The following is a 57,671-nucleotide window of genomic DNA, read 5'->3' as shown; positions in this document are numbered from 1 at the left end:
ACCAGAGTTAATTGAAAGAGCAAATCAGTTGAGCGATGCCTCCGGCGGGCTACGCCAACGCCAAATTTACCGTTTAATTGAATTACTCGATCCAGAAGTTACCCATTACGAATTTTTTCTTGGGCGTCCCCCAATTACCAAAGCCGATTGGTCAGATGATAACACCCTATTACAAGCGATTCCCGAATTGAATCCTTGTATAGAGGGTTTTCCCAGTCAATGTATTTTTAACTACGATTACCAAATAGTTAATCTATCGTTAGCAGAATTGGAATTCCTACAACGCTGTAATGGTAATTATACAGTGGCAGCAATATTAGCTGATGTGCAGATAAATTTGGATGATGTCAGAAAATTGGTGAAACAGCAGTTGATTTTGTTAACACCAGCTTGATTTCGCTGCTAAAAATACTGTATTTTTCTTACGCTCCGGTCGTTTGCAACGTTCCGGATTTTTTTTGCTCACAAAATATATATTGATGCAAACTTTAATAAAAATTACTTTCATATAAAGATTTCCTAAAAGCTACTCTTTTTGCATCAGTACCCAAAATTCATAAGATACATTAGTTACAACCTCGCATCAGAGGTTGTACTTAAATAATCGTACTGTAGTCATTCAGAGAATTTGCGGATGAAATTAACTAAACATGTGAGTGTTGCTGCTGCAAGCCTAGCCTTAACTGTTGCGGCTGTGAATGCTAAACCTGCTGAAGCAGCGAGCATCAAGTTCCTGGGACAGGAAGCGGGTAACCTTAATAAATACAATTACGGTGTATTTGCTGACTCACCTAATGAAAAGCTGGGAGGCTTGAGTAGTCTGACATTGTCTCAATTATCCGGTGTAACTGAAGTAAATGCACCACCAGCCTTTGCTGTCGTACAAAATACAATAGATACGGTCTTTTTGTTAATTGGTAGTTCCCAGACTGCATCAGCAAATAAGGAATTTACAAACTTGAGATTTTCTGTACTCAGTTCATTTACCAAACCTGGGCCAGTACGTTTCGCAGTCGTTAACAGCATTAATGCGAGTGGGATAGTCAATGGCGATACCACTGGGCCTGTAAACGTTCCCGAACCCATGACAGTTGGCGGCTCCTTGCTAGCTGTAGGCTTTGCTGCATGGATGAAGCGGAAAAAAGCAGAATTAGCAGCCAAAGCCTAATTCATCAACCATAACCACTGTTAACTAGTTAGTTAAACGGGGTGCAAAAACCATTGTGACTATAAACAAAAACCTTATGCCCCAGAGATTGCCTGTGCTTCTCTTGGGGCATTCATATTGTTTTGTTTTGAATCTGGTAGTATAGCTGTATCGCCTACCTCTGAATTAACAACCTCAAAACTTAGATTTCTCTTGCTAGTTAGCCCCTCATGGGAAAAACCCACAACCACAACATGAAAATCGCTCTTCCCTAGTCCCTAGCCCCTAGCCTCTAACCCCTAATTTCAAGACAGGCGATCGCTCACAAAATTTCTGGGAACTCTGAAGTTAGAGTCGCTAAAAATCCCCATCAACTTAACTAGCCTCTACTCACTACACCCACTACAATTGGGAGTTTTACGTATTCACACTGATGACATTACCGAATAGTAACTTAGCCCAGTATTGGGGAAACTCTCAATAGACTCTAACCTTGCATTTAGAGCTTTCTCAATCTCTTCACCTCACTAACTTGGGGAGTTGCTGTTTGCTGAAAAGAAGTTAATTGTTTTTTTCTAAAGTATTGTTACCAGATCGTGATATGATTCAGCTGACTGGATGTGCAGTCATCATCCTTAGCTGTACTGGTTTCGAGTCTCGTGAGCTTGTCAGACGAATCAACTGCATCGACTCCAACAACAACACAAAATGCTCAATCTGGTTCCGAGGACGAAGAACGAGTAAACTCTATGGAGGAGTTCTATCAACTCTACCAGAAGTTGTTGGTAATCACACTTGTCATAACAGGGATTGTATTTATCTCTGTGTGGATTTTTTATTCACTGAACATTGCTCTGAATTATTTGATTGGGGCGTGTACAGGTGTGGTTTACTTAAAAATGCTGGCCAAAGACGTTGAGCGACTCGGTGGTGAGAAAAAGCGTCTGAGTAAAAGTCGTTTTGCTCTATTTATTGGGTTGATTGTATTAGCAACTCAATGGCATGAGCTAAAGATATTGCCCATATTCTTGGGATTTCTAACTTACAAAGCCACGCTCCTCGTCTACACCGTGCAAACTGCGTTTCTTCCTGATTCTTAACAAGTCAGGCTCACAAAGAAAATACTCCCATCCTCGCTCGTTGGGGAAAATGCTTGAAGAATGCAAATGCTTAGTGTCTTAAACGCCTTTAATACATTTCCCCTCGCCTCGTTAGAAGTAGGTCATCATTTCTACTGGCAGCTGGGAAATCTGAAAATTCATGGGCAAGTTTTTCTCACCTCATGGTTTGTGATTGGCCTGCTAGTAATAGCTTCACTAGCTGCTACTCGCAATGCCCAAAGAATTCCTCGTGGCATCCAAAACTTAATGGAATATGCCCTAGAATTTATTCGGGATCTAGCAAAAAACCAACTTGGTGAGAAAGAGTACCGCCCTTGGGTGCCATTCCTGGGTACCTTGTTCTTGTTTATCTTCGTATCGAACTGGTCAGGCGCTCTTATCCCTTGGAAACTAATTAAGTTACCATCTGGTGAATTAGCAGCTCCCACCAATGACATCAATACGACCGTAGCATTGGCATTGCTGACTTCTTTGGCGTATTTTTACGCGGGTTTTAGCAAGCGGGGTTTGGGCTACTTTAAAAAGTATATTGAGCCAACGCCTGTCCTGTTGCCGATCGCGATCCTAGAAGATTTCACCAAGCCCCTCTCCCTAAGCTTCCGTCTATTCGGGAATATATTGGCGGATGAATTGGTTGTAGCGGTGCTGGTTCTGCTTGTTCCTCTATTTATACCTCTGCCTGTAATGGCTTTGGGCTTATTTACCAGTGCCATTCAAGCCCTGGTATTTGCTACCCTAGCTGGGGCATATATTCACGAGGCCTTAGAGGGACATGGTGGAGATGAGCATGAGGAGCATCACTAAAGCTTCTCAGTAGATAAGCACAGTTCCGACGAGCCTAGATGCTCAAAACATCGCCCAGCGCGATTTGTGAGAACTTGGTGCAGCGTGGAAACCACGTCTTTACTAGTTAACCTACTTTTGTTAGTTCTGTACTTCAAGCAAGGAAAATCATCATGGATCCATTAGTTTCTGCTGCTTCAGTTCTGGCTGCTGCTCTCGCAATTGGTTTAGCTGCAATTGGCCCTGGTATCGGTCAAGGTAATGCTGCAGGTCAAGCAGTAGAAGGTATCGCCCGTCAACCCGAAGCAGAAGGCAAAATTCGGGGTACTCTACTGTTAACCTTGGCGTTCATGGAATCCCTAACCATCTACGGTCTGGTAATCGCGCTAGTATTGCTGTTTGCTAACCCATTTTCCTAATCCCTAAAAGTTTTATGATTGTAGAGCCGTGAATCTTCACGACTCTACAATTCAAAGCTTTTGGGTATTGAATCGTTCTGATGTAAGTTACCCTTGTTGGCTAAGGGTTCCTAAAATATAAACGGTTGGATGTTATTGCTAGCCATGAAAACTGCTACTCCAGCCAAAGAGGAGAGAAATGTTTGATTTCGATGCTACTTTGCCATTAATGGCATTGCAGTTCCTGTTGTTAGCAGCTTTGTTGAATGTAATTTTCTATAAGCCACTGACCAAGGTGCTGGACGATCGCGATAATTACATCCGAACGAATACCCTTGAAGCTAAAGAACGCTTGGCTAAAGCCGAACGCTTAACCCAGGAATACGAGCAGCAGCTAGCAGACGCTCGCAGGCAGTCGCAAGCTAGTATAGAATCTGCTCAGTTGGAAGCTAAGAAAATTACTGCCCAAAAAATCGCTGAGGCGCAACAGGAAGCTCAACAAGAAAGAGAACGCGCTGCTATTGAAATAGAGCAACAAAAACAACGAGCTTTTAGCGAGTTAGAACAACAAGTTGATGCTCTAAGCAGACAAATTCTAGAAAAACTATTAGGGCCGACTCTCGCTAGATAAGCGACAGTATAGGTTCTGTGAAAGCATACGCGCAAATGGGCACTTCACCCACAGCGCTTAATTAAGTGTCAGCAAAAGGCACTTTTTTCCTTCGGGAAGTTAAGCCACTTAATTTGCCTTCGGGGTTAAGTAACTTTATTTCCCTGCGGCATTAAGTAACTTTATTTCCCTGCGGGAAAATACAACGTATTAGCAAGCAGCGCACTTGTAGATGGGTAACATGGGCACATTCTTATTACTTGCCACAGAACACTCTGAATTAGCAGAAGGCGCAGCAGAAGGTGGTTTCGGTCTAAACCTAGACATACTAGAAACCAATCTCATTAACCTAGCGATTCTGATTGGCATATTATTCTACTTCGGACGTAAAGTTTTAAGCAATATCCTGAACGAGCGACGGTCAAAAATTGAAACCGCAGTTCGGGAAGCAGAAAAACGCCAAAAAGAGGCGCAAACAGCTTTATCTCAGGCGCAAGAGCAGTTAACTCAAGCTCAGGCAGAAGCACAACGCATCCGCCAAGCTGCCGAAGAAAGCGCTCAAGCTGCGAAAGACGCTGTATTGGCAAAAGCAGCACAAGATGTGGAACGCTTAAAACAAACAGCAGCAGCAGATTTGAATACAGAAAGAGAGCGAGCGCTAGCCGAATTACGGCAGCGTGTAGCTGCATTGGCATTGCAAAAAGTCGAGTCAGAACTGCGGGCTGGTATTGCTGACGATGTTCAACAAACAATAATTGACCGCAGTATCGCGCAGGTGGGAGGACGCTGATGAAAAGTAATGTAGAAACAGCCGAAGTCGCCCAACCTTACGCTCAGGCTTTGATGTCAATTGCTAAATCCCAGAATCTGACAGAAGAATTTGGTGAAGATGCGCGGGCTTTGTTGAATTTGTTGAAAAATTCAGCACCACTGCAAAACTTAATTGACAACCCGTTTATTAAGCCGGATCAGAAAAAAGCAGTCATTACTCAAATCTTGGGTGATGGCGCAAATCCCTACTTACGCAAATTTTTGCAGCTGCTAGTAGATAAGCGGCGGATTTTCTTCTTAGAGCAGATTTTACAGCAGTATTTAACGTTGTTGCGCGAGCTGAATCAAACCGTATTAGCGGAAGTAACTTCAGCCGTTCCCCTCACAGAAGCTCAACAACAAGCTGTAAAAGAAAAGGTTCTTTCCATCACTAATGCTCGCCAAGTAGAACTGGAAATCAACACCGACCGCGACTTAATTGGTGGTTTGATCATTAAAGTCGGCTCGCAGGTAATTGACGCTAGTTTACGAGGTCAGTTGCGCCGCCTTTCTTTGCGCTTAAGCAGTTCATAGAAATTCAGTAGTTTCGGTGAACCGATTACTCTGTTCCGTCTCCCAAAAAAAAAGTTAGACACATGAGCATTTCAATCAGACCTGACGAAATTAGTAGCATTATTCAACAGCAAATCGAGCAATACGACCAAGATGTCAAAGTTGCTAACGTCGGTACCGTGCTGCAAGTCGGTGACGGTATTGCCCGGATCTATGGTCTGGAAAAGGCTATGGCTGGGGAGCTATTAGAATTTGAAGACGGTACAGTTGGCATCGCCCAAAACTTAGAAGAAGACAACGTGGGTGCGGTGTTAATGGGTGAAGGTCGGGAAATTCAAGAAGGTAGCTCTGTAACTGCTACCGGCAGAATTGCCCAAGTACCCGTAGGGGAAGCATTGATTGGACGAGTGGTTGACGCCTTAGGTCGTCCTATCGATGGTAAGGGAGATATCAAGACCACAGAAAGCCGTTTGATTGAATCTCCAGCACCTGGTATTATTGCTCGTCGTTCTGTACACGAACCGATGCAAACCGGGATTACAGCTATCGACTCCATGATTCCCATCGGTCGCGGTCAGCGCGAGTTAATCATTGGTGACCGTCAAACTGGTAAAACAGCGATCGCAATTGACACAATCATCAACCAAAAAGGTGAAGATGTAGTTTGTGTATACGTTGCTGTCGGCCAAAAAGCTTCCACCGTTGCTAACGTTGTTCAAACACTGCAAGACAAAGGCGCAATGGACTACACCGTAGTCGTCGCCGCTAACGCCAGTGACCCTGCAACCCTACAATTCCTCGCTCCCTACACCGGAGCCACCATTGCTGAGTACTTCATGTACAAAGGCAAAGCTACTCTCGTAATTTACGACGACCTTTCCAAGCAAGCCCAAGCTTATCGCCAAATGTCCTTGCTGTTGCGTCGTCCACCCGGACGGGAAGCTTACCCCGGAGACGTATTCTACATTCACTCTCGCTTGTTAGAAAGAGCAGCGAAACTGAGTGATGAATTGGGTAAAGGTAGCATGACCGCTCTACCCATCATCGAAACCCAAGCAGGTGACGTATCCGCATACATCCCCACCAACGTAATTTCGATTACCGACGGTCAGATCTTCTTGTCTTCTGACTTGTTCAACGCTGGTATCCGTCCCGCTGTAAACCCCGGTATCTCTGTATCCCGTGTAGGTTCTGCGGCACAAACCAAGGCAATGAAAAAAGTTGCCGGTAAGATTAAATTGGAACTAGCACAATTTGACGACCTGCAAGCCTTCGCGCAATTTGCTTCTGACTTAGATAAAGCTACTCAAGACCAATTGGCACGCGGTCAGCGCTTACGGGAACTCCTGAAGCAGCCCCAAAATGACCCCCTGTCTGTATACGAGCAAGTAGCAGTTCTCTATGCGGGTATCAACGGTTATTTAGATGATATCCCAGTAGAAAAAGTTACCAGCTTTACCAGAGGTCTCCGCGATTACTTAAAGACAGGCAAACCTCAGTACGCTGAAGCAGTGAAATCTTCTAAAGCATTAGGTGACGCTGAAGAAGCTGCTTTGAAGGAAGCGCTAACCGAATTCAAGAAGACCTTCAAGGCGACAGTGTAATTAGTCAAGAGTCAACAGTCAAGAGTCAACAGTCAAAAAACTCTCGACTCTTGACTTTGGACTATTGACCATTGACTATTGACTCAGAACTCAAGAATATGCCTAATCTTAAAGCAATACGCGATCGCATTCAGTCGGTCAAAAACACCAAAAAAATCACAGAAGCTATGCGGCTGGTTGCTGCGGCGAGAGTACGCCGGGCGCAAGAGCAAGTATTAGCTACCCGTCCTTTTGCGGATAAACTAGCGCAAGTTTTATACGGTCTGCAAACCCGGCTGCGGTTTGAAGAAGCTAACTTACCCCTGTTGAGAAAGCGGGAAGTTAAAACAGTAGGGCTGTTAGTCATCGCAGGCGATCGCGGTTTGTGTGGCGGTTACAATAGTAACGTCATCCGTCGCGCTGAAAACCGTGTGAAGGAACTGCAAGCTGAAGGTATAGATTACAAATTTGTGTTGGTAGGTCGCAAGTCAATCCAATACTTCCAACGCCGTAACCAACCTATCGATGCTACCTACAGTGGCTTAGAACAAATTCCTACCGCAGCCGAAGCTAACAAAATCGCTGACGAGTTGTTGTCTTTGTTCTTGTCGGAAAGTGTAGACCGGATCGAATTAATTTACACCCGATTTGTCTCCTTGGTTAGTTCTCGTCCAGTTGTGCAAACCTTGCTACCTTTAGATGCTCAAGGTTTAGAAGCAGCTGATGACGAAATCTTCCGCTTGACAACCCGTGGCGGTCAATTTCAAGTAGAACGGCAAAAAGTGACTACTGAAGTTCGTCCTTTGTCTCGCGATATGATTTTTGAACAAGATCCAGTACAAATTCTGGATTCTTTGTTGCCTTTATATCTTAGCAACCAGCTATTACGGGCGTTGCAAGAATCAGCAGCTAGCGAACTAGCAGCACGGATGACAGCAATGAACAACGCCAGCGATAACGCCGGTGAATTGATCAGAACCCTATCTTTGTCTTACAACAAAGCTCGACAAGCGGCAATTACCCAAGAACTTCTAGAAGTTGTGGGTGGTGCGGAAGCGTTAACTTAGGGACTTGTCAATTGTTGATTTCTCATAAATAGCCAATTGCTAGTTATTTTAAGTTAGCAGTTGGCTATTTTGAGTTTTAGGGTAAAGCTGTATCTTGTGGATTTTGCGTGAAAGCTGTCATTCGTCATTTGTCATTGGTCATTGGTCATTTGTCATTTTTCAGCGATGCACTGAAGCTCTGCCGAAGTGTTGTCATTTGTCATTGGACTATTGACTATTGACTATTGACTATTGACTATTGACTACAGACAAATTTTTTTGTCCGCACACACAATTGAAAATCCGTGTATTATAATTGAAGTATGAAGCACATGGGTCCGTCACGGTTTCGACAGGTTGGCGAACGCTGCTCTGTGATTCAGGTCGAGAGTGAGTCTCCTCTCGCAAATCAAAGGCTCAAAACAAAAGTAAATGCGAATAACATCGTAAAATTTGCTCGTAAGGAAGCCCTAGTTGCTGCCTAATAGCCTCTTATAGGTTCGAGCGTCTTTAGTCCGACTCCGTTAAGGGCTAGAGACCAACCCCAACGGATGCTCTAGCAAGTGTTCTCTGGTTGGCTTGCTAGCTAAGACTTAATCAGAGCATCCTACGTTCGGGATAATGAACGATTCCCGCCTTGAGGGTCAGATAGGCTAAACCTGTGAATGAGCGGGGGGTTAATACCCAGGCTGGACAGCAGTTCGACTCTGCTCGGATCCACTAAAAATATTTAATAAGTCCACCTGATAATTTTGTATTCAGGTGGATTTTGTTTTTGAATATAACTGCGATTAGCCTACTGCAAAGTCAGTGTAATGACGCATCTTTGGTGGATCAAAGCCCAAAACGATGTCTTGTTTTGGTACACCGAGTTCAACTAATTGATTAGCGACACCAACCTCGGTTCCGTCCTGCTGAACCCAAATTTTGTCATTGATAATATCGAGGTGAAGGACAGTGCCATACATTCGCTTTGAACCGCGCCAACCAACATAAACTAGTTGGTAGTGGTCGCGTTCAGTATCAAAAATAGTTTGAGCTTGAATACGTTCGTCCCATACTAGTTTGGCGTGTTCGATTAGTAAGTTTTGGATATGTCTTCGGTATTCATCGATGGTAGCCATCGTTCAATTACCTCCCTATCAATATCGTAAATCAACAACAGCAGATGGTTTTGCTCAATAAGTCCCTGAATAAATGGTGTGACAAAAAAGCGATCATAAATATCGCTGGAGACTGCTAGATATAAAACTCGTTTTGGATCTTGGATATTTAAGGCTGATCTATATGCTATGAATTGTCCCAAGGCTGTGTAAAACTCTGAAATTTTTGATGGGCCTAGGAAACTTTTAATTTCTACAGCAATTTTCCATCCTTCCCTTTGGGCTGCAATCACTTTTTCTGCACCGAGGTCAATGGCAAGGTCAAATATACCAGCTTGTAGAGGGTAAGGATCGTGGGTAATCAACCAATTATCCTTCTGGAGAGCAATTTTGACAACTTCATGAAAGGCATCTCTAGCAGACACAATGTAAATTTAGGTGACTATGTGTTTACAATCTATTGATACCTGAGAAACAAGTAAAGCCACAATAATGTTGACAGGTATCTTAAGTTTCTGAAAAATGAATGCGTGTATAATCAGTATTCAAGCGGAGGAATAAAGCTTGAAACTGATATTAGTAGCGCCCGATTCATCATTAGCAGCAGCATTTCAAGAACATTTTTATTATTTGCCTAATGTTGAAATCGTTAATGACTACTTTGAGTGGTTACCGAACTATGACTGTTTAGTTAGCCCTGGTAATTCATTTGGGATGATGGATGGTGGGATAGATGCTGCCATTATCAAGTTTTTTGGTAGTGCATTGATGGAAATAGTCCAGCAACAAATACTGACAAGGTATTTAGGCGAACAGCCAGTAGGAACGTCAATGATTGTAGAAACTGGTCATCCATTACATCCATTTTTAGCGCATACGCCGACAATGCGAGTTCCTATGTCTATTATTGGCACAGATGTTCCTTATGTAGCGATGTGGGCCATGCTGTTGTCGGTGCGACAACATAACCAAAACTCACAGTATAAAATTAATAGCATTGCTTGTCCTGGTTTAGGTACGGGAATCGGCCGAGTACCATATAGTGAGGCTGCTAGACAGATGGCGTTAGCCTACGATCATTTTCTTTACCCACCGAAGCATCTTAACTGTTTTGTTGCAGCTTCTAGACAACTTTTGATTTGGGAAGGAAGTTGTTAAGCGTCACATCAATATATTTTAGAGGGCATGGCACTGCCATGCCCCTACCATCGGTCGCATTCTTTTAATTGGTATAACGATTTTGGGGATTTTGGCGTAAGTCCAGTTTTGATAGCGATCGCACTTGCTATTATCCAAATATCAGTTTTTTTCTGTTCGTATTCGCCATCAAAGCTTTTGGAGAAGACTTCTCAGGCTAAGATAGGAACAGTACTTGCCTCTTCCCATAGGATATAACTTAAGCGTTCCTCTTTTTCTACAAAATGTTCTATTCCTAAGCTGAGAAATCTATCTGGTACTCATGGCGGTTTTAATGGTGCAGAATAAATGCCCATATCCACACCAAAAAACCAGTCAGCGCGGTCATTTTATGCTAGAGCTAAAATCGCTTCTAGTAAATTAGGGATGAGGTTTTGCAGTTCGTTATCTATCGGGGTGTCATCAGAGTCGGGAAGTTCTGCTGCGGATGGCAGACAGTCAAGGGGGTTGTACTGTACCATGACAGTCTTGAGTTAGAGTAGGTGGCTATATTTTAAGGTTAAAATAATCAAGCTCCTGAGAATATGTACCTTTCAACAGTCACATTACGCCTGTCACAGATAACATTTATATATGAACGCTACACAAGAAAAACTAAAACATCAATTTGCACAGGCCTTGGTGGCTGCGTTTGGCGCTGATTATGCTGGAGTAGATCCGATTTTGGTGACTGCTAGCAATCCGAAGTTTGGAGATTATCAGGCGAATGTGGCTTTATCTTTGAGTAAAAGATTAGGAAAGCAACCAAGGCAAATTGCCACTGCGATCGCGGATAATCTAGATGTGTCAGAAATCTGCGAACCGCCAGAGATTGCTGGGCCTGGGTTTATCAATCTTAAGCTGAAACCCACATACCTGGAAGCACAAATCAACGCAATTCACGCAGATTCGCGCTTAGGTGTACCAACTGCAAAAACACCACAGCGAGAAATTGTTGATTTTTCCAGTCCGAATATTGCGAAGGAAATGCATGTTGGGCATCTACGTTCTACTATTATTGGTGATAGTATTGCCCGGATTTTAGAATTTCTCGGACATGATGTTTTGCGGTTAAATCATGTGGGTGATTGGGGTACTCAATTTGGGATGTTAATCGCCTATCTGAGGGAAGTTTACCCAGAAGCTTTAACTACTGCAAATGCTTTAGATATTGGCGATTTAGTTAGCTTTTACCGTAAAGCTAAACAACGTTTTGATGCAGATGAAGCCTTCCAAGAAACAGCGAGACAAGAAGTTGTCAAATTACAAGCTGGTGCAGAAGATACAATCCATGCTTGGAAATTGCTGTGCGAACAATCAAGACATGAATTTCAGGTAATTTACGATTTACTCGATGTTGATGTCAAAGAACGGGGCGAATCTTTTTATAATCCTTTACTACCAGGAATTGTGGAAGATTTAGAAAAATCTGGATTGCTGGTAGAAAACCAAGGTGCAAAATGTGTATTTTTGGAAGGGTTTACTAATAGAGAAGGTGAACCTTTGCCGTTGATTGTACAAAAATCTGATGGTGGTTATAACTACGCAACGACAGATTTAGCCGCTTTACGTTACCGGATTCAAAAAGATGAAGCGAAGCGGATAATTTATGTCACAGATGCTGGACAATCAAATCACTTTGCCCAATTCTTTCAAGTAGCGCGTAAAGCTGGCTGGATTCCTGATGATGTGGAATTAATTCATGTACCTTTTGGTTTGGTGCTAGGGGAAGATGGGAAGAAATTTAAAACTCGTTCTGGAGATACTGTTAGGTTACGGGATTTGTTAGATGAAGCAATTTCTCGGACTCGGACAGATTTAGAAGCGAGATTGAAAGAAGAACAACGGGAAGAAACTGAAGAGTTTATTAATAATGTTGCTGAGGTAATTGGTATTAGTGCAGTTAAATATGCTGACTTAAGCCAAAACCGCACCAGTAACTACATTTTTAGTTACGATAAAATGCTGGATCTCAAAGGTAATACGGCTCCTTATATGCTGTATGCTTACGCCAGGGTTCAGGGAATTAGTCGTAAGGGTGAGATTAACTTTGAAGAGTTGGGAAATAATGCCAAGGTTATTTTAGAACATGAAACAGAGTTAGCATTGGCAAAATATTTATTGCAACTCGATGAAGTTATTAATACTGTAGAACAAGATTTAATGCCGAATCGGTTGTGTGAATATTTGTATGAACTGAGTAAGAAGTTTAATCAGTTTTACGATCGCAATCAAGGGGTTCAGGTTTTGGGTGCAGAGGAACCTTGGCGGACATCTCGGTTAGTTCTGTGCAATTTAACGGCGAGAACGTTAAAGTTAGGTTTATCACTGTTGGGAATTCAGGTGTTAGAAAGAATCTAGTAAGTCAACAGTCAACAGTCAACAGTCAACAGTCAACAGTCAACAGTCAACAGTATTATATTTTGAGATTTTGTGACAGGTAGTGTCTTGTTGTACTAGGGTTTTGTGTTTGATTGATTGAAAACTCAATTTATATTTTTCGCAAAAAGTTCTACATAAATATGTGGAACTTTTTTATTGTTTTTTGAGGAAATTTTTCTTTCGTACAAATTGGTTCAATTTAGCAATGCTAAAGGGTTTAGCAATTCTCATAATGACAGTCATCTGTACACGAAGTCTTACCGAAGGGTAGATGACTAAATATCCTCAAAATCTTGAGTCTACTTTAGTAGACTTGCGCTATTAGCCTTGGAATTAATTCCAAGGCGTATGATTATCCTTATGCGGTAGTTGTTTAAAAATGAGGTTTAATTTAATGACTAATCTGAAAGTTATATCAGAATATCAATGTTTTGCTGGTAAAGTCGGCTTTTATTCCCACGCTTCGTCAACTTGTCATGGAGAAATGCGCTTTGCTGTTTATCAACCACCGCAAGCTAGTCAAAAACCTGTACCAGTTCTTTATTTTCTCTCTGGTTTAACTTGTACGGAAGAGAATTTTATGGTGAAAGCTGGGGCGCAACGTTACGCTGCAGAGTATGGTTTAATGCTAGTTGCACCAGATACTAGTCCTCGCAATACGGGGATTGCTGGGGAAGATGATGATTGGGATTTTGGTACGGGTGCGGGTTTTTATGTGGATGCGACAACAGAACCTTGGAAAGCGCATTATCAAATGTATAGTTATATTGTGCAAGAATTACCTACTTTAATTAATGCTAACTTTCCTACCCAGTCAGAAAAACAAGGTATTTTTGGTCATTCAATGGGTGGACATGGGGCGCTAGTTTGTGCAATGCGTAATCCTCACCTGTATAAATCTGTCTCTGCTTTTGCACCGATTACCGCACCTATGCGTTGTCCTTGGGGTGAAAAAGCATTTAGTCGTTATTTAGGAACTAATGAAGAAGCTTGGCGTAGCTATGATGCTAGCGAATTGGTGAAACAATTAGGTTATCACAGTTCTATTTTGATTGACCAAGGGACTGCGGATAAATTTTTAACATCACAATTATTACCAGATGTGTTTGCGCAAGTTTGTGCAGAAGTGAAACAGCCTTTAAATTTACGCTATCAACAAGACTACGACCATAGTTATTATTTTATTGCTAGTTTTATGGCAGATCATATTCGTCATCATGCGATCGCTTTGGGATAATTAGTCATTGGTCATTAGTCATTGGTCATTTGTCATTTGTTAAAACTTCGACATGCTCAGTGATCGCAGTCAACAGTCAACAGTCGGTAGGGGCGGGTTTACTGAGAATTATCGTTGAACAGTGAGGATATTTGTGAACCCGCCCGTACAGTTGTCATTTGTCAATAGTCAACAGTGTTTCTGCGGATAAATCTGCAATTGTGATTGCTTGTTACGTTATTTTAAATAATGTGAATAAGATGTTGTTTTATTTAAAATAACGTGATTGAAATTGATGTAAAAAATCCGGAAAAGCAGAGATAATTCTTAAAAGGTAGAAAAAAGAAACACCACCCATTTGGCTCAGGTTTGATATTGATAAACTGCTCCGACTTCAGGAAATGATTTAAAAAAGAAGATTCGGTTGTCATTAACTTGCAGCGCAATTGTTGGAAAGAAAAAGTTAAGTGAAAGAAAAAAGTAACAGAGAGTTTAAAGTTGTATGGCGAATAATAGTGTAATGACTGCAGCGCTAAAGTTGAGCGAAAAATTGCCTTTTGTGCTTAAACGTTTGGCAGATTTGGCTTATAACTATTGGTGGAGTTGGAGTAGCGATCGCATTGCTTTATTCCAAAGTATCGATCCCCAAGAATGGGAACGCTGCGGACATAATCCAGTGGCGATTTTAGAGTCTGCAAGTTGCGAACGTCTCAGCCAATTAGCAGAAGATCCTTTGTATCTCAAGCAAGTATCTGCTTTAGCGCGTGAGTTCGACCGATATATGCAACAAAAAGATACTTGGGTAAGTGGTGTTGCACCGCAATTAACTAAAGAACACCCAGTAGCTTATTTTTGTGCAGAGTTTGGTATTCATGAATCCCTACCAGTTTACTCAGGCGGTTTGGGAATTCTCGCCGGGGATCACCTGAAATCATCCTCTGATTTGGGTGTACCGATGGTAGGTGTGGGTTTGTTATATCGCCAAGGTTACTTTCGCCAACGCTTAAATCGTAATGGTTGGCAAGAAGATTACTATATTGACAACCCTTTTCTACACATGCCCATTGAGTTGATTAAAACTCAAACAGGCGAACCGTTAACTATTCAATTAGAAGTGCGTCAACGGACTGTCAAAGTGCAAATTTGGCAGGTACAAGTCGGGCGAGTCACATTATATTTACTAGATAGCGATCGCGAAGACAACGATCCCATCGATCGTTGGTTGACTGGACACCTTTACGGTGGTAACTTAGAAACCCGCATCGCCCAAGAAGTTGTCTTAGGAATTGGCGGTGTACGCGCCTTAGAAGCTTTAGGAATTCAACCTGCTGTCTATCACCTCAACGAAGGACACGCGGCTTTCTGTACTTTAGAAGTTGCCCGGTTAGAAATTGAACGTACAGGTAAATCATTTTATGATATTGAAGCCACAGTTCGCGATCGCTGTGTCTTCACCACCCATACACCAGTTCCGGCTGGACATGATGTCTTTTCACCCGATTTAATCGATTCTTTCTTTGCGCATTACTGGACGCAATTGCGCTTGTCTCGCGAACAATTTTTAGCCTTAGGTGCCAGAAGATTGGGCGATCCCTGGGAACCATTCGGGATGACTGTTTTAGCTTTGCGGATGACTCGTGCTTGCAATGGTGTCAGTGAATTACACGGTCAGGTTTCTCGTAAAATGTGGACAGTTCTCTATCCGCGAGTTTCTGAGGATCAAGTCCCCATTGGTTACATTACTAATGGCGTTCACGCACCCACTTGGACTGCGCCATTGTTAGGTGATTTATATAATCAGTATTTAGGAGAAAATTGGCATACCCAAGCCATGAATCCGGAAATGTGGGCGAAGGTTGACACAATTCCTGATGAAGAATTGTGGTGGAGACATCGAGTATTAAAAGAAAGGCTGATTGCTTATACCCGTTATAAAGTCAAAAAAGCTAGAGAACAACGGGGTGAAAGTTATGAATCTATTCAAGCTACTGATACTTTACTCGATCCCGATGTCTTGACTATTGGCTTTGCGCGACGTTTTAGCCCTTACAAACGGGGAGATTTAATTTTACGCGATGCTGAACGGGCATTAAAGATTTTTGGTAATGCTAACCATCCCGTACAAATTATCTTTGCAGGTAAAGCCCACCCAGCCGATGAAGAAGGTAAACGGATTATCCAAAGATTAATGGAATGGTGTCACCACGGAGAAATTAGAAACCGCGTTGCCTTTATTGAAGATTACGATATTTACACCGGACAAAAACTGGTGCAAGGTGTAGATGTGTGGCTGAATAATCCCCGTCGCCCCCTAGAAGCTTCTGGTACTAGCGGACAAAAAGTTTGCTTTAACGGTGGTTTGAATTGCAGCGTTCTTGATGGCTGGTGGTGCGAAGGCTATCAAGCTGATAGTAATGGTAAAGGTATCAACGGTTGGGCAATTGGTGAAGATGCCCACACTAGCGATCAAGAATTACAGGATCGCATAGATTCGCGATCGCTTTATCAACTCCTAGAAGAAGAAATCGTACCCCTATATTACGATCGCAATCCTCAAGGTGTTTCTCCCCGTTGGGTGCAAATGATGAAAGCATCCATCAAAACCAATTGTCCCCTATTCAACACCGACAGAATGATTGCAGACTACGTTTCACAGGTGTATGTACCAGAAATTGCAACCCGTGTAGAACCAATTTTGGCGAAAGTTCTCGTTTAGAAAGTTTTGGTTGATTGAGTTTGGGTTTCATGGTTAAACAAAGGGGTGGGTTACCTCCCCTTTTTTTGTAGCTATACTGATAATAATTTACAGCAATTTTCAGGTAAATAGACCACACTGTAGGGGCACGGCATCCACAATCTTCTCGTATATACAATAATCTTACTGGTGCCGTGCCCCTACTACTACGATTGTGGTTCAAATGCATGAAAACTGCTGTAAAAAAAAAGAATGTGACGAATGGTAGGGGCATGGCATTGCCATGCCCTCTAAAATATATTGATGTGCCGCAAAAACTATTTACAGCATATTTTCGGTCAATGAGGTACGCGCTTCGGGGCATGGCAGTGCCAATGCCCCTACAATCAACTATTATCTGTACCTCACCAACTGGCAATTCGCTGTAAATTGTTATGAGTTAGTAGTGATAACTTTAATTCTCACTACAAAGAAACGAATTTAGTATTTTTTGTACCTATTTTTAGTCAGATTTTATTTGCAATTATTATCAAAAATTAATGCAGGCAATAATTCTTATTTTTATTATTTTGGGACTTATTGTAACTACTATTCTTATCAGTCCCCTACTGACGAAACAGCGCCGAAATCGAATTAAACGTCGTTCTTTTCCGCCTCTTTGGCAAGCAATAATTGAAAATAATCTGCCGATTTATTTGCGTCTCACAACCGATGAAAGAAGACGGTTGCAAGGTCATATTCAAGTCTTTTTAAAAGAGAAACAATTTATTGGCTGTCAAGGATTGCAGGTAACGGTAGAAATGAAATTAACAATTGCTGCCTTTGCCTGTTTATTATTATTAAATGAAAGAGCAGAATATTTTCCTAAATTGCGTTCGATTTTAATTTATCCCAGTACTTATGTGGTAACTGAAACCATTGCTACTGGCAGTTATTTTATTTCCGAAAAGCGCATAGCCAAGTTGGGTGAATCATGGACTCGCGATCAATTAATTTTATCTTGGGAACAGGTGCAACAAGATACTCGCAATTGGCATGATGGGCGGAATGTGGTGTTACATGAATTTGCCCATCAATTAGATCAAGAAGATGGTAAAGCTGAAGGTGTACCGATTTTACCGCAGAAATCAGATTATGCCATTTGGGCACAGGTGATGACAGCAGAATATCAGCAGCTTTGTCATGATGTAGATAATGGATTACATACAGTTCTTGATAGTTATGGTGCCACTAATCCCGCAGAATTTTTTGCGGTAGCTACAGAAACTTTCTTTGAGAAACCAAGGGAATTATTACAGCAGCACCCAGCATTGTATGAGTTGTTGCAAGGCTATTATCAGGTGAATCCTCAATTATGGGTTGTGTGAAAGGCAGATGGCAGAGGGCAGATGGCAGAAGGGAATATTGAACTGATACAAATTTAAATCATGTTTGCGGTAATCAATATTGTAGGGGCATGGCAATGCCCATTGGTGTCAACTTAAAGTGAAACCCTTTTGGTTGATAAGGTTTTATTCTCATCCCCAACCCCTCGCTTACCCAATAAACCGCCGTCACCCTCCAAGGGTGCGGCTAATTGAACAAAGCCCACGTAGGTGGGCTAAATTTTCTTAGCCCACGTAGGTGGGCTTTGTAACGTTAGCCCCAGGCTTACAGCCTGTGGGCGATCTGTTGGGTAAGCGTTTGAACTTAAGTTGACACTTATGAGCAATGCCATGCCCCTACCATTTTTCGCATTCTTTCTACAACTTGGTATGCAATTTAGCATAATTCTTAATCATTTCTCTAGGTGGTGGTGCCCGGAGTACTGGCGACATATTCCCAAAACAGTGAGTATAATCGATGACTATAGTTTTCTGGCTTAGAGGATTGATTAATGGATAAGTCAATTATTCAATTGGTTGACGAACTACCAGCTGACAATATTACGGTCAAGGTATTGAAGGCTCTAGATTATGTAGCTCCAGGTCAGTGGAATAATTTGGTGGGGTTTGATAATAATATCCGTGCAATTACGGGGGAGAGTGACGCTAAAGTTATTCAAAAAATTCGCGATCGCGCTGTCTCTCTCTATCACGATCCTCAAAATGGCTATCAAACAGCTATTAAACTTTATCAAACTATCGATAAAGCCGACACAGCTATGGCTGCTGCAGCTTTAGCTAATAAAGTTGGCGAAAAAATTGGTTTTCTCAATTTTTTAAGTAACATTACTCCCAAAGCAGATTTAACTCAAACTATAGATTTAGTTTTAAAAATTGCGGTGGAAATCATCGCTTTCTCTAAACTTAATGGACTTCCGAGTCCTAATCCTCAAGCTTTTGCGGCTACTTTAAGTGAAAACTATAAAGATGCATCCTTAACCCGGATGGTAGCTTTAGTTTGTCTAGATGGACTTTTACCTTTAGGCCCTGATTTCCTCACCAAGATTCATACTATTATTAGCGGCACTGACGCTAATGTAGTAGCGCAAAATCCTGTATTTGCAGCCGTTAGCAACTCTTTACCAGGTAATAATGCGACAGAGAAATTTGGCTTTATTACTCAAGCATTTAACTCGGTTCAAGGTTGGATGAATGGCTTAGTCGCCAAGACTGGTGTAACTCCCCAATCTTTGTTTAGTCATTTAGGTAATTTCATCCAAGTAGCTGATGATAACTTAGATTTCGTCGCCGCATTCTTGGATCAAACTACCAACTACTACGAGCATACAGGTATTCAAACTGTAGCGCGGGCTGTGATTGTGCGATCGCATTCCTTAGTCAAAGCGGAACTAGCACAAGAACCTTCACCACCTGCGCGAGATGCTTCATCCCCTGCAAAATCTACTGCAAAATCTGCTAGTGGCGAATATGCAGTCAACAAAACTGTCGAAGTTTGGGATGAAGATGAAGAAGATTGGTATCAAGCCACAATCGAAAAAATCGACAAAGATCAATTTTTTGTACATTATATGGGCTATGGATCATCCTACAACGAATGGGTAGGCGAAGATGAGATTCGGATTCGCGAACATGGCGAAGCCGATAAGAATGGATTTGCAGTTAATCAAAAAATCAAAGTCTGGGATGAAGACAACGAAGATTGGTATTCTGCCAAGATTGAGAAAATCCAAGGTCAACAATATTATGTTCATTACCTAGATTACGACTCTTCGTATGATGAGTGGGTAGATTTGGAAGAAATTAGATAATTCGTAATTCGTAATTAAGAATTTGCTGAGAACCCCGACTGATTGAATCAGTCGGGGTTCTTTTTGTCGATTCGTTAACTTTCAACTTACACCAAAGTAAATGTAGGTTGGGTTGAACGAAGTGAAACCCAACAAATCGCCGAAAATGTTGGGTTACCCTACGGGAAGCCGCTCCGCGTCTACGTTCCTCAACCCAACCTACGCGGTTTAAGGTTTTTGATGCTAACTGAAAGGTATTGGATTTTAGCAGCTTTAAAATATCGTCTTCAATGTCGTGTTGATTGCTTTCAATGTTGTGTTTATTGCTTTCAATGTTGTGTTTATTGCTTTCAATGTTGTGTTGATTGCTTTCAATGTTGTGTTGATTGCTTTCAATGTTGTGTTGATTGGCTTCAATGTTGTGTTGATTGCTTTCAATGTTGCGTTGATTGCTTTCAATATCGATATGACTTACGCACAACAGAGCCAAAGTAGCGGTAATTCATGAATTACTGCTACGCAAAAATAAGGTTTTCCGTCACATTTTGCGTAAGTCCCAATCGAGTTATAATGAATTAGTTAAATCTAAACTCATTTGGTGATATTTAGAGAGAGTAGGACGGTGACCGACACTGATAAAAGTTGTATGTGTATCTACTAGATATTGATAGAGATTTCCTTCGTTTTCTATATCTAAAGCGCTAGTAGCTTCATCTAAAATCACATACTTTGGCTTGGTAATCATCAAGCGAGCAAAAGCAATACGCTGTTGTTCTCCTAGAGATAGCACATCAGACCAGTCTTTTTCCACATCCAAGCCGCCAAATCTTTCCACTAAATTGGGTAAATTGACCTGCTGTAATATATGATAGATTTCATCATCAGTGATATCTACAGTAAGTTGAGGATAAATTAACTGATTGCGGAGATTACCCAAAACCATATAAGGGCGTTGAGGTAAGAAAAGAATTTCCTCTAGTTTTGGTCGAATAATCGTACCTTTACCAGAATGCCATAATCCCGCGATCGCTCTTAATAAAGAACTTTTTCCACAGCCACTAGTACCTTTAATTAAAAGTCCTTGTCCTGGTTTTAACGTAAATGAAATATCCTCAAATAAAACTCTCTGATAGTTTGGCGTATACAAAGTTAAATTTTGAATAGCTAAACAGTTATCTTCTACAGTATTAACTATAGTATCAAAAGTTTTATACTGCCTTACCCGGTGCTGAATTCCTGTTTCTGGCTGTTCCAAGCAACTATAAAATTCAAATAAACGCTCAATTCCTGCACCCAAACCAGTCAAACTTTCAAACCTTCTCACAAGAACATACAAAGCTCCATTAAGAGCCATAAATGCTCCTGCTGCTTCTGTAATCTTTCCTACTTCTAATTCTCCTGCTAGAACATTAGGAGCTAGAACCAATGCGGGTAGAATTGGGGGAATAATATCATAAGCTCTCATGAAAGCACCGAAATATACTTGTTGCCACATTATCCAATTTTGGAAATTATTAAATACTCGCTTAAATAAGGATTGGAGCAAGTTTATTTCCTGTGCTTCTCCGCGATAAAAAGCTACTGATTCAGCATTTTCTCGTAGACGAACTAACCCGAAGCGAAAATCACCTTCTTTTTTCTGCTGCTCAACATTAATATTAACTAGTCTTTTCCCAAAGAAACCAATTGATATGAGAGTACCAGCGCCAGCATAAATAATTAAGAAAATCATTAGAGTAGGTGAAATACTCCAGAGAACTCCACTAAAAGCAACAACTTGTAAACAAGTATTAAAAAGATCCAAAAATATAGAAACTGAAACTTCAGTGAAACCTTGGATATCTTCAGCTATGCGCTGATCTGGGTTATCAATTTCTTTTTTTAAAGTATTTATTTCATAAAAAGAACGTTTATTTAAATATTTCTCGATGAAATGATTAGTTAACCACAATCGCCAAGCTAGAATCGGTTTAAACCGGACATAAGTGTACCAAACTCTCACTACAGCTAAGGAAATTCGCAAGCCTATAAATATGCCTATACTTGTCCAAAATCTCTGAGTATCTTTATCTGCCAGAGCGGAAACAAAATTACCTTGCTGAGTGTTAGCAACAACATTAATTTGTGTAGTTAATTGCAACAATGCCAAAAGCAGAAAAATCGAAAAGATTGCACCCCATTTTTCCTTACTAAACCAATAAAGTTGAGCAATCGCCCAAAATTTATGAAAAAAATTCAATTTTTTATTTAGATACTTTTTTAGATTCATGAGCGCCAAATTATTTTTCATCACGCAGATTAAATTTAGATAAAATAAACAAGTAATTTTGTACTTGCAGGAAGTACAATGATGTATTAGGCTCAGTAGATAGCTGCACATGGTTGCGTAAATAAACCCTATGCAACTGTTACAGGTCTAGTACTGCAAGGCAGAATTCAAAATTCAGACAGAGTAAGCTTTATTTGATTTTGTAGATGCAAAGCAGTGAGTCAGCGCAGTCTTGGGGGTTTCCCCATGAGTGGCTGGCGTTAGTGAAGAAATATGGTCTGTTTATTTACGCCATACTGTACTAGATAATTCGTATTGAGCCGTTTAAAACAACGCTCCAACTCTTCCCAGATGCAATCCCTATCTTTTTCTTAAGTCTTACTAGCTAAAAAATTTCATTCGCTCCGTAGCTAGCAGCAGTATCAAAATAACGAATACCGAGTTTAAACGCTCTTGGAATTATTCAGGACTGAGGATGTCAAATCGGTGCGTTCTCGCACTCGCTCTAACATTGTGGCAGTCGATTGAGCGGCTTTGGAAGTTCTCTGTTGCAAAGTACCTGCACCCGTAACACCGCTTGCTACAGCCACATTAGTCAGTAAAAAATCACAGCTTGTTGTCTTTTTTACCATCTGTGTTAAGAATTATTCAATTAGATAGAACTTGTAAATTCAGTCAGTGAAAATTTTTGCAGTTAGACAAAGATCTACTTACGTATTTATTATTTCTTAATTTTTGAATTAAATCAAATTTATTTTTTATATAAATACTTATATTTGATATAAAGCTTTACTTATGATCAAGCAAATATATGGTGAAACCGCAAAATCTTGCTGAAATCTGGACTAAAAGGCTGATATTAACTGTTAATGCAATATTAGCAAGCAAGATAAATAAGTTTTTAATTTACTTTTGGGAATTAAAAACTTATTTTTTATAGCTGTAAATTACTGTTATAGTTCGCAAATTAATGCATTATCAAAGACCATAAAAATATGGTCTTTGGAACATGCTTTCAAATATCAATTTACGGTTATATATAAATATAAACTCAATTTTAAGCTTGTTGCTGTCGCTTATAACTTGTATGTTATTATACAGGTTTTCATCTCTACCTCGTTGTTATTCTGCCCTTCGACTCCGCTCAGAGCTATTTGCTTAAGCATAATAAAGTAGATTAATTAATATCTTAGTTCATTTTTGTGTATTTAAACTAGAAGCTAAGAACTTCATATCAATTTGAAAAAAGAATGCGGTAAATTGTACGGACAAGGCACTGCCCCTACCCGCCTACCTAAATTGCGGTCTGTTGTAGTAGCTGGAAATGAATGAGATTGCTTGCCTTTACGGAGCCTGTTGCGAGCGAAGTGTGGCAATCTCGGTCGCAATGACAGATATAGCAGATTGCCAGTTGGTGAAGTAAAAACGATCGTTGATTGTAGGGGCACTGGCACTGCCATGCCCCGAAGTGCATACCTCATTTACCTGAAATATGCTGTAATACATTTATTGCAACTTAGTATCAGGCTTAAGTACCTGGTAAATTCCGCAAATGTTCATCTAAATGAGTCCGGTCTGCCATAGAACGCAACAAGGGGCCGTGAGAGGTAAATTCAACAACACTTACAGAAGCCACTGGACAACCAATGCGATAGCGGAAGCGTCCTACATCAATACCTAATAAACTACACAAAATAATTCTGATAGTTGCTTTGTGTGAAACTACTAAAACATTGCCGCTAGTGTAAAGCTGCTTAATTTCTTCTACTACTTGCATTGCCCTGTAAGCTATAGTCATTGCCATTTCTCCACCAGTGGGCGCATACCATGCTGGATCGGCTGACCAACGCAGATAATCATCGTGAAATTCTTGGTTAATAACCTCAGGTGGTTTTCCTTCCCACTGACCATAATTAATTTCCTTCAACCCATCCCGTATTTCTGGTTGAATATTGAGCGACGCACATAATGGTGCTGCTGTCAACACAGTTCGTCGCATCGGACTACAAAAAACTGCTTTCCAAGGAGTAGAAACATAAGCCTTGGCAAAAGCTTCCGCCATTGCCAAACCTTCTTGCGTCAGTTCCGAGTCTATCGAACCGCAAAAAGCATTATTGCGACTGCATTCTGTTTGTCCGTGACGGAGGAAATAAAGAGTTGTCATTTGTCATTTGTCATTTGTCATTTGTCAGAGACGCGATTAATCGCGTCTGTACAATTGTCTCCCTTGCCCTTCTTGTCTCCCTTGTCTCCCTGCCCCCTGCCCCCTGCCCCTTCACCCCGTCGCCTGGGGAATTTGCTGCTGAATCCGCGTTTTCAGTTCTGCCATCAAATCTTCTCCACTGCGTCGCGCTTCCCAAGGGCCATAGTGGCGGGGGCCGATGTTCCACTGTCCCTGAATATAATCTTCATTTTCGGAAAGGGTGCCAATGTATTTTATCGGAGCAGGAGAGGTAATTAAATAGCGTTTGGTAAAGCTAATACTACGTCCATTGACTTCGCCACTAATTTGGGCTTCGCCTAAGTAATTGTCATCCAAAATAGAGCCACTAAGAGCATTGCCACTTTGAACGAAGACTGCTTCAAAGCGGCTAGGGACTCCTTGTTGCCAATAGGTTCCTAGCCAAGTACCATTCAGATCAGCCATGAGATTCTTCCCGTACTTATATTCCATTTAAGGGTATTCCCATGTCAGAGAACGTAAATATTACAACTTTGAAAAACTATTGCTGAGATTGCTGGTTTAGGGTATGGGGCATTGGGCATTGGGCATGGGGCATTGGGCATTGGGCATTGGGCATTGGGCAAAAGTCAAAAAAATGCTTAATTTTGAATTTTGAATTTTGAATTTTGAATTGATTGTCTCCCTTGCCTCCCTTGTCCTCAAAAAAATCATGCGATCGCTAAAATATATGGGAAACATTGCCGCGATCGCGTTTGCCTTTTATGACAAGTAACATAATTTCAATCACAGCAGATAATCCATATCTTAGTGGTAATTTTGCACCAGTGGGGCAGGAAATCGCTACAGATAGTTTGCCAGTATTAGGAGAATTACCACCAGATTTATCGGGTATGTTTGTCCGCAATGGCCCCAATCCCCAATGGCCGCCCATTGGTCAGTACCATTGGTTTGATGGCGATGGGATGTTGCATGGCGTGCAAATTAGTGCAGGTAAAGCCACTTATCGCAATCGCTACGTGCAAACTCAGGGATGGAAGATTGAACGCGAAGCGGGTAAGGCTGTTTGGAGTGGACTGTTAGAACCGCCGCAAATGGATAATCCCTACGGTGCTTATAAACGTACTGCTAACACGGCGTTAATTTGGCATGGCGGGCAAATGTTGGCACTCCATGAAGGTAGCGCACCCCACGCGATTAAAGTTCCTGAGTTAGAAACAATTGGCGAGTATACTTACAATGACAAGCTGGTTTCTGCTTTTACAGCTCATCCCAAAGTAGATCCAGTCACCGGCGAGATGATGTTTTTTGGTTATTCCTTCGCGCCGCCATATCTGCAATACAGTGTAGTTTCCGCCGTGGGTGAATTATTGCAAACAGTGCCTATTGATTTACCTGTGGCGGTGATGATGCATGATTTTGCTATCACCAAAAACTATAGTATTTTCCTGGATTTACCATTGACTATGCGTGCTGAACGGTTACAGCGCGGTGAACCTTTATTTATGTTTGAGCGCGATCGCCCTAGTCGTTTTGGTATTTTACCCCGTTATGGTAACAACAGTAATATCCGCTGGTTTGAAAGTGAACCTTGTTACATTTTTCATATTTACAATGCTTACGAAACTGGCGATGAAGTAGTACTTCTCGGCTGTCGCATGAGTTCAACTACAGTCTTAGGCGATGACAACTCCAGCGATCCTGATGCTAATCTACCTCGCTTGCATGAATGGCGATTTAACCTGAAAACTGGTACAGTCAGCGACAAGAGATTAGATGATATCCCCGCCGAATTTCCCCGGATTAATGAGAACTATGTCGGGTTGCCAACGCGATACGGCTACGCTGGGAAAGCGGCGAATACTCCCGTACCTTTATTTGATGGTCTGATTAAATACGACTTCAGTAGCGGGAAATCTCAAATCCATGAATTTGGACAAGGACGCTTTGGCGGCGAGGCTGTATTTGCCCCCCGTCCCGGCGCAACAGCTGAGGATGATGGCTGGCTAATTACCTTTGTTCATGATGAAACCTCTGATACCTCGGAATTAGTGGTAGTTCATGCCCAAGATGTCAGCAGCGAACCTGTAGCGCGAGTAATTATTCCCCAACGAGTACCTTATGGTTTTCATGGTGCTTGGATTAGTGAAGCACAGTTGAAAGGGGCATAGGGCATGGGGCATGGGGCATGGGGCATGGGGCATGGGGCATGGGGCATTGGGCATTGTCCTCCTTGCCTTCCCTTGTCTTCTATAGATAGCGATGAAAATTTTTTCATCGAAGAAGGGAATAGAGAACGCTTAACGCTTAAAGGTTCCTTGTTCCCTGTTCCCTATTCCCTGTTCCCTGTTCCCTGTTCCCTGTTCCCTTTTAACCAGACTGCCCCCTGCCTCTTGGGCAATTGCTAAGTTTTGTTTCGCGAATTGGCGATCTAGCAAAAAACTTTTACATATCTACAAAACTTAATATTTTCTCATTTAGAGTTAAATATCACGCATATCAAACTGGCGATCGCTTGAAATAGTAGTACTTAGAAATATTATCCCAGGTGGGAGAGCGGCAAAATATTACAGATACTAGCCTAATTAGGAGTCATGAATTTACTAGCAAAGTTTTAAGAGGATAACTAAGGCATCCGAGTAAATACTATACTGATTTGAAGATTGCATCTTGTACAAGAGGCGATCGCTTATATTCACGATCTAATTACCTAACACTAAAAGCAAAAGTACAACAGCAGCCCCAACAATAGATGGTAGTTGCTTTGTTACCAGAACACCTGATAATTATTGCTTGGTTAATTTAGCCATAATGACTAAAGTTTTTATTCTTGATGCCAACAAACTGCCTTTATCTCCTATACACCTTAGTCATGCCAGAAAGCTTTTGTCACAAGGACAAGCTACTGTATTCCGGCGCTATCCATTTACGATTATCTTAAAAGAATCCCTGAGTTATTCCCCCTTGGAGCAATTAGGGTTAAAGACTGACTATGGCACTAATCAAAAACCTAGCGTCCAGCGTCAGTAAGATTTACTTTCTCGAAAGTACAAAAGCCTAAATAAAGATTTTTATGTCCCCAGAGGCAAGAAAATCGGTATTGATGCCGATTGCTTGTCTAATTGTGGAATTTATAAATGATGTTGGACTACAACATCATATTAACCATAGCCAAAAAACTCATGGTTACTTAAAACTGTAGGAAAAATAATATGCGTAAATTAGAACAACCATTACCACCAGTATTTGAGCGAATAGAAGATGAGCGTTTGTACCGCAAACAACACCTAGCTGCGGCCTTTCGCTTATTTGCCAAGCTAGGATTTAATGAAAGTCTCGATGGACATATTACAGTTCGCGATCCAGAATTAACCGATCATTTTTGGATCAACCCACAGGGGATAGATTTTAGTGAAATTCGAGTTTCTCACTTAATATTAGTAAATCATAACGGCGATGTAGTTCAAGGCGAACTAGGAGTAAATCGAGACACCTTTGGCGTACATTCTTATATTTTACAAGCTAGACCAGATGCGATCGCTACAGTACACACCCACTCAATTTATGGTAAAGCTTGGTCTTGCTTAGGTCGTCCCCTTGAACCCTTAAATCAAGATGCTTGTGCTTTCTATGAAGATCACAGCGTTTTTGATGACTACACAGGGGATTTATTAGATATTAATGAAACTAAAAGAATTGTCGAAATCTTAGGTCATCATAAAGCTATAATTTTACGCAATCATGGAATGCTTACCGTCGGTCGTTCCGTCGATGAAGCTTGTTGGTGGTTCATGAATTTAGAACGTTCTAGCCAAGCACAACTATTAGCTGAAGCCGCCGGTAAACCCAAAATTATTGGTCATGAAACCGCACGCTTAACACACATCCATCTCGGCACACCTGTTAATGGCTGGTGCTGTTTTCAGCAATTTTATAACAGAATGGTGCGCGAACAACCAGACCTTTTAGATTAAGTATGTTGGCGTAATTAAATATAATTGGCAAGGGATGTTATTAGTCAATAGTCAATAGTCAATGGTCAATGGTCATTTGTTATTAGGTAACTCCAAAAAATAAATTATGCAAAATTGTAGGGGCGGGGTAACCCCGCCCCTACGAGTTGCGGGTTTGGTAAGTTTGCCCATACAAATGACAAATGACCAATGACAAATGACCATGCACCAAATTTAATCAACTTAAAAAACTTCAAATTATGGATTTACAACTTAATAACAAAATAGTTTTAGTCACAGCTGCTAGCAAAGGATTAGGTAAAGCCACCGCCAAACAATTTGCCCGTGAAGGTGCAAAAGTTGCTATCTGCGCCCGTAGTGAATTAATTGACAAAACTGCTGCGGAAATTGCTGAAGAAACAGGTAAGCAAGTCCTAGCTTTGCGTGCAGATGTGACTCAACCAGCAGAAATTGAGCGGGTAATTCATGCCACAGTAGAGAAATTTGGCGGCTTAGATATATTAGTCACTAATGCCGGGGGGCCGCCTGCTGGCACATTTGATGATATTGATATTACACAGTGGGAAGCGGCAATTAATCTGAATTTACTTAGTGCAGTGAACTTAATTAAAACTGCCTTACCTTACCTACGCCAATCTAGTGCCGCCGCAATTCTCACTGTTACCTCAACTTCCACTAAGCAACCAGTGCAAAATCTAATTTTATCTAATTCCATTCGCCTAGCGGTCATTGGTTTAACCAAAACCCTCAGCCAAGAATTAGGTAAGGATAAAATCCGCGTTAACAGCATTTTACCAGGCTGGACATATACAGAGCGTGTAGAAGAATTAATCACCGCCCGTATTGCCAAAAATGGTACAACCAAAGAAGCAGAAATTGCAGCTATCAATGCAAACATCCCTTTAAGTCGCATGGGTAAGCCGGAAGAATTTGCCAATGTTGCCGTATTTCTCTGTTCTCCCGCCGCCTCCTACCTCAATGGAGTCATGCTACAAGTTGATGGTGGAAGCAACGCCGGCATATTTTGATTGCTGGTTTACCCTCGCATCTAGGTTCTGCAAACATTACTCGCCTCAAGTTGAGACACCTTCGACAGCGATCGCTCTTTAAACTATACAATTTAGCCCAAGAGACAGGCTTACCTGAGAAATACTTCCACGGTAAAAAGTTTTGTATACTTAATTAAGTATTAACTTGGTATATTTACTGAAAATTTATAAATTAACAGCGATCCTTTATGAAAAGTTCATGAAATGATTTGTATACTTTATAAAGTGCTAATTTCACTAATAAATCTCAACTGAAACAATAATATTTGTAGAACCAACTTGAGATTATTTCTAATCAATTCAAATTTGCCATAACTTTGCCGAATAAAAGTATTTCCAGAAAATTTATGGCAAAGCTTAAATATTAAATTATTCTTTAATTTAAAAAATAAAGAACTTTAATTTTATTTATATAGATTACAATCAACTATCTAATATTGCCCATTATCCATATCAGATATCTTCTTCAATAAACTTTATCAAAATTCCTAATTTTGACCTATGCTTGGCGTTTTTGTGACGACATAAACTAGAATATTAGAATGCAATTAACTCAAATAATCCCTTCTTTACAAGCCTTTTAGCTATCATATACATCACTAAATATCTAATTTATCAAGCAGTCTAATCTAGATAAATAAAAATCAGCGATCGCCTTAATTCATTAATTAAGATATAAAACTTTTTTTAGATAAATAAGTCAGAATTGCACTGCAAAAATATTTGATAAAAAATATTTTTTTGCGAAAAGATACGGAATGGCATTGATTAAATATTTATTGTCTATCGACAATCAATCAATCAGATATTGTGATAAATAACCACAATATCTGATTGGATGTTCAAATTCTGCAAACAATTTCCAATCTTATCTAAATTATGGCAACATTTTACGGCAACGATTCCGATAATAATCTGCCACCAAGTGGGGCAGATAATAGTGGCAACGATATTTTTTACCCAGGACGCGGCAAAGATGTTGTCAAAGGTGGCGCTGGCGATGATGTGTTGGTAGTTGATTATTCAAGCAACACCTATGCAGGTGGTACTCGAAATCCCGGAATTACCAGCTATACATCTGTTGGTGGTTCTGGCTACCTCTATGCCTACGAAAATGATGCGGGTGGCTATGACCAAGTCAACTTTGAACAGATTGAACGTCTCAATGTCACAGGTACTAACTTTGGTGACAGCATTAATGGCGGTAGTGGTAACGATACCCTCAATGGTGGTGCTGGTAATGACAGCATTAATGGCGCTGCTGGTAATGACAGCATTAATGGCGGAGATGGCAATGACACCATTACTGGCGGTACTGGCGCTAATGTCATCAATGGCGGTGCGGGAATTGATGTCTTAACCGATGCCAACTTCTCTGCTGCTACCACGGGTTTAAGTTTTAACGAAAACGGTTCTACCCAAGCCACAGTCACCCTCAGCGATGGTACTAGCGTCAGTGGTATTGAATACTTCTTGGATATCACCACTGGTGCTGGTAATGACACCATTAGCTTCAGCCAAGAGCGGGATAATAGGATCAACGGTGGTGTCGGCAATGACATTATTAATGCTGGACGCGGTCGAGATGATGTCAAAGGTGGCGATGGCGATGATGTGTTGGTAGTTGACTATTCGAGCAACACTTATGCAGGTGGTACTCGGACTGCTGGAATTACCAGCTATGTCTCTGTTGGCGGTACAGGCTACTTTTATGCCTACAAAAATGATGCGGGTGGCTATGACCAAGTCAACTTTGAACAAATTGAACGCCTGAATATCACAGGTACTAACTTTGGTGACAGCATTAGTGGCGGTAGTGGTAACGATACCCTCAATGGTGGTGGCGGCAATGATAACCTCAATGGCGCTGCTGGTAATGACAGCATTAATGGTGGAGATGGCAATGACACCATTACTGGCGGTACTGGCGCTAATGTCATCAATGGCGGTGCGGGAATTGATGTCCTCACAGATGCCAACTTCTCTGCTGCTACCACAGGTTTAAGTTTTAACGATAACGGTTCTGCCCAAGCAACAGTCACCCTCAGCGATGGCACTAGCGTCAGTGGTATTGAATACTTCTTGGATATCACCACTGGTGCTGGTGATGACACCATTAGCTTCAGCCAAGAGCGGGATAATAGGATCAACGGTGGTGCCGGCAATGACATTATTAATGCTGGACGCGGTCGAGATGATGTCAAAGGTGGCGATGGCGATGATGTGTTGGTAGTTGACTATTCGAGCAACACTTATGCAGGTGGTACTCGGACTGCTGGAATTACTAGCTATGTCTCTGTTGGCGGTACAGGCTACTTTTATGCCTACAAAAATGATGCGGGTGGCTATGACCAAGTCAACTTTGAACAAATTGAACGCCTGAATATCACAGGTACTAACTTTGGTGACAGCATTAGTGGCGGTAGTGGTAACGATACCCTCAATGGTGGTGGCGGCAATGATAACCTCAATGGCGCTGCTGGTAATGACAGCATTAATGGTGGAGATGGCAATGACACCATTACTGGCGGTACTGGCGCTAATGTCATCAATGGCGGTGCGGGAATTGATGTCTTAACCGATGCCAACTTCTCTGCTGCTACCACAGGTTTAAGTTTTAACGATAACGGTTCTGCCCAAGCAACAGTCACCCTCAGCGATGGCACTAGCGTCAGTGGTATTGAATACTTCTTGGATATCACCACTGGTGCTGGTGATGACACCATTAGCTTCAGCCAAGAGCGGGATAATAGGATCAACGGTGGTGCCGGCAATGACATTATTAATGCTGGACGCGGTCGAGATGATGTCAAAGGTGGCGATGGCGATGATGTGTTAGTAGTTGACTATTCGAGTAACACCTATGCAGGTGGTACTCAAAAGCCCGGAATTACCAGCTATGTCTCTGTTGGCGGTACAGGCTACTTTTATGCCTACAAAAATGATGCCAGTGGCTATGACCAAGTCAACTTTGAACAAATTGAACGCTTTAACGTTACAGGTACAAACTTTGCCGACAGCATCAGTGGCGGTATTGGTAACGATACCCTCAATGGTGGTGGCGGCAATGATAACCTCAGTGGTGGCGCAGGTAATGACAGTCTCAATGGCGGAGATGGCAATGACACCATTACTGGCGGTACTGGCGCTAATGTTGTCAATGGCGGTGCGGGAATTGATGTCTTAACCGATGCCAACTTTTCTGCTGCTACCAAAGGTTTAAGTTTTAACGATAAAGGTTCTGCCCAAGCTACAGTCACCCTCAGCGATGGTACTAGCGTCAGTGGTATTGAATACTTCTTGGATATCACCACTGGTGCTGGTAATGACACCATTAGCTTCAGCCAAGAGCGGGATAATAACATCAATGGTGGTGCTGGCAATGACATCATTAATGCTGGACGCGGTCGAGATAGGGTCAACGGTGGCGATGGCGATGACGTTTTGGTAGTTAACTATTCGAGCAACACCTATGCAGGTGGTACTCAAAAGCCCGGAATTACCAGCTATGTCTCTGTTGGTGGTACAGGCTACTTTTATGCCTACAAAAATGATGCGGGTGGCTATGACCAAGTCAACTTTGAACAGATTGAGCGCTTTAACGTTACAGGTACAAACTTTGCTGACAGCATCAGTGGCGGTATTGGTAACGATACCCTCAATGGTGGTGCTGGTAATGACCGCATTAATGGTGGTGCTGGTAATGACATTATCACACAAGGATCTGGAGCAGATACGGTTGATGGTGGAGTTGGTATCGACACCTTGATCGATGCTGACTTATCAGCAGATACTATAGGGCGAGTGCTGACAATTGACGGCACCACCCAAGCCACTATTGTGACTGGAAGTAACACTTATCAAGGATTTGAGTTCTTGCGTAATATCACTGCTGGTAGCGGCAATGACAATATCAGCTATACCTCCACAACCGTAGAGAACAACAATGTTAAAGGCGGTGCTGGTAATGACACTATTAATGGTGGCGCTGGTAACGATAGCATTGAGGGCGGTAGTGGCAATGATAGCCTGATTGGCGGTACTGGCAATGACAGCCTCAACGGTGGTGCTGGTAACGATACCTTGATAGGCGGCACTGGTAACGATATCTATGTTGTAGATAGTGTGGGGGATGTAATTCAGGAAACATCTACTTTGTCTACTGAAATTGACACAGTTAACGCCTCAATTTCTTATACTTTGGGTGCTAATTTAGAGAAGCTGACTTTAACAGGTTCAGCCGCTATTAATGGTACTGGCAACAGCCTCAACAATACCATCATTGGTAATAGTGGCAATAATAGTCTCACTGGTGGTAGCGGTAACGATAGCCTCACTGGCGGTGGCGGTAACGATATCCTGATTGGCGGTACTGGCAATGATACCCTGACTGGTGGTACTGGTGTTGATAGTTTCCGTTTCAATGCAATTAGTGAAGGTATTGATACGATTAAGGACTTTTCGGCTGTGAATGGTGATGTAATTCAGATTTCCGCCGTTGGTTTTGGTGGTGGTTTAGCTGTAGGTACGTTATCGGCAGAGCTATTTATCTCTGGTGCAGGAGTATCAGCAGCTACCAATGCTTCTCAACGATTTATTTACAACAGTACCAATGGTCATTTGTTCTTTGATGCTGATGGTAATGGCAGTTCTTTTGCAACTACACAAATAGCGATTCTCTCTGGTGCTGCTGCGTTGAGTAATAGCAATATTGTGGTTGTTTAAGCACATCTAAATTGCATAATTACTCGTGGTGACTGTTGACTGTTGACTGTTGACTGTTGATCGTTGACAGTCAACAGTTAACAGCCCAATCGAGATTTTGCAGGTAAATGCGATCGCATTTTCTCCTATAACTAGCAATCCCGATTAACTTAGCAAAAACCCAGCCTGCGGATTCACTCGCTAGGCTGGGTAATTCGCTGTCTATGATTCTGCGGCTGGTATAGGGAAAATTTCTCCAGCTAGGTAAGCGTCAAAATGTGCTTGGAAATTTAGCCAAGAAGTCATATCTTCCCCCTCTAAATATGATTTAGGGGCATCTCTGTATAAAGGCACGCGAGTATTAATTTCATCTTGCAATAATTGGGGTAAGTCAGTAAAATTATGGACTTTACTCCCAATTGCACTATAAATCAGCTGACCAGTGCGATCGCTCATTTTCATCCAAGGTAGCCACTGACCAATTCGATCCCAACTGAGTTTAAGATCGCTAACTTCTAAAATTTCAGGGTTTAATAAATCTGCGGTGGGTACAGTCAGTTTAAATAATTCTGCAGCTTGATAAGTTGCTTGGGGACTGTATTCGGCAAATTTCGGATCTGCGGCTAAGGGGTTGGGATAAGTGGGAAAGATGTCAAATACAAAGGTTGTATTTTCTCCTTCTACTTGCGCCGGAAACTTTCCCTTAAATTCACCTTGTACGGGATTATTGGCGACATGCATCACTGGTACTGTCTCCCCAGTCCAGGGATTTTCCCATTTATGCAATTTTTCACCGGTTTCTGGATCAAGGTAGTAGGTTAGTTCCCTAGAAGTAAAATCCCATTTCCCCGCTTCAGTAGCAATGCATCTACTGACACTCATGCCCAGTATTTTAAATAAAAGTTTACGTCTTTCTCCGGGAATAAAGGCGTAAATTTTACCTGCCCAAATCAGGTATGTAGATTGGTTAGAATCAAGAGATGAACGGGTTTTCACCCAATGTAGAGCATCTAATTCTTGAGTGTTGGTCACCATAGATAGCATCCTATATTAATTAATCTGGAAAATAAACTCATCTTCTGGGTACGTTAGCGCTGACTGCATCTCAAAGCTAATTACAACTGTGAAGCTTGTTCATCTTCCACAGGATTGGACATTGTTAAAGATATCGGGTTTAGGGTTTGAGGTGATGTTTCCAAGGGTGTTGGTTCAGGCGATCGCGCGATCGCCTCATCGCTGAGGTAAGATCCGACAATCTTGTCGTAGTTGGAAGCCACAGCTAAAAAAGCACCACCCAAAATATAAATAGGTAATGGTAGGCTAAATTCCTTTACCCAGTCAAACAATTCTGCCAAAGCAAACAACACAAAAAAGCAAGCTAGCCAAACTCTCATCTTGGTCTCCCTTTGCACAAGTTACTCTACTACTAGGGTAAGTTGCTTGCATGATACTTGATTTTCCCTGTAACGTGCTATTCGATTCCGATTTGATGAGTGAAATATACTTGTTTAGCTGAAAAACAGGGAAGAGAAAATCACCAAGATAGAGGTTGAGTGAGTGTTTGTCAAAATCACATAACTAAATATTAATTTTATAAACTTGGACGAAGTACAAAAATCAATGTCCGTAAATATGAGCAAAAACACGAAAGTTTATTCTCATAAAGAGTGTTTATTATTCATACCATAAATTATGCTGATGCTAAGACTTATAAAAGCATTCAAATGAAGATGACGCTTGTAAAAAATCCAAAAATACCTGCCAATTATGCCACCTTAAATTAATGCAAAATTAAGTTTAATCAATGTTATTTTGTTTTTTTATAACTCTGAATACATGGAAAACCACAGTATGAACACTTAAATATAGGCATCAAATAAACGTTTATATTTTAGGTTATATACACATAATCTTCATTACTTGGACACCTATTCAAACAGCATATCCAGGAAAATAAATTGATATAGCGAAATTCAATTCATTCCTGGTAATAGTATGAAGCAAAAACAATTGGTATCTGGCTTTGTGAATCAAGTGAGGCAGCCACTAGGAAAAGTAATTTTCACAATAGCTACTTTGCTGTCTAGCACCATTCCTGCTCATGCGGCAAATCTCAACTTTAGCTATGGTTTAGGAGTAACTCAAGAATACAAATCTGCAGCGGAAGCAGCCGCACTTTACTGGGAAGATCGTCTGACAGATGATGCTACTATTAATATCCATTTAGAGATGCCTGATGCGAGTAGCTTACCTAAAGGTGTCTTAGGAGGAGCATTACCAGCTTTTGTGAATAATATTAGTCACTTCAATTTTCAAAATGCTCTGACAAATGACCGTCTTTCGACAAATGATTTCACTGCTGTCAGCAATCTACCTAGCAAGGGTCAATCTTATTGGGAAGGTTATATCGAGGGTGAATATGCATCTTCTACTACGATTAACCTGACGCGGGCTAATGCTAAAGCATTAAAATTAATTGACGCACATAGCACCAGTTTAGATGGGGTGATTGTGATGAGCAATTTGAGTAACAGTTCTTACAGGTGGGAAAGGACACGCACAGCTACTGTAGAAACTAGCGAGTTTGATTTTACTAGTGTTCTCCTACATGAAATAGGGCACATTTTAGGTTTTGTCACTGCTTTAGATGCAGTAAACCCCACAAATCTGGGAGACCAAAATTATCTGAAAAAGTACGTTACTCCCATCAGTTTGTTTAGTAGAGATACTATAAATGCTCAGTATGCTCCTACAATGGCAACCATAGATTATGGCACTGACAACTTTTTTACCATTGATAATGGTAAAACCAACCTTGGTTTTTTATCTACTGGACAAGATACCAGTATAGTAACTCCTTGGGGTCGAGGAGATGGCTGGCAAGCTAGCCATTGGAAGTCTAATATTAATGCTTTGATGAATCCCGCCCTAGCACCAGGGCTTAGAAGAGATGCAGTTTCGCGAGATCTGACAGTTCTTGATGTCATCGGTTGGGATATAGATTCTACCCCAGATTGGTCTACTAGTTATATCGTATCTCAAGGTACTACTAATGCTAGTGCAATTGGTAATACAGCGAATACTCTCTCTCTGGATCAGATGTTTAAGCAAAGCCGTTGGGGTGGTACTACCTCTACGACTACTTTAAACCAAAATATGAATTTAACTAATTTTCTGGCACAAGAAGGATTGTTCCAAAAAGGTACTTTTTGGTCGCATATGCCGGCAGAATCAGCTTCTGTACCTGAACCTACGACAATGGCGGGGTTATTTGCATTAGGCTTGTTAGGTTTGGCTATGGGTCGTCAAAAAAAGTTTAATTAGACTGCGGGTGTTTATATCCCCGACTTTTAAAAAAAGTCGGGGATATATGAGCGAATCGAAACCCATTGGTGTCAAATTAACGTGAAACCCTTATCATAACTGGCTCCCATGCTCTGCGTGGGAGCGATGATCCTGAGGCTCCGCCTCAATTTATCAGCTTTCGAGGCAGAGCCTCGCAATATGCATTTCCAGCCGGAGGCTGGAAACGAGATAGAGAAAGGTTTTTAGCTTAAGTTGACACAGGTGATCGAAACCCTGCTAGCATGAGTAGGGTTTTTGTATAATTTTATATATTTCACAATATTGATACAGTAGATTGCAAGTTTGTGAGCTACAGATAATTTTCAGGTCATAGCAGTGCCATCTCTGCATGTGTTTTGATCGGGAGCCGCGTACAATCATATCAAAACGAACTGCTATCTTTAAAGCAGAATTTCATCTTCCTAAAGTCATAGAAGAAAAAGACGTAACTTATTACAATAGTTAAATGCTAGCTAATAAACAGCAGCTATCAAACCTCTAGATTCCTACTACTGAAAGCACTATTGTGCAGATTGATGTTATTGCAATATGACAGTTTAACAACTGGTGTCAATCTTTATGACAGCAAGTAGCAACATCTGTATTTTATCTATATCTAATGATGACGCTGTTGCAGTGAAGAGGGAAGCATGTGTGTTTCGGGAACTCCAAAATAGCAACTATGAGATCGTTCTCCCCAAGGGTACCCAAAGCCAACAGTTACACAGCGATCGCAAATTTTTCTAATTGGAATTCCTAAATTGTTGCCATAAATTTGAGTTGATGCTTTTATAGCAAAATTACAATTTGTTGACCATTAAGTAGTAAATTAATGTAATCTAAGGAAATAGGCAGCAAAAAAGTGAACTTAATTTCAATCGCGCAATAGGGTCTGGTCGCCAACAATAAAATTCTTTATTGAAAGACTAAAGATCCTAGCGATTAATAACCTGTGATTAATATTACTTACAAAGCTTAAGTAAGTAAGTCACAGGCGAATGACTATTGTATTGATTCAGAAATAATGTATGCAGTTTAGTTTTAAATTTGCATACTTTATTTGTCTGAAAAATTGGATTGTCTCAAGAAGTGTGTGGTAATACTGATAGTTTAGAGAAGCTATAAGTTTTATTGGATAAGCTCCTGCGCTTTATCCATATTTGTTTACATGATTGTGTATATTGGTATCTACCAACTAAGATTATTGACTGAAAATTCCTCAATGCATTAGCTGTTGGAGGTAAATCATGCTAGTTCGATGTCTACATTCACCAATGAGGAAATTGTCATAAAAACACTATCTATTTTTGAAAAGTTACATCTTCTGATAAGATGCTCTAATAACCAGGTACTGAAAATTTTTGTAACAAAACTAATCTCTACTAGAGATTAATGAAAGCCTAAATGGCGAAAATTTTATTAACATTATGCTTTGAGTTCTAAAAATTAGAAAAACACTTAAAAATAGAGGTTGTAGTAACATCATGTTTGTAATTAGGAGAAATATCATGCCTAAACAATTTCGCTTGGGTTAATCGAAACCCTTAAAATTCCCAAAAATCTTTGTTGTTGCTTGATGCCTTCCGATGACATCTAAAATTTCATGGTTGAGGCATAATAGCCTCTTGTGTACATTTTTGTCTTTGGGCGTGGTGGCTTATCAAACCATGCCAACTATTGGGCAAACTGTAATCAGAAATACGGCTGGTGCAGGGGCAAATGGTTTGCCAAATCAGCGCTCAAATGAAGTCAGAATAACTGCTTCTCAAGCTGCTTTAGAAATTATTAAAACAGGTGATAGAGCAGCCGCAGAACCAGGAGATACAGTCATTTATCGCCTGACAATTAGAAATACAGGTCAAGCACCTGCGAGGAATATCACAATTACAGATAGGCTACCTTTAGGATTGCGATTTATTTCTAAATCCCTGAAAGGTTCGATTGGTAATTCATCTGTATCTTTAACTGCTAATGCTGCTAATAATCGGGTGGTGACAATTTCCCTTAACTCTGCTACAGAATTACCACCCCAGGGAGTCTTAAATGTCGCTTATGCAGTGGAAGTAACGCCAGATGCAGTTAGGGGAACTGGCAGAAACTTAGCCCAAGCCCAAGCCGGAAGTTTGACAAGTAACCAAGCCAGCCATGTATTGCGCATTCGTCCGGGGATTCTCTCTGATTGCGGTACGATTATTGGGCGGGTGTTTGTCGATAAAAACTTTGACGGCGAACAGCAACCCAATGAACCCGGTGTACCCAACGCCGTAATTTACATGGATGACGGCAATCGCATTGTTACCGATGCCAATGGATTATTTTCTTTAGCAAATGTCATATCCGGCTATCGTTCAGCAACACTAGACTTGACAAGTCTGCCAGGATATGGATTGGCACCCAACAATTATTTTATTGAAAGAAATAGCCAATCACGGATGGTGAAATTAGCTCCGAGTAGTTTGGCTCGTGTCAATTTTGGGGTTACACCTGCATTTTCAGGGGGTAAACGATGATATCTCACAAAGATTTAGGTAGAGCGAGCAAAACCAGAGTGGGGATGGAAAAACAGCAATTATCGCTGTTGCGCTTGGCTGGACATACCAAGGGTAAAAGGGTGATGTTTCTGGCGTTTTTGGCATTTATCGCCCCAACTTTTTTTGGCATTAAAGCCAACAATAATCAAGTTTTGGCGACAGAACCAGAAAACAGTCAGCCACAAAATGTCACCTCTGAAGGACAAGCAGAAGTTGAGCGGGTTATTGCTCAAGCTATCTCTCCAGCTACTACACCGACGACAACAGAGCCGAGTGTAACTTCTCCCGCAACACCAGCTACCACACCACCGACAACAGAGCCAGCTACCCAAATTCCGCAAAATCCGGCTCCCATCGCTCAACCAGAAACTCTTCCTACAGAGCTAACACCGGTATCTACACCCCAGAATCCGAACCGGAAATTAAAGATTGAAATTTTACCAGTAGGTGACCCTAGAGTCCAAGCTGATGGACGCTCGACAATCAAGCTACAAGGGCAAATTACCGATGAACAAGGGCAAATAATTCCCGAAGATGTATTAGTAACTTTAACTACTAGTGCTGGTAAATTTGTCGGTGCAGATCAAGATAAAGACCAAGGCGGCTTTCAGGTACGCGCCATTGATGGGGAATTTAGTGCAACTCTGCAATCGGATATTAAACCCCAACAAGTTAGAATTAGGGCAGCTGTAGACAATATTAAAACGCGATCGCCCCAAATTACACCAAGCGAATCCACTTTTCCCCAACAAACCGACACTTCACTTATCGATAAAGTTGGGGAAGTACCAATTGAAGCTTTCACCCAAGTTGAATTTACTACCTATCTCCGTCCTTCACTCACCACCGGGATAGTTAATCTGCGCATCGGCCCTGGTGGTACTAATTATTGGGGAAGTTTCCGCGACTTTCTCAACCCCGACAGAACCGGGGGAACAGAAGTAGACTTGAGTGCGGCTGTATTTACCACTGGGAAAATTGGAGATTGGTTATTTACAGGCGCATTTAATAGCGAACGTCCCATCAACCAAGACTGCGAAGGCAGAAACCGCCTGTTTGGGGGAGTGCAATTCTGCGAACAGCAATATCCCGTCTACGGCGATAGTTCTACATTTACAGCCACTACCCCCTCTATAGATAGCTTTTATGCTCGCATCGAGCGTAGTCCCTTCATCCCCGGTGCCGATCCCGATTATTTCATGTGGGGGGACTACAACACCGAAGAATTTTCTAGACCATCCCAACTCTATACAGCCACAGCTCGTCAACTCCACGGTTTTAAAGCTAACTACAACTTCGGCCCCTTACAAATTACTGGCTTATACGCCAATAATATTGAAGGCTTCCAACGAGATACGATTGTCCCCAATGGAGTTAGCGGTAATTACTTCCTTTCTCGGCGGTTGTTAGTTCCGGGAAGTGAAACAGTTTATTTAGAAGCCGAGGAAATTAATCGTCCGGGGACAGTAGTTCAGCGCCAACAACTATTTCGCGGCCCGGATTATGAAATAGATTACGATCGCGGGACGCTGTTATTCCGTCGTCCCATCCTCGCTACAGAACTCAATCCCTTTGGGGCTACTTTGGTAAGGCGGATTGTGGTTACCTACCAAAACGAAGGCGGACAGGATTCCAAACTCTATGGTGGACGACTGCAATATAATATTTCCCAAGATTTAGAAAGAAAATCCTTTTTTGGAGCCAGTTACCTGCAAGAAGACCAGGGAAGTCAAGAATTTCGCTTATTTGGGGCTGATTTTCTTGTATCTTTAGGCGATGCGGGTAAAATTGTCGGGGAATATGCCCGTTCTAACGGTAACCTCGTGGATGGTCGAAATTTTAACGGTTCTGCATATCGTTTAGAAGCCTTTGGTAAAATTGGCGAGAGTTTCCTCGGTCAAGCTTACTACCGCGCCGTCGAACCTAATTTTAATAACAACTCCACCTTTAGCTTTACCCCCGGACAAACACGCTACGGTGCATCAGTTCTCGCCAAAATCACTGAAACCACCAGCTTTACTGTGGGTTACGACTTTGAAGAAAATTACGGAACTGCGGCGACGGGAATTAATAGCACACGCGGCTTTTTTGATTTATTCGATCCCCAACCCCAAGCGCGTCCGGGAGAAGCTGTTAATAATACTCTAAAAACCTTCCGTGCTGGGATTTTGCAAAGAATTGGGGCGGCGGATGTCAGTTTAGAATATGTCAACCGTTCCCGTGAGGATAGAGTCAGTAACCGCTTTAGTGGCGATGCAGATCAATTAGTTTCGCGGCTGAAAATTCCTTTAACTGAATCCTTAACTTTTCAAGGACAAAACGAACTCAATTTAGGTAATAGCGATCCCCTCTATCCCAACCGCACCACCTTAGGATTAGATTGGAAAGCCTATCCAGGGGTGACATTGCGGCTAGCGCACCAATTTTATGATGACAGCAGCTTAATACCTGGTAACTCTATCACTACCCTAGATACGATCCTCGATCGCAAATTGTCAGAGGATACAAGTTTGACTGGGCGTTACTCGGTGCTATCAGCCTTTAACGGCTTGCAAGGACAAGGTGCGGTGGGGTTAAATCATCGCTGGGCGATCGCGCCAGGATTGCGGGTGAATGTTGGTTACGAATACATATTTAAAAACATCTTTAACGGAACTGCGGCTGGTTCTCAATTCGGTCAATATTATGCAGTCGGACAAACAGCGTCTTCGTTAGGATTATATTCCGGTTCCGTTTATAGTCTCGGATTCGAGTACACCGATAATCCCCAATTCCAAGCCAGCACTAGGTTTGAGTATCGCGATGGGGATGAAAGCAATAATTTGGTCATCTCTGCTGCGGCTGCGGGGAAACTTTCGCCAGCGTTAACCGCTTTAGTTCGCTATCAACAAGCCGGGGAAGCTAACGTTTTTCTGCCCTCGACAGTGGGTGTGATTTCCGAAGGCGTGAGATTTCAAGAATTAGGAGACACCGCCAACCTGAAATTGGGTTTAGCCTATCGCGATCCGAGTAACGATAAATTCAACGCCTTACTTAAATATGAATGGCGACAAAATTATGATTCCATTCCCGAAACCCAATTAACAGGAAGTACAGCCACCGGACAGATTTTTTCTGCGGAAGCGATTTATGCACCTAACTGGCGCTGGGAATTTTACGGCAAATACGCCTTTAGAAATGGGGTAACTTTCTTAGATGGCGATCGCTTTGATGCGGATGTGAATTTAGCTCAGTTACGAACGACTTACAGGTTAGGTTATCGTACCGATTTAGCTGTGGAAGGGCGCTGGATTGGACAAACTTCTAATAGCGGCACGAATTACAACGAATTTGGCATAGCTGTAGAATCTGGGTATTACTTAACTCCCGATTTACGTGTGGGTTTGGGCTACAGCTTCGGTAGTGTTGATGACCAAGATTTTACTGGCTACCGTTCCCAAGGTGGTTTTTACGTCAACATTACTTTGAAACTGAATGAACTTTTGGGTGGCTTTGGCTTGCAAAAACCTGTACCCAAGCAGCAAGAAGAATCGGAAGTAGAACCAATCGCCCAGACGACATCTCAAAGTCAACTAATTAACCGTCTCAAGCAGTCACAAGCGATGAAGTAGCAGCCCAGATTCAAGGTGTATAGGAGTGAGTGATGTACAAAAAGCAAGGGAAAAATCAACCGCAGAGGACGCGGAGACAGGAGAGGTTTTTGAGATTTTCGGGTATTTTGCCGTTAACTTTTTGCCTTGTCGGTTCTGGGGTAGCTGTGAGTCAAACAGTACCTATTGCATCCGTGGCATTACGGATAGTAGTTAACAGCAATCAAGATGGTAATATTCAGCCTGACGAACAGCTAACTTTGCGGGAAGCCATTGAACTGGTAAATGGTACGCTAACAGTCGCCCAACTTAGCAGTGCGGAAAAGGCGTTAATTCAACCTTTAACTGAGGGCGGTTCGCGAATTGAGTTTAGTTTGCCCGCAAATGCTACGACAATTTTATTACAGTCTCAATTACCGGATTTGGCCAGTCCAGGGTTAGTAATTGATGGGGGGACACAACCAGGATATGATGCGACTGGTTCAGCGACAGCAGAAATTGCCATTCCCATTCCAGTAGTTGCGATCGCACCTGCACCAGATAAAGAAATTTTTCGCGGTTTAACTGTGGTAGCTGATGGTGTCACCATTCGCGGCTTGAGTCTTTATGGATTTAATGCCAGTGCCATTAAGCAGCAGTTAGGCAATATTTTAATTTACGATGGCGTGCCCAAGCCGGTAACTTTGACCACGCCACCAGGGAATATAGTAATTTCTCACCGCTTACCCCCACCCAATACCACCCAGCAGCAACCGCCTAACAGCGCGTTTCCTTTCTATAACAGAGATATACCGCCGAAAAATGTGGTAATTGAAAATAATTGGTTGGGGTTGACGACAGAAGAGAAAATGCCGGAAACTACATCAGCTTTCGGAGTTTACGTATTTAATTCCCAAGGCACAACCATTCGCCGCAACCGCATTTATTATCATGATGGTAGTGCAATTATTACCTCGGTGCGGGGTGAAAATACTTTAGTTCAAGAAAATATCATTGTCGGTAATGGGATTGCCGGGATGCCAGATGCCTTGAGAATAGAAGGTGTAGTGAATAAATCCCGCATTACCAGTAACTTAATTTGTGCTAACGACGGCGCAGGGGTGTATTTATTCAAACCTCAAGGTGATGTCCAAATCCGCGATAACCGCATTACCTACAATGGCAGAAGGTTACGCCGAGCAGCAGTATATTTGATGGGTAGCGAACATCAAGTTACAGGTAACGAAATTTCCTACCAAACCGGGCCGGGGGTAGTGGTATCAGCTTTTCCCCAAACTGAACGCAATATTATTCAAAATAACTCCTTTGCGGCGTTGGAAGGTTTGAGTATTGACCTAAATGCCCAAAGAAATTTAGATGTCAGCGATTTTCAACGGGGAGATGGGCCGAATCCTAAACGGAATTCGGGGAATCGTCGCTTAGATACGGGTAACGCCGCAATTAATGCGCCAGAATTTACCACGCGGGAATTTTTGCCCAGTGGTAACAGCGTCACTTTAGCAGGGAAAGCCGATCCAGGTTCGGAGGTGACAATTTATCGCCTGGGAGATTATCAACAAGGTAAGCAAGCAATATATGAAACTGGTTACGGTGCATTGAGTCAACCTTTAGCTAGCGCCCCTGTGGATGAGAAAGGCAGATTTAGCGTTACAGTAGCCAATGTGAAAATTGGGGATATTGTCAGCGCGATCGCCACCGATCCCAAATATGGCACATCCGAACCTGCGATCGCGGCTTTTATCGGCCCCAGAACAAATACACCAAGCTTACCACCGGCAAGTCGGCAAAATCCCATTCCCCAATGTACCTCTAGACCAGTACCACCGCCACCACCCACACCACCAACACCCACACCACCACCTACCTTAATTCCACCCACGCCATTAAGAATTCGCGCACCGAGAAACGTTCACTTTGCCTTAGATAAATCCTTTATTAGTCCGGCGAGTGCGATCGTTTTGGATCGGGTAGCTCAAGTATTGCGACAATACCCAGAGATCGTCATCGAAATCCAAGGACATACCGATCCCCGTGCCAGCAATGACTATAACATTGCCTTGGGTAGAAGAAGGGCATTATCTGTGAGAAATTACTTATTACGCCAAGGTGTAGCCCCAGAACGGATGACAATCCGCACCTTAGGGGAAACTCAGAGAGTCAGTGAAGGTAGTAGCCGTGTAGATTACGCACGCGATCGCCGTGCCGAAATCATCTACAAAGATGTCCGAGGCATAGACATCATCATTGAAGGCCAAGAACAAGACTTGCAATTAGAACCACCGCGAAGGAGATAAGGCAGAGAGGGACTCTTGTAGAGACGCGATTAATCGCGTCTACCCAATGCCCCATGCCCAATGCCCAGTTAAACATTTACATCTTGTTTTAGGAAGCCAGTAATGAAACCTTTATTGAAAAATCTAGTTCCACCCCTGAGAAGTACATTCCTCACCCTACTATTAACCGCACCCCAAATTCCTTTCGGCAGTTTTTCCCAGCAAAAAGCTGTAGCACAGAATGTCACCTGTCCAGCTAATACAAGATTAGTCAATCTCAATTGGAGTGAGTTAAATTTCCAGACTGCCAATTTCAATCAGACTTTCAATATTGGCGGTGTTAATATCAACTTCAGAATGGTAGAAAACCCACCTGGTTTTATTCGCGATCTCAGCCCTGGTACCCTTGGCCCTGTGCCTTTTGGCATCCAACCAGGCCCCTATGGTGGCATTGATAAACCATATCTCCGTTGGGGGATTGATGCTATAGGACGCGCTCAAGGTACTGCTACCTTGATTATTACTGCCGATCAACCCATTGTCTTACCATCTTCTCTACTATTTTTGGATGTAGACAGAAATCGCAGCGATGAAACAGGATTCCAGGATCAGATTACTGTTACCGCTTCTAATGCAGGTGTAAATGTCCCAGTTACCTTGGTACGTGCTAATGGTAACGTGCCTAGTGTTACCGAAGTTATTGGTAATGTAGCGCGGGGACAAAATCCGCGCGTGGAACCAGGAAATGCACCCCCTGAAAGTTCAGCTGGTAATGTCGCCGCAACATTTGCTGGCCCGGTTACTAGCGTCCAAATTGTTTACCAATCAGGGCCGCTCTTTGCACCCCCTAATCCCGGGCCGGGACAGGATGAGACAATTGGTTTAGCCACAGATATCGGCGTTTGCATACCAGGGGCTTCAATTGGTGATACTGTTTTTAATGATAATAATGGTAATAATGCTCAAGACCCTGGTGAACCAGGAATTCCCGGCGTTGGAGTGGAAATCAGAAATATTAATGGCAATGTAGTTGGCACAGCTACGACTGATAATAACGGTCAATACCGAGTTTCTAATTTACCAGCAGGTCAATACACAGCCTCAGTTCCCCAAACAGAAGTACCTAATGGATTTACCCCTACTCTGACTCAGCCTAATCCCATTACTTTAACGGCTGGGCAGAATTACGATTTAGCTGACTTTGGTTTCCGCCCACCTGCTAACAGTTCTATTGGTGATACAGTATACAACGATATTAATGGTAACCAACAACAAGATAGCAACGAACCAGGGATTTCTAATGTTACTCTTACCCTGACGCAGCCTGGGAATGATGGCATTTTGGGTAATGCTGATGATACTACCCAAAGCACTACTACCAATGCCAACGGGAACTATAATTTCAGTAATCTGACAGCAGGAAACTACAGAGTTACACTTAACCCACCCACGGAATTTCCGGAAATTACTACTGGTAATGCCCAAATAGATGTGAATTTACCAGCGAATCAATCCAGGACAGATGTAGACTTTGGTTTGCGGCGTCCAGCTACTGGCGTTCCCGGTTCAATTGGCGATACTGTATACAATGATATCGATGGCGACGGTCAACAAGATGCCAACGAACCAGGGATTCCTAATGTCACCCTGACCTTAACGCAGCCGGGGAATGATGGGATTTTGGGTAATGATGATGATACTACCCAAACCACCACTACTAATGCTAACGGAATCTATAACTTTAATAATCTCCAGGCAGGAAACTACAGAGTTACACTCACCCCACCTACGGAATTTCCGGAAATTACAACTGGTAATGCCCAAATAGATGTGAATTTACCAGTCAATCAATCCAGGACAGACGTAGACTTTGGTTTACGGCGTCCGGTAACTGGTAATAGTTCGGTTGGCGATACGGTATACAACGATATCAACGGTAATAAACAACAAGATAGCAACGAACCAGGGATTGCTAATGTTACGCTTAACCTAACACTGCCGGGGAATGATGGGATTGTGGGTAATGATGATGATACTACCCGAACTACTACTACCAATGGCACCGGGAATTATATCTTTAATAATCTCCCGGCGGGTAACTACAGAGTTTCACTGATTACACCAGACGATTTTAGCGAAATTACTACCGGGAATCCCCAAGTTGATGTGACGCTACAGGCGAATCAATCAAGGACAGACGTAGATTTTGGTTTGCGGAATCCGGTTGCTGGTAATGGTTCGATTGGTGATACTGTATACAATGATCTTAATGGCAATGCTCAACAAGATGCCAACGAACCAGGGATTGCTAATGTGACTGTAAACTTGAGACTTCCGGGGAATGATGGGATTTTGGGTAATGCTGATGATACTACGCAAACAACCACTACTAATGGTAACGGAAATTACAACTTCAACGAGTTGCCAGCTGGTAACTACAGAGTTACAGTAATTGAGCCTGAAGAGTTCCCACAAATTACCACTGGGAATCCACAAGTAGATGTGACACTACAAGCAAATCAATCAAGGACAGATGTAGATTTTGGTTTCCGCCGTCCTGGTACTGGTGCGGGTGGCGATGGTAATATCTTTTTGGTGAAGCGAATTACTGCGATCGCTAGAGCAAATGCTCCTACTACTCAATTCAATACTTTTGTTGATGACCCCAATGATGACAATGATAATACATTCAACCCGATTGCGGTTGGTGTATTTGACGTATCACCAAACGGGCAAAATGGTGGTGGAGTTGTGCAAAGCGGTGACGAAGTAGAGTACACAATTTATTTCCGCACCGAACAGTCATTAGAAAATATCAATGTGTGTGACTTGATTCCTACAGGTACTACCTATGTACCTAACAGTATTTCCGTCACAGGTGGCGGTACTGGCGCAGATCAAGGAAGATTCTTCCCCGCGTTAACACCGATAGAACAAATTCCCGAAAGTAATGCGTGCGAAAATCGCAATAATCCTAACGGGACAGTAATTGTCAAATTAGGCAATATTCCTACCACCCAATCGGGCTTTGTGCGCTTCCGCGTCAGAATTAATTAAAATATTAATGGTCAGTTGTCAGTGGTCAGTTGTCAGTTGTTTTGATGACTGACTACTGACTGCTGATATACGGGGATTTGTCTGTTATACCAATTCTCAAAAATTCAGCAACAGATGTAAATTCGGGAATTCTTGTTACATTTGGCTTTCTTAATTTTGAGTTTTGAATTGGTATCACCTGGTTAGGAAATTAAGGGATTATGCGAAAAATAAGGTTATTTATCGCTGCTAGTCTTGATGGATATATTGCCAGAAAATCAGGAGATATTGATTGGCTATTTACAGATGGGGATTACGGCTACACCGAGTTTTTCAACCAAATTGCTACAGTCTTGATGGGGAATAAAACTTATCAAAAAATCCAGAGTTTTGGTGAATATCCATACCCAGGTAAAAAATCTTTTGTTTTTTCCCATAAATTGCAAGGTACAACTGACGACAACGTAGAATTTGTTGGCGGCGATTTGCAGGAATTTATCAACAATTTGCGTCAAGCTAGTGGGGATGATATTTGGTTAGTTGGGGGAGGAGAGATAATTAAATATTTCCTATCTCACGGTTTAATTGATGAGTTAATTCTCTCAATTCATCCGATTATTTTGGGTGATGGTATTCCTCTGATTGAGAAAGATTCTAGTTTGGAAACTTTATTAGAGTTAACAAATGTCAAAACTTATGAATCAGGGTTAGTGCAAGTTTTTTATAATTTGAAAACCAATAATTGTTAAAAATTAAATAATTATTTAGGTGGGTATTGCTGTCCGTACAATAATAGGGCATGGCAATACCATGCCCCTACCCATTTGTTACATTGTTTTTTCTATATCTCGTTTCCAGTCTCCTTTTGAAATGCGGATTTTTGTGCTGCTTGCCTCGTCTGCTGATAAATTGAGGCAGAGCCTCATAAATCTAATACCAATTCAAAATTCAAAATTCAAAATTAAGAATCCAGACAGAACAAGGCGTTGAGGTTGTGTATCTGTCGCATTCTTTTTTCAAATTGGTATAAGCTCCCACGCAGAGCATGGGAGCTAGATGGAATCAGGGTTTCACATTAAGTTGACATCTATGGGTAATGCCATACCCCTACCAATCTGTTTTTTAAATTGGTATCAGATTATGAAATTACCACCAAATCCGATTACCGTTTTCGTCAACTCTGGCTTGGCGAATTACATCAGAAATTTCTTCAGCGTCTTTAACATGGTGAAGTGCTTTCTGTTCACCATCTGGATAGTCAACCACAAAATAAGTGGGAACTGTAATATGATCTCCGGTTATGTCTGGTGAATCTACAGCTATTTGTTTAGCTTTCTCTTCAACTGATTGGGGTTCGTCAGCTATTCTATCTCCAGGGTTGGCGGTTAATTTTCTTTCTTTAACGTTGGGTTCGTCTTGACTATGCCAATCTTTACTTACTGGTTGGTTAATTTGCTCTTTAGGTTCGTTAGTCATAGCTATTGTGGGAATTTAAATCTTGCATTTACTAACATCAATTTAGAAAATAAAAGTCCTAAAGAGTTCTTTCTCTAGAGAGAGTTTCTATTTATCAATAAATAGGTGGATGTCTGAGGTTAGATATTGATTCAATCTTTAAATAAGCTCGTCTGGCTGTAGAAATAGTTGTACATTTCTTGCGAAATAACTTCTTGATGTTTTGCACAAGAAAACCACATAACAATTCAAAATTCAAAATTCAAAATTCAAAAATAAGGGCGGGGAAACCAACATAAGGGCGGGGTTTCCCCGCCCCTACGACAATGTTAATTGTGTATGGAAACGCCGATTGCGATGACAAATGACAAATGACAATTGTACAGACAAGGGTTCATCGCGTCTCTGACAACTGACTATTAATTAGCTTCTATCTGTTTGACGGCGTTTTCGGCTTTTTGCGCTAGCTCTTGGTTTCCTTCTTGTTTAAATAGTGTGGATGCTTTGCGTAAATCAGCGATCGCAGCTGGTTTATTTTTTAAGGCATAATTGGTAAGACCGCGAAAATAATGAGCGTAGGCAATATTCGGCGAAATTTCGAGGGCTGTGTCAAAATCTGTCTTAGCAGATGGGAATTGCTCTAATAAGAACCTAGCAGCGCCTCTTCCTACATAAGCTGAGGTATTTTTTGGTTCTAGCTTCAGCGCTTCGTTAAAATCTTCAATCGCACCGGAAAAGTTTTTGGCTTGGAATTTATCAATCCCCCGTTTCAGGTAGCTGGCGACTGTGCTGTTACTTGCAGGTGGTGTGGTGGGAGTTTGGGCAATAATGGTTTGTGTTGGTTGTGTGGGGGATAAATTTTTGGCTTCAGCTTGGGAAGCGATCGCGAATGTTCCCCATGTTCCGAATGTTAAAATTGCAGCTGCAAATTTTAAACCTTTCATCGTTAAATCTCCTCAACTGTGAATACCGATACTGCAAGTGAATTTACTTGCGCCTCACTTTTAATTATCCCCTAGCTTTCTTTCTGGTGTCGCCGCACTATTGTTATCTACTGGAGCTATGTTACATAATTGTTGGGCGATATCTTGGCGAATCTGCTTGAGTTCATCAGATGGTTCCGATACAGAGTAAGCTTGTTGTAAGACATCTGACCATAACTGCTGATGAGCAAAATACTTAGCTTTGGCTAAAGCGATCGCTTCTTTGTTGGCTTTTTTGGTTTGTAGTTCGGTTTCTAGCGTCTGCAATTCTTTAGTAATGCGATCGCGTTTTTGGCTATCCATCAACTGAAATGAGACAAACATCGTCGGATTCGTACCGCGATACACCGTCCATTCATAGATTTGCCCTGGTTGCAGTTTTTTGCCTGTATAATTTACACTCTGCTGCGCTTCTACAGATTGACTCCATAAATTATCTGTGTCGCTACCACGAATGCGTAAACCGATAGTTTGAATATTACCTTGCCAAATGAATAAAGGGCGATCGCTCCAAGTTTGCGTTATCTCTCCCTGTACCCCTGGCGAAATTGGGCAAAAATTCCCCCTAGCAGCTGTACGTCTGCGCCTTCGCTGAAATAAATTATTAATATTCAACACTTCTCGCCAAGACGTTGTTTGCACTACTTCACTACTCAATGCTGTTTGTGGAGAAATCACCACATCTGGAAAAGTTACCATGCTGCTAGCAGTGAGTAATAGTAAACAAAACTTAACTACGGAAGCTTTTTTGGTGTTATTTTTTAATGACTGAATTCCAATATCTCTGGTAATGCCGGAATTAGGTAATAAACTCTGTGTAATTGCTATTAAAGAATGTAATAAATTATTTTTAGACATCAAGATTTTTCTCCTCAATCAAAGTAGAATGGCAATCTTAAAAGGTTATTGAAAGTCAAACCTCCTCAGATATAAATCTGCAATCTTTCTTAATTTTTACGCAACGAAGCAGGTAATTTCTGCTTATACCATCGCCTCGTGTTTTGACGTTTAATTAGTGGTAAGTGTGTCCAAGTTAGGAAATTTGTTAGAGACGCGATTCATCGCGTCTGTACAATTGTTAGAGGTGAAGGGATTGTTGACGGTTGACTGTAATTAAGACAGATTTAGCTGACATTTTGCCGAAATCGAAATCCGCCGTCACCCTATAAGGGTGCGGCTAATTGTACCAAGCCTGCTTTTGCAGGCTTTGTAAACATAGCCCCAGGCTTTTAGCCTGCGGGCGTTTTTTCGGGTATGCGGGAGAAATATTGTCTAATACCCACAGCTAAGAAACAACGTTAGGATACTTATTGAATTGCTACTCATTCAATAGGAATTAGCTATGAGCCAACTGGAGAAAGTTCAAGCTGAGTACGAGAATTTTACCGCACAATTTGAAAGTGTTATTATTAGCACCGTGAGTGAGGCAGGAATACCTAACGCTAGTTATGCGCCCTTTGTCATGGATAATGCTCACAATATTTATATTTACGTTAGCGGGTTAGCGACGCACACGAAAAATATTTATGCCAATCCTCATGTTTGTGTTTTATTTATTGAGGATGAAAGCCAGACGCATCAAATTTTTACTCGTCGGCGTTTAAGTTTTGATTGCAAAGCCAGTTTAATTGAACGGGAAACAGAACAATGGAATCACATTGTTGAGCAATTTCAACAGCGATTTGGAGAAATCATTGAAGTGTTGCGCAGCTTAAATGACTTTCGGATTTTTCAGTTAACCCCAAGTGAAGGGCGTTTCGTCGTCGGGTTTGGCGCAGCTTATCATATCAGTGGCGATAACCTGCAGCAACTTGTGCAGATTACTAGGGGCTAGAGATTAGGTTGTGCAAGTTACTCTGAGGGTATGTAGGAAAGTAAAACGGTAATTGCACCTAACTATATTAAGAAACATAATCAGCTGGAAACTCTTACCAATGACAAATGACAAATGACAAATGACAAATGACAGCCTTAACCAGCTATCTTTAATTGCGCCGCTCTACTTAATTCATAATTCATAATTCATAATTAATTTTATGCTTCAGTTTCAACCTTCTGGCTTTGGGCACAAAGTTATTCATACTTCATTGGGTGCAATGGTTTACTATACTCAAACAACTGCACCTTGGGCGATCGCTGATACAGTTGATTTACCCCCTTTACTGTTTCTGCATAACTTTGGCGGGGGTGCGTCAGCTTACGAATGGTCTAAAGTATATCCGGCTTTTGCTTCTAGTTACCGGATATTAGCGCCTGATTTAATTGGGTGGGGAGATTCTGCCCATCCTGTATGGGATTATCAAATTAAAGATTATCTGAATGCGATCGCGGAATTTATCGCTAAAACTTGTCGTCAACCTGTCAAAGTTGTCGCTTCTTCCTTAACAGCCGCTTTTACTCTCCGCTTGGCTATTACTCAACCAGAATTATTCGATTCTTTATTTTTAGTTTGTCCTTCCGGTTTTGATGACTTTGGGCAAGGTTCAGGACGGAGATTGCCTTTATCAGTTATCAATACACCATTGTTGGATAATTTAATTTATGCCATTGGTGCAGAAAATGAATTTGCAGTGCGAAATTTTCTGCAAAGTTTTTTGTTTGCCAAGCCAGAACGAGTTACGCCAGAAATGGTGCAAGCTTATTTAGCCTCTGCCCAACAGCCAAATGCTAAATTTTCCGCCTTGGCATTTTTGCGAGGAGACTTGTATTTTGATTTAAGCTTATATATTCAGCAATTGAAAACTCCCACAACATTTTTTTGGGGAGAAAAAGCACAATTTACCAATATTAAATTAGGTAGAAGATTAGCTAATTTAAATTATGGGGCAATTCGCAAATTTTATGAGATTGGCGATACGGGCATATTACCCCATCTAGAAATGCCAGAAGTATTTATTGGGTTGTTACAGCGACATTTAAAATGAGCGATCGCTGTTTTTGAGGATAATTCCTAACTGGCTCCCATGCTCTGCGTGGGAGCGATGATCTGTGGGCTGCTGCCTCAATTTATTCAGAAGACGAGGCAGAGCCTCGCAATACGCATTTCCAGCCGGAGGCTGGAAACGAGATAGAGAAAAGTTTTGAGCTTAAGTTGACACCAATGACTGATGCCGTGCCCCTACAGCGTGGTCTATTTACAGGAAGATGCTGTAAATAAATTGGGTACTTTATTCTCTGGAAGTCCCTTGACCAAATTCCGGTGGCAGACTGCTCAGTTGATTATTGTCGAGGTAGAGCTTCTGCAAGTTGATTAGTTGACCAATTTCCGCTGGCAGACTGCTCAGTTGATTACTCTCGAGGTAGAGCTTCTGCAAGTTGATTAGTTGACCAAATTCCGGTGGCAGACTGCTCAGTTGATTATTGTTGAGGTCGAGGTCTTCCAAATTGAGCAGTTGACCAAATTCCGCCGGCAGACTGCTCAGTTGATTACTCTCGAGGAAGAGCGTTTGCAAGTTGAGCAGTTGACCAAATTCTGCTGGCAGACTGCTCAGTTGATTATTGTCGAGGTAGAGCTTATGCAAGTTGATTAGTTGACCAAATTCTGCTGGCAGACTGCTCAGTTGATTATTGTCGAGGTGGAGCGTTTGCAAGTTGAGCAGTTGACCAATTTCCGCTGGCAGACTGCTCAGTTGATTGAAGCTGAGTCCGAGCGTTTGCAAGTTGAGCAGTTGACCAATTTCCGCTGGCAGACTGCTCAGTTGATTGAAGCTGAGGTAGAGGGATTGCAAGTTGAGCAGTTGTCCGAATTCCGCTGGCAGACTACTAAGTTGATTATTGCTGAGGTGGAGCGATCGCAAGTTGAGCAGTTGGACAAATTCCACTGGCAGACTGCTCAGTTGATTATCGCTGAGGTAGAGGGATTGCAAGTTGAGCAGTTGTCCGAATTCCGGTGGCAGACTACTAAGTTGATTATTGTTGAGATAGAGCGATCGCAAGTTGAGCAGTTGTCCGATTTCACTTGGCAGACTGCTCAGTTGATTCTCGTCGAGGCAGAGAAGTTCCAAGTTGAGCAGTTGTCCAATTTCACTTGGCAGACTGCTCAGTTGATTTTCGTAGAGGTAGAGCGATCGCAAATTGAGCAGTTGTCCAATTTCCACTGGCAGACTGCTCAGTGGATTATTACTGAGGTGGAGCGATCGCAAGTTGACTAGTTGTCCAATTTCCACTGGCAGACTGCTCAGTTGATTACTGTAGAGGTGGAGCGTTTGCAAGTTGAGTAGTTGGACAATTTCACTTGGTAGACTGCTTAGTTGATTATGTTCGAGATCAAGGTTTTGCAAGTTGAGCAGTTGGACAAATTCCGGTGGCAGACTGCTCAGTTGATTAATGTTGAGGTTGAGGGTTTGTAAGTTAACCAGTTGCCCAAATTCCGCTGGCAAACTACTGAGTTGATTGTAGCTAAGGTCGAGGGTTTGCAAATTGACCAGTTGACCAAATTCCGCTGGCAGACTGCTCAGTTGATTATTGCTGAGGTTGAGAGTTTGCAAGTTGAGCAGTTGGACAATTTCAGGTGGTAAAGCCGTCAAATTGTTACCAGAGAGGTCGAGTTCCGTTACACTATCTTTAGCGGCTTGTGCAATTACATGTAGTAATTCTTGCTCGTTCATAAGGGAAATTACTCAACTATTAGCCAAATAATATCAAGGTATTCTCAATTGCACGATTTGTGATATTTTTGCGAATTCCCATGATGGCGTTGGCAAATAAAATAGACATGTAGGGGCATCAGCACTGCTGTGCCCCGATAATTATCTGTACCTCACCAGCTTGCAATCTGCTGTATATTTTTTATCTTTCGTTTCCTTGTGATAGCAATTTAAATAATGTTGGCGCATCGACATATTCTAGAGGGCATGGCAGTGCCAATGCCCCTACCCATTTGTGATATTTTTGCGAATTGCTCTGATGGCGTTGGGAAATAAAATAGACATGTAGGGGCATCAGCACTGCTGTGCCCCGATAATTATCTGTACCTCGCCAGCTTGCAATTTGCTGTATATTTTTTATCTTTCGCTTCTTTGTGATAGCAATTTAAATAATGTTGGCGCATCGACATATTCTAGAGGGCATGGCAGTGCCAATGCCCCTACCCATTTGTGATATTTTTGCGAATTGCCATGATGGCGTTGGCAAATAAAATAGACATGTAGGGGCATCAGCACTGCTGTGCCCCGATAATTATCTGTACCTCACCAGCTTGCAATCTGCTGTATATTTTTTATCTTTCGTTTCCTTGTGATAGCAATTTAAATAATGTTGGCGCATCGACATATTCTAGAGGGCATGGCAGTGCCAATGCCCCTACCCATTTGTGATATTTTTCCAAATTGGTATTATTCTGTCGGGAAATAAATTCCCTGGCTACGATATTGAAGCCAATCAACACAACGTTGACGACAATCAACACAACGTTGACGCGAATCAACACAACATTGAAAGCAATCAACACAACGTTGACGACAATCAACACAACATTGAAAGCAATCAACACAACGTTGACGCGAATCAACACAACATTGAAAGCAATCAATATAACATTGACGACAATCAACACAACATTGAAAGCAATCAACACAACGTTGACGACAATATTTTACAGATGATACTGAGAAAAATTTCCGTATAAATCAGTAAAAATAATCAGATTAATGACAATTGGCGATGAATTTTCCGAATAATTTCTCATGGAGATTTAGCCTTGGCTTGGCTAGATTATACGCAGTAATTCTCTGATTATCTTCAGGAGCGCATCTTCATGGTAAGACCAAAACGCAGTTCACCTACTCTGGAAAAAGCTTTACGGCGAGTAGCGGGAATGCGCTGGATTAGTCCGACACTAGACTTTGGCAGGGGATTGAATTTAACAGAATACGACAGCCGGATTCAAACGTTGCAAACCGAACTATCAAATTACAATAATTTACTCTCTAGCCTAGATGAAATGGCAATTCGTATCGCTGAAATTGAGGAAGATTTAAGCACTTATTCAGAAAAGATGTTAATGAGTGTAGGCAGCAATTATGGTAAAGATAGCGCGGAATATGCCCAGGCGGGAGGTAAGCGGCGCAAGAGTTCATCACGCCGTTCTCAAACAGCGCCATCTCCTGCTGAGATTATGGTAACTACACCTTTAAATGGTGCAAATAACAATGGTAAGCACAACCCTGTTGTTTTACCTTAATCGGTTAATTACATAATACTGGCGATCGCTCTTTTCTTTGGTAATAACATAGAGCGATCGCCGCAATACATCAATATATTTTAGAAGGCATGGCAATGTCATGCCCCTCTATTTGTATCTCGTTTCCAGCCTCCGGCTGGAAATGCGTATTGCGAGGCTCCGCCTCGGAAGCTGATAAATTGAGGCGGAGCCTCAGGATCATCGGGGAGCATCCCAATTTTGACGCAATACCCTTCTAGGGTATTGCTATACCAACAAAGCCTGCCTTCGCAGGCTAAAAGTTTGATAGCCTGCGAAGGCAGGCTTCGTATTTCTAGCCCCACCCTTATAGGGTGAGGGCGTTT

At 41.8% G+C, this 57,671-nt stretch carries 45 protein-coding genes, 1 other RNA gene and 1 pseudogene (1 of these 47 running past the window's edge); 32 read left to right on the top strand and 15 right to left on the bottom strand.

Annotated features, from left to right (window positions below):
- From H6G08_RS21825 to ssrA, 11 genes are all read left to right on the top strand, one after another.
- Positions 1-394 carry the final stretch of a class I SAM-dependent methyltransferase gene (locus H6G08_RS21825; RefSeq protein WP_190546695.1) on the top strand. The gene continues 809 nt to the left of window position 1, outside the view, so 394 of the gene's 1,203 nt are visible here — the last part of the coding sequence; its start codon lies off the left edge, out of view; it ends in the stop codon at positions 392-394.
- 240 nt (positions 395-634) lie between these two features.
- A complete protein-coding gene (locus H6G08_RS21820) occupies positions 635-1,168 on the top strand; it encodes a PEP-CTERM sorting domain-containing protein (protein ID WP_190546693.1) in 534 nt (177 codons plus the stop codon).
- A gap of 638 nt (positions 1,169-1,806) precedes the next feature.
- Positions 1,807-2,247, top strand: coding sequence for an ATP synthase subunit I (locus H6G08_RS21815; RefSeq protein WP_190546691.1), 441 nt, complete (start codon positions 1,807-1,809; stop codon positions 2,245-2,247).
- 60 nt (positions 2,248-2,307) lie between these two features.
- Positions 2,308-3,072: a F0F1 ATP synthase subunit A gene (gene atpB, locus H6G08_RS21810; RefSeq protein ID WP_190546689.1), complete on the top strand. Its 765-nt coding sequence runs from the start codon at positions 2,308-2,310 to the stop codon at positions 3,070-3,072.
- A 152-nt stretch (positions 3,073-3,224) separates the two neighbouring features.
- Complete coding sequence (gene atpE, locus H6G08_RS21805; RefSeq protein ID WP_008233924.1) at positions 3,225-3,470, top strand: ATP synthase F0 subunit C; 246 nt, start codon at positions 3,225-3,227, stop codon at positions 3,468-3,470.
- Positions 3,471-3,648: 178 nt separating this feature from the next.
- Positions 3,649-4,080 (top strand): F0F1 ATP synthase subunit B', encoded by a 432-nt coding sequence (locus tag H6G08_RS21800; RefSeq protein ID WP_096644094.1) that lies wholly within the window; start codon positions 3,649-3,651, stop codon positions 4,078-4,080.
- A gap of 211 nt (positions 4,081-4,291) precedes the next feature.
- A complete protein-coding gene (locus H6G08_RS21795) occupies positions 4,292-4,849 on the top strand; it encodes a F0F1 ATP synthase subunit B (RefSeq protein WP_190546686.1) in 558 nt (185 codons plus the stop codon).
- Positions 4,849-5,403 carry an ATP synthase F1 subunit delta gene (gene atpH / locus H6G08_RS21790; protein WP_096644096.1) on the top strand — a complete coding sequence of 185 codons (555 nt, stop codon included), beginning with the start codon at positions 4,849-4,851 and terminating at the stop codon, positions 5,401-5,403. Before H6G08_RS21795 ends, atpH begins: the two co-directional genes overlap by 1 nt.
- 62 nt (positions 5,404-5,465) lie before the next feature.
- Entirely contained in the window at positions 5,466-6,986 is a 1,521-nt protein-coding gene (gene atpA, locus H6G08_RS21785; protein WP_190546684.1) for a F0F1 ATP synthase subunit alpha, read from the top strand.
- A gap of 98 nt (positions 6,987-7,084) precedes the next feature.
- Complete coding sequence (locus tag H6G08_RS21780; protein ID WP_190546744.1) at positions 7,085-8,032, top strand: F0F1 ATP synthase subunit gamma; 948 nt, start codon at positions 7,085-7,087, stop codon at positions 8,030-8,032.
- A gap of 313 nt (positions 8,033-8,345) precedes the next feature.
- Positions 8,346-8,734, top strand: a transfer-messenger RNA (tmRNA) gene (ssrA, locus tag H6G08_RS21775).
- Between the two features lie 68 nt (positions 8,735-8,802).
- Here the strand turns inward: ssrA and H6G08_RS21770 are convergent.
- The gene (locus H6G08_RS21770; protein ID WP_190546682.1) at positions 8,803-9,135 is read right to left on the bottom strand and encodes a XisI protein; all 333 of its coding nucleotides are present in this window, start codon (positions 9,133-9,135) and stop codon (positions 8,803-8,805) included.
- Positions 9,090-9,539, bottom strand: coding sequence for an element excision factor XisH family protein (locus H6G08_RS21765; protein WP_190546680.1), 450 nt, complete (start codon positions 9,537-9,539; stop codon positions 9,090-9,092). The genes H6G08_RS21770 and H6G08_RS21765 overlap by 46 nt, the downstream gene beginning before the upstream one ends.
- A gap of 139 nt (positions 9,540-9,678) precedes the next feature.
- On the opposite strand from H6G08_RS21765, the gene H6G08_RS21760 reads away from it, so the two are divergent.
- Complete coding sequence (locus H6G08_RS21760; protein WP_190546678.1) at positions 9,679-10,272, top strand: macro domain-containing protein; 594 nt, start codon at positions 9,679-9,681, stop codon at positions 10,270-10,272.
- Between the two features lie 194 nt (positions 10,273-10,466).
- On the opposite strand, the pseudogene H6G08_RS21755 reads toward H6G08_RS21760, so the two are convergent.
- Positions 10,467-10,772 (bottom strand): annotated as a pseudogene (locus H6G08_RS21755) (Uma2 family endonuclease); the annotation flags it as partial.
- A 112-nt stretch (positions 10,773-10,884) separates the two neighbouring features.
- Here H6G08_RS21755 and argS point away from each other — a divergent pair.
- The 5 genes from argS to H6G08_RS21730 all read left to right on the top strand — a co-directional run bounded on the left by argS (position 10,885) and on the right by H6G08_RS21730 (position 19,776).
- The gene (argS, locus tag H6G08_RS21750; RefSeq protein WP_190546676.1) at positions 10,885-12,651 is read left to right on the top strand and encodes an arginine--tRNA ligase; all 1,767 of its coding nucleotides are present in this window, start codon (positions 10,885-10,887) and stop codon (positions 12,649-12,651) included.
- A gap of 415 nt (positions 12,652-13,066) precedes the next feature.
- On the top strand, positions 13,067-13,909 hold the full coding sequence (gene fghA, locus H6G08_RS21745; RefSeq protein WP_190546674.1) for an S-formylglutathione hydrolase: 843 nt from the start codon (positions 13,067-13,069) through the stop codon (positions 13,907-13,909).
- A gap of 481 nt (positions 13,910-14,390) precedes the next feature.
- Entirely contained in the window at positions 14,391-16,604 is a 2,214-nt protein-coding gene (gene glgP / locus H6G08_RS21740; RefSeq protein ID WP_190546672.1) for an alpha-glucan family phosphorylase, read from the top strand.
- Between the two features lie 518 nt (positions 16,605-17,122).
- On the top strand, positions 17,123-17,950 hold the full coding sequence (locus H6G08_RS21735) for a M90 family metallopeptidase (protein WP_190546670.1): 828 nt from the start codon (positions 17,123-17,125) through the stop codon (positions 17,948-17,950).
- Positions 17,951-18,459: 509 nt separating this feature from the next.
- Positions 18,460-19,776 (top strand): agenet domain-containing protein, encoded by a 1,317-nt coding sequence (locus H6G08_RS21730; RefSeq protein ID WP_190546668.1) that lies wholly within the window; start codon positions 18,460-18,462, stop codon positions 19,774-19,776.
- Here the strand turns inward: H6G08_RS21730 and H6G08_RS21725 are convergent.
- The 5 genes from H6G08_RS21725 to H6G08_RS21705 all read right to left on the bottom strand — a co-directional run bounded on the left by H6G08_RS21725 (position 19,769) and on the right by H6G08_RS21705 (position 24,671).
- Positions 19,769-20,245 carry a hypothetical protein gene (locus tag H6G08_RS21725; RefSeq protein ID WP_190546666.1) on the bottom strand — a complete coding sequence of 159 codons (477 nt, stop codon included), beginning with the start codon at positions 20,243-20,245 and terminating at the stop codon, positions 19,769-19,771. The two genes, H6G08_RS21730 and H6G08_RS21725, sit on opposite strands and share 8 nt — an antisense overlap.
- A gap of 75 nt (positions 20,246-20,320) precedes the next feature.
- A complete protein-coding gene (locus H6G08_RS21720; protein ID WP_242046230.1) occupies positions 20,321-21,994 on the bottom strand; it encodes an ABC transporter ATP-binding protein/permease in 1,674 nt (557 codons plus the stop codon).
- A gap of 473 nt (positions 21,995-22,467) precedes the next feature.
- Positions 22,468-22,656, bottom strand: a complete 189-nt coding sequence (locus tag H6G08_RS21715) for a hypothetical protein (RefSeq protein ID WP_190546661.1) — start codon at positions 22,654-22,656, stop codon at positions 22,468-22,470.
- Between the two features lie 896 nt (positions 22,657-23,552).
- The gene (locus H6G08_RS21710) at positions 23,553-24,188 is read right to left on the bottom strand and encodes a histidine phosphatase family protein (protein ID WP_190546659.1); all 636 of its coding nucleotides are present in this window, start codon (positions 24,186-24,188) and stop codon (positions 23,553-23,555) included.
- Between the two features lie 111 nt (positions 24,189-24,299).
- Entirely contained in the window at positions 24,300-24,671 is a 372-nt protein-coding gene (locus H6G08_RS21705) for a hypothetical protein (RefSeq protein WP_096643774.1), read from the bottom strand.
- A 299-nt stretch (positions 24,672-24,970) separates the two neighbouring features.
- Between H6G08_RS21705 and H6G08_RS21700 the strand changes: the two genes are divergently transcribed.
- From H6G08_RS21700 to H6G08_RS37640, 5 genes are all read left to right on the top strand, one after another.
- A complete protein-coding gene (locus tag H6G08_RS21700) occupies positions 24,971-26,377 on the top strand; it encodes a carotenoid oxygenase family protein (protein ID WP_199322686.1) in 1,407 nt (468 codons plus the stop codon).
- A gap of 640 nt (positions 26,378-27,017) precedes the next feature.
- On the top strand, positions 27,018-27,236 hold the full coding sequence (locus H6G08_RS21695) for an RRXRR domain-containing protein (RefSeq protein ID WP_190546657.1): 219 nt from the start codon (positions 27,018-27,020) through the stop codon (positions 27,234-27,236).
- A gap of 182 nt (positions 27,237-27,418) precedes the next feature.
- Positions 27,419-28,180, top strand: a complete 762-nt coding sequence (locus H6G08_RS21690; RefSeq protein WP_190546655.1) for a class II aldolase/adducin family protein — start codon at positions 27,419-27,421, stop codon at positions 28,178-28,180.
- 239 nt (positions 28,181-28,419) lie between these two features.
- Positions 28,420-29,208 carry an SDR family oxidoreductase gene (locus H6G08_RS21685; RefSeq protein WP_190546653.1) on the top strand — a complete coding sequence of 263 codons (789 nt, stop codon included), beginning with the start codon at positions 28,420-28,422 and terminating at the stop codon, positions 29,206-29,208.
- Between the two features lie 900 nt (positions 29,209-30,108).
- The gene (locus H6G08_RS37640) at positions 30,109-33,954 is read left to right on the top strand and encodes a beta strand repeat-containing protein (RefSeq protein WP_190546651.1); all 3,846 of its coding nucleotides are present in this window, start codon (positions 30,109-30,111) and stop codon (positions 33,952-33,954) included.
- 201 nt (positions 33,955-34,155) lie between these two features.
- Here the strand turns inward: H6G08_RS37640 and H6G08_RS21675 are convergent, their stop codons facing one another.
- Positions 34,156-34,968 carry a DUF1838 domain-containing protein gene (locus H6G08_RS21675; protein WP_190546649.1) on the bottom strand — a complete coding sequence of 271 codons (813 nt, stop codon included), beginning with the start codon at positions 34,966-34,968 and terminating at the stop codon, positions 34,156-34,158.
- An 80-nt stretch (positions 34,969-35,048) separates the two neighbouring features.
- Complete coding sequence (locus tag H6G08_RS21670) at positions 35,049-35,327, bottom strand: hypothetical protein (protein WP_190546647.1); 279 nt, start codon at positions 35,325-35,327, stop codon at positions 35,049-35,051.
- 601 nt (positions 35,328-35,928) lie between these two features.
- On the opposite strand from H6G08_RS21670, the gene H6G08_RS21665 reads away from it, so the two are divergent.
- The 7 genes from H6G08_RS21665 (at position 35,929) to H6G08_RS21635 (ending at position 49,457) form a co-directional block, all read left to right on the top strand.
- Entirely contained in the window at positions 35,929-37,257 is a 1,329-nt protein-coding gene (locus H6G08_RS21665) for an NF038122 family metalloprotease (protein ID WP_190546645.1), read from the top strand.
- Between the two features lie 600 nt (positions 37,258-37,857).
- Positions 37,858-38,025, top strand: coding sequence for a hypothetical protein (locus H6G08_RS21660; protein WP_190546643.1), 168 nt, complete (start codon positions 37,858-37,860; stop codon positions 38,023-38,025).
- A gap of 839 nt (positions 38,026-38,864) precedes the next feature.
- Complete coding sequence (locus tag H6G08_RS21655; protein ID WP_190546641.1) at positions 38,865-39,788, top strand: DUF11 domain-containing protein; 924 nt, start codon at positions 38,865-38,867, stop codon at positions 39,786-39,788.
- Positions 39,785-43,420 carry a hypothetical protein gene (locus tag H6G08_RS21650; RefSeq protein WP_242046229.1) on the top strand — a complete coding sequence of 1,212 codons (3,636 nt, stop codon included), beginning with the start codon at positions 39,785-39,787 and terminating at the stop codon, positions 43,418-43,420. Before H6G08_RS21655 ends, H6G08_RS21650 begins: the two co-directional genes overlap by 4 nt.
- A gap of 32 nt (positions 43,421-43,452) precedes the next feature.
- The gene (locus tag H6G08_RS21645; protein ID WP_190546639.1) at positions 43,453-45,693 is read left to right on the top strand and encodes an OmpA family protein; all 2,241 of its coding nucleotides are present in this window, start codon (positions 43,453-43,455) and stop codon (positions 45,691-45,693) included.
- Between the two features lie 102 nt (positions 45,694-45,795).
- Positions 45,796-48,729 (top strand): SdrD B-like domain-containing protein, encoded by a 2,934-nt coding sequence (locus tag H6G08_RS21640; protein ID WP_190546638.1) that lies wholly within the window; start codon positions 45,796-45,798, stop codon positions 48,727-48,729.
- Between the two features lie 200 nt (positions 48,730-48,929).
- Positions 48,930-49,457: a dihydrofolate reductase family protein gene (locus H6G08_RS21635; protein WP_190546636.1), complete on the top strand. Its 528-nt coding sequence runs from the start codon at positions 48,930-48,932 to the stop codon at positions 49,455-49,457.
- 397 nt (positions 49,458-49,854) lie between these two features.
- Here the strand turns inward: H6G08_RS21635 and H6G08_RS21630 are convergent, their stop codons facing one another.
- The 3 genes from H6G08_RS21630 to H6G08_RS21620 all read right to left on the bottom strand — a co-directional run bounded on the left by H6G08_RS21630 (position 49,855) and on the right by H6G08_RS21620 (position 52,004).
- Positions 49,855-50,184 carry a hypothetical protein gene (locus H6G08_RS21630; RefSeq protein ID WP_190546634.1) on the bottom strand — a complete coding sequence of 110 codons (330 nt, stop codon included), beginning with the start codon at positions 50,182-50,184 and terminating at the stop codon, positions 49,855-49,857.
- A gap of 398 nt (positions 50,185-50,582) precedes the next feature.
- The gene (locus H6G08_RS21625; protein WP_190546632.1) at positions 50,583-51,107 is read right to left on the bottom strand and encodes a tetratricopeptide repeat protein; all 525 of its coding nucleotides are present in this window, start codon (positions 51,105-51,107) and stop codon (positions 50,583-50,585) included.
- Positions 51,108-51,167: 60 nt separating this feature from the next.
- Positions 51,168-52,004: a hypothetical protein gene (locus H6G08_RS21620; protein ID WP_190546630.1), complete on the bottom strand. Its 837-nt coding sequence runs from the start codon at positions 52,002-52,004 to the stop codon at positions 51,168-51,170.
- A gap of 484 nt (positions 52,005-52,488) precedes the next feature.
- Here H6G08_RS21620 and H6G08_RS21615 point away from each other — a divergent pair, with 484 nt between their 5' ends.
- A complete protein-coding gene (locus tag H6G08_RS21615) occupies positions 52,489-52,980 on the top strand; it encodes a HugZ family pyridoxamine 5'-phosphate oxidase (RefSeq protein WP_190546628.1) in 492 nt (163 codons plus the stop codon).
- A 202-nt stretch (positions 52,981-53,182) separates the two neighbouring features.
- Positions 53,183-54,070, top strand: coding sequence for an alpha/beta fold hydrolase (locus tag H6G08_RS21610; RefSeq protein ID WP_190546626.1), 888 nt, complete (start codon positions 53,183-53,185; stop codon positions 54,068-54,070).
- Positions 54,071-54,313: 243 nt separating this feature from the next.
- Here H6G08_RS21610 and H6G08_RS21605 read toward each other — a convergent pair whose 3' ends face one another.
- Entirely contained in the window at positions 54,314-55,753 is a 1,440-nt protein-coding gene (locus tag H6G08_RS21605) for a leucine-rich repeat domain-containing protein (RefSeq protein ID WP_190546624.1), read from the bottom strand.
- A 611-nt stretch (positions 55,754-56,364) separates the two neighbouring features.
- Positions 56,365-56,721 (bottom strand): hypothetical protein, encoded by a 357-nt coding sequence (locus tag H6G08_RS21600; RefSeq protein ID WP_190546623.1) that lies wholly within the window; start codon positions 56,719-56,721, stop codon positions 56,365-56,367.
- A 180-nt stretch (positions 56,722-56,901) separates the two neighbouring features.
- Here H6G08_RS21600 and H6G08_RS21595 point away from each other — a divergent pair, with 180 nt between their 5' ends.
- The gene (locus H6G08_RS21595; protein WP_190546621.1) at positions 56,902-57,327 is read left to right on the top strand and encodes a hypothetical protein; all 426 of its coding nucleotides are present in this window, start codon (positions 56,902-56,904) and stop codon (positions 57,325-57,327) included.
- Positions 57,328-57,671: the final 344 nt, after the last annotated feature.

The organism is Calothrix anomala FACHB-343 (assembly GCF_014696435.1).
Lineage (GTDB): Bacteria > Cyanobacteriota > Cyanobacteriia > Cyanobacteriales > Nostocaceae > Aulosira > Aulosira anomala_A.
Note: the sequence above shows the minus strand (reverse complement) of the source record. Positions and strands in the feature narration are given on the sequence as shown.

Coding starts and splice junctions, on each gene's coding strand:
- H6G08_RS21655 (WP_190546641.1), top strand. CDS start 38,865: ATGACATCTAAAATTTCATGGTTGAGGCATAATAGCCTCTTGTGTACA.
- H6G08_RS21620 (WP_190546630.1), bottom strand. CDS start 52,004: ATGTCTAAAAATAATTTATTACATTCTTTAATAGCAATTACACAGAGT.
- H6G08_RS21595 (WP_190546621.1), top strand. CDS start 56,902: ATGGTAAGACCAAAACGCAGTTCACCTACTCTGGAAAAAGCTTTACGG.
- H6G08_RS21630 (WP_190546634.1), bottom strand. CDS start 50,184: ATGACTAACGAACCTAAAGAGCAAATTAACCAACCAGTAAGTAAAGAT.
- H6G08_RS21820 (WP_190546693.1), top strand. CDS start 635: ATGAAATTAACTAAACATGTGAGTGTTGCTGCTGCAAGCCTAGCCTTA.
- H6G08_RS21730 (WP_190546668.1), top strand. CDS start 18,460: ATGGATAAGTCAATTATTCAATTGGTTGACGAACTACCAGCTGACAAT.
- H6G08_RS21650 (WP_242046229.1), top strand. CDS start 39,785: ATGATATCTCACAAAGATTTAGGTAGAGCGAGCAAAACCAGAGTGGGG.
- H6G08_RS21610 (WP_190546626.1), top strand. CDS start 53,183: ATGCTTCAGTTTCAACCTTCTGGCTTTGGGCACAAAGTTATTCATACT.
- H6G08_RS21605 (WP_190546624.1), bottom strand. CDS start 55,753: ATGAACGAGCAAGAATTACTACATGTAATTGCACAAGCCGCTAAAGAT.
- H6G08_RS21625 (WP_190546632.1), bottom strand. CDS start 51,107: ATGAAAGGTTTAAAATTTGCAGCTGCAATTTTAACATTCGGAACATGG.
- glgP (WP_190546672.1), top strand. CDS start 14,391: ATGGCGAATAATAGTGTAATGACTGCAGCGCTAAAGTTGAGCGAAAAA.
- H6G08_RS21640 (WP_190546638.1), top strand. CDS start 45,796: ATGAAACCTTTATTGAAAAATCTAGTTCCACCCCTGAGAAGTACATTC.
- H6G08_RS21615 (WP_190546628.1), top strand. CDS start 52,489: ATGAGCCAACTGGAGAAAGTTCAAGCTGAGTACGAGAATTTTACCGCA.
- H6G08_RS21695 (WP_190546657.1), top strand. CDS start 27,018: ATGACTAAAGTTTTTATTCTTGATGCCAACAAACTGCCTTTATCTCCT.
- H6G08_RS21710 (WP_190546659.1), bottom strand. CDS start 24,188: ATGACAACTCTTTATTTCCTCCGTCACGGACAAACAGAATGCAGTCGC.
- fghA (WP_190546674.1), top strand. CDS start 13,067: ATGACTAATCTGAAAGTTATATCAGAATATCAATGTTTTGCTGGTAAA.
- H6G08_RS21690 (WP_190546655.1), top strand. CDS start 27,419: ATGCGTAAATTAGAACAACCATTACCACCAGTATTTGAGCGAATAGAA.
- H6G08_RS21705 (WP_096643774.1), bottom strand. CDS start 24,671: ATGGCTGATCTGAATGGTACTTGGCTAGGAACCTATTGGCAACAAGGA.
- atpE (WP_008233924.1), top strand. CDS start 3,225: ATGGATCCATTAGTTTCTGCTGCTTCAGTTCTGGCTGCTGCTCTCGCA.
- H6G08_RS21770 (WP_190546682.1), bottom strand. CDS start 9,135: ATGGCTACCATCGATGAATACCGAAGACATATCCAAAACTTACTAATC.
- H6G08_RS21780 (WP_190546744.1), top strand. CDS start 7,085: ATGCCTAATCTTAAAGCAATACGCGATCGCATTCAGTCGGTCAAAAAC.
- H6G08_RS21635 (WP_190546636.1), top strand. CDS start 48,930: ATGCGAAAAATAAGGTTATTTATCGCTGCTAGTCTTGATGGATATATT.
- H6G08_RS37640 (WP_190546651.1), top strand. CDS start 30,109: ATGGCAACATTTTACGGCAACGATTCCGATAATAATCTGCCACCAAGT.
- H6G08_RS21735 (WP_190546670.1), top strand. CDS start 17,123: ATGCAGGCAATAATTCTTATTTTTATTATTTTGGGACTTATTGTAACT.
- atpB (WP_190546689.1), top strand. CDS start 2,308: ATGCAAATGCTTAGTGTCTTAAACGCCTTTAATACATTTCCCCTCGCC.
- H6G08_RS21685 (WP_190546653.1), top strand. CDS start 28,420: ATGGATTTACAACTTAATAACAAAATAGTTTTAGTCACAGCTGCTAGC.
- H6G08_RS21645 (WP_190546639.1), top strand. CDS start 43,453: ATGTACAAAAAGCAAGGGAAAAATCAACCGCAGAGGACGCGGAGACAG.
- H6G08_RS21660 (WP_190546643.1), top strand. CDS start 37,858: ATGACAGCAAGTAGCAACATCTGTATTTTATCTATATCTAATGATGAC.
- H6G08_RS21715 (WP_190546661.1), bottom strand. CDS start 22,656: ATGGTAAAAAAGACAACAAGCTGTGATTTTTTACTGACTAATGTGGCT.
- atpH (WP_096644096.1), top strand. CDS start 4,849: ATGAAAAGTAATGTAGAAACAGCCGAAGTCGCCCAACCTTACGCTCAG.
- H6G08_RS21795 (WP_190546686.1), top strand. CDS start 4,292: ATGGGTAACATGGGCACATTCTTATTACTTGCCACAGAACACTCTGAA.
- H6G08_RS21800 (WP_096644094.1), top strand. CDS start 3,649: ATGTTTGATTTCGATGCTACTTTGCCATTAATGGCATTGCAGTTCCTG.
- H6G08_RS21670 (WP_190546647.1), bottom strand. CDS start 35,327: ATGAGAGTTTGGCTAGCTTGCTTTTTTGTGTTGTTTGCTTTGGCAGAA.
- H6G08_RS21700 (WP_199322686.1), top strand. CDS start 24,971: ATGACAAGTAACATAATTTCAATCACAGCAGATAATCCATATCTTAGT.
- atpA (WP_190546684.1), top strand. CDS start 5,466: ATGAGCATTTCAATCAGACCTGACGAAATTAGTAGCATTATTCAACAG.
- argS (WP_190546676.1), top strand. CDS start 10,885: ATGAACGCTACACAAGAAAAACTAAAACATCAATTTGCACAGGCCTTG.
- H6G08_RS21675 (WP_190546649.1), bottom strand. CDS start 34,968: ATGGTGACCAACACTCAAGAATTAGATGCTCTACATTGGGTGAAAACC.
- H6G08_RS21665 (WP_190546645.1), top strand. CDS start 35,929: ATGAAGCAAAAACAATTGGTATCTGGCTTTGTGAATCAAGTGAGGCAG.